This window comes from Acinetobacter sp. CIP 102129 (genome assembly GCF_000368305.1).
GTDB classification, from domain to species: Bacteria; Pseudomonadota; Gammaproteobacteria; order Pseudomonadales; family Moraxellaceae; genus Acinetobacter; species Acinetobacter parvus.
The window spans coordinates 1-42,922 of sequence record NZ_KB849334.1 but is presented as its reverse complement, the minus strand read 5'-3'; the positions used below and the strand labels follow the sequence as shown (position 1 = coordinate 42,922).

The window sequence follows — 42,922 nt, the reverse complement described above, 5'->3', positions numbered from 1 at the left end:
TATAACTCATTGAGATGTGTCATAGTATTCGTCGTTAGAAAACAATTATTATGACATTATTTCAATGAGTTATCTATTTTTGTCGTGTACAGAGATTTAAAAATTAATTTTTTAAATAAAAAGCACTAAATCAAAGAAACTTTCTTTAAAAATACCTATTAATTCATACGATTTACAGAATATATGAAGCATAAATTCTTGTTCCTGCTCTATCACTCACTCCTACTAGACATTAGTACAGACTAAAATTACATAGCTCTTTTTACTGATACTAAACGATTCATGTCCACACTACGTTCTGCGGCTTCGAGGGCTAGTTTTTGTTAAACCACTGAGAACAATGACAATAAACTGACCACTATATTTTTCCGGAGAGTGGTGTAGGAACTTTTTCATTATTGCTAACCATATCAGCGACAACATCAGCAACGAGCTCCTCTATTCCTGAGAATGCTTTAGACTGATCCGCATCAAGCCAAGACAATGATGGAAACTCAGCACACAACCCAACATACTCATTATCTTCTGCTGACCATATAACACGGTAAGTATATTGTTTACTATCCATTTGACACCCCATAATGTTTTAAGTTTATGTATAAAAGTACGATTTTCACTTAGTAGTACTTAAATAATCACCCCACCACTGCATCATTTCAGTCCGTTGAGCTAAATAGTCAGCGTGATTATAGCTGGCACGGGTACGGTTCTTATCAATATGTGAAAGTTGTGCCTCAATCCAATTATCTTGGAACAAACCTGAGTCATTCAAAATGGTACTAAAAGTAGAACGTAATCCATGAGAAGATAATTGATGTTTGCCATACCCCATCTTACGTATGGCCATATTTAGAGTATTAAAATGAATCGGTTGATTGTATTTGCGTGGGCTAGCAAAAAGGTATTTTTCACCGTATGACCACTGCATGACGTCTTTTAAAATCTCTAAAGCCTGATTTGAAAGTGGTACTAAAAAGTCTGGAATCTCATGGCCTAAAATGACTTTACGTCGAAATTGTTTAATATGCAAGGCAGGAATTTTCCATATTTTTGCATTTAAATCAAAATGATGAGGCTCAGCCAATAACAATTCAGCCCCTCGCACTCCAGTATGTAATTTGAACATTAGTGCTTTTTTAATAATGGGATGGGCATCCAATTTTTGTAAGTTATTCTTAAATTCGGATATTTCCTCCGCTTTTAAATACGGATAGTTCTTCTTAATTTTACTGTTGATTACAATTTTATTTAAACCATGAGCGATATTGTATTCACAATAACCCATCGCTACAGCGTAATCATAAATTTGGTTCAAATAGCTACAAGCTTTTTTGACTGGTTCTTTTACTTGGCGCGCCTCTATTTTTTTTATCACTGAAACCAAGTCATAGCGCTTGACGTTTTCAAAAGGTAAATCCTGAAGGTCTGGGTAAATATCATGCTGTAAACATCTTTCTGCTAACTGTAGTACACCGCAGCGGGGTAAATCATTAAATGCATTCTTAAGTTTGAACTGTAGCCATTCCTCCCCTACTTTACGAAAAGTAATTACATTAGAAATAGTATCTTTTTCAAAACTAAAATTATTGTCTTTAAAATCATCTCTGACTTGTCGTGCTTTTTTCAGTGATAATTCAGGATAAAGTCCTAACTGAATGCGGCGACGTTTTTTTGTTTGTGGATCTGTATAGCGATAGCACCAAGATTTTCTTCCACTCGGTTCAATCTTCAGGCTAAGCCCATCTTCATCGGATAAAAAACAGGTTTTTTCCTTGCAATGAGCTTGGCGAACTTTAATTTCAGTAAGACTCATGGAATTTAAATGAAACCTAATAAGGGGTTGATTGGATCAATTATATCAAAATAGAAAGCTTTATATATGATGCGTATGATACGCATCATATAAAATTGTAAAATATTGTTTTATATGCTTATTATTAAAAATCCTATGGTTTTAGTAACCATCTCAAGTACCACCTCAAGTTTAAGTTCCCAACGGCTTTGTTGCACAAAGATTTAAAAGATAACACTCTGCTCATTTGAACAGAATTCAAATGACAACTTGGGTATGAGGACGACCTAATTCTGTAAATTTGTTCAATACGGCTATGCGTGCATGAATCTCATTCACCTGACTAGAAAAACTCCTTGCTGTTAATTTATCACCTAATAGTTTGATGCAATGCATCTTGGTTTCAACTAAACTTCGACGATGATAACCAGACCATTTTTTCCAAAGCGTTCTTCCTAAACGTTTAACTGTTTTCAGTAACTCATTCCGCTCTAAAGATCTCAATTTCTGATCTTTCCATGGTTTTGCATTTTTTCTTGGCGGAATGAGCGCATGTGCATCTCGATCTAGAATGACTTGTCTGCAGTGCTTCGTGTCATAAGCACCATCGGTATAGACCGAATCAATTCGTTCATCTAAGGGAATTTGAGCAAGTAAATCACCGAGTACTTGCGAATCGCTCACATTATTTGTAGTAAGCTGTACTGCACGTATTTGCAAGGTTTCAGCATCGATGCCAATATGAAGCTTACGCCATTGGCGACGATATTCAGGTCCATGTTTCTTACGTTTCCACTCACCTTCACCTAGAAACTTTAAGCCAGTTGAGTCGACGAGTAGATGTAGCCCATCACTACTTTTTTGATAGCTAATCGCAATATCAATATGTTTTTGTCTTCGACAAAGCGTACTGTAATCTGGTGCGGTCCAATTTAATCCACAAAGTTTAATCAGACTTTGAACAAAACCCGTGACCATGCGTAAAGAGAGTCTAAATAAAGATTTGATCATTAAACAGCATTGAATAGCCGTATCGGAGTAAGTTTGATTTCGACCTTGCTTGTTTTGTGGTTGTGCATACCACTGAGTGTTTGGATCAAACCAAATGGAAATGTTGCCCCGATTAATGAGAGCGCGATTATAGGAAGACCAGTTGGTTGTACGATAAGTTTTAGGAGTAGGTTTATTCATTTTGAAATTATAGGACTGAATAAACCTTATAGGCTAGGTTTGTGCAACAAAGCCACTATTGTCTAAAATCCAGTAATCAAACTGTGATGCTAAAGCTTTTAAATTCCCCTTATTATGAATCAAAGTCAGCATGATGATTTTCATAAAGACGGTTTACTTATGAATTGGTGTAACAATAAAGTTAGTAAATAAATTATATAAATCAAATATTTTTTATTAAATACAGAGTTTTTTTTGATTGAATTTTATTCATTTTGGGACTGTGTTATTCTATTGTTTTAACGCTAAAAATAACTTACCTGTGCAGAAAAAATGATGACAACATTACTCATTGATGCATTAACAATATCTGAAGGCCGGTTTAAAAAAAAATGCCCTGTTTTAGTTCTGAAAATGATGTTACTCAATGAGGAAACGAGCAGGTTTTCAGAAGAAAGTAAGCGTCCGCTGAACACACCTTATGAATTCATCCTATAAGCCTTAATTTAGTCCCCACTTAAAAACAAGTGGGAACTTAAATTTATGACTACGAATCACCAGACATCCATCGCATCTCTTGCGAAAAAACGAAGAACATACAGTGCTGAATTTAAACAGCAGATCGTTCAGGCTTGTAAAGCACCGGACGTTTCAATTGCTTCGGTCGCTTTGCAACATGGATTGAATACAAATCTTGTATCCAAATGGATTCGCTTAATTGATGGTAAGCCAAGGAATGATCGCTCACCACTACCGAATAAACCTGCATTTATTGCCTTATCTTGCTCTGCACCATTAGATCCTACTCCTACTGACATGTTAACGGTTCAAATTACTTTACCCCACTCAAAAGCAGAAATTGGCTTGAAATGGCAAGTATCAGAAATATCTGCTTTAGCAGAATTACTCAAGGCACTTACAACATGATCCGTATCGATGAAATCTGGTTGTCTACCCAGCCCATGGACATGCGTGCAGGTATGGATACGGCCATGGCTCAGGTGGTGAGAGCCTTTGGCTACATTAAACCGCATTGTGCTTACCTGTTCTGTAATAAACGTGGCCATCGCATGAATGAACCGTACCGGGTTTGTCGGAGACTCAATATTCTGAGAGACTATTCCGATGAAAAAACCAAACTATACCCCCGAAATTAGAGAAAGAGCGGTTCAATTACTAATTGAATCTGAAAAAGATTATCCTTCTACTTGGGCTGCAATCACAGCAATTGCGCCTAAGATTGGTTGTACTCCTGAAACACTTCGTGCCTGGCATCAAAAGCATTTAGATCAGCAAAATCCTATTAAAGTACAACAGATATCTGATCAAGAAAAAATGAAGCAAATGGAACGTGAAATTAAAGAATTAAAGCGTGCCAATGAAATTCTACGTAAAGCAGCCGCTTTTTTCGCCCAGGCAGAGCTCGACCGCCCACACAAATAATGGTGGATTTCATCCATAACAATAAAGACTTATATGGTGTTGATGCGATTTGTAGGATTTTACCGATCGCAGCTTCAACCTATTACCGAACTTTAGATCTCGCTGACAATCCAGAACATCGAGCGAAACGAGATCTACATGATGAGTATCATGCTGAACAAATTAAACGAATTTGGAAAGAAAGTTCAGGTCGATATGGTGTGCGTAAGGTCTGGCAACAATTGAAACGTGAAGGTTATGTTATCGCACGTTGTACAGTTGCTCGATTGATGCAGAAGCTAGATATACAAGGTGTTTGGCGTGGTAAGAACAAACAAACTACCCGCAACCGAGATGATCAAAAACGAGCAGATGATTTAGTGAAACGTAATTTTAGTGCTGATCGACCTGACCCTTGCGAAGCAGTGCTTCTCAGGTCAGTGACTTTACGTATATTCAAACTCATTCAGGCTGGGTCTATACCGCCTTTATTATTGATGTGTTCTCACGAGCAATTGTTGGATGGAAAGTATCTACACGGATGAATACAGATATGGTGCTCGATGCACTTGAGCAAGCATTGCACGATCGAGGCATGCCAAAGAATGTGATTCATCATTCCGACAGGGGTGTGCAATATCTTTCGATTCGCTATACCAATCGTTTAGAAGCAGCAAATTTACGAGCATCAGTCTGTACAACTGGTGATTCATACGATAATGCTCTGGCTGAAACGGTGAATGGCTTATACAAAACAGAGGTGATTGAATATTTAAAAGCAGATTGGCAAGGTTTAGCAGATGTACAACTTGCGACACTAAACTGGGTAGATTGGTTCAATAAAAAGCGTGTACACAGTGCACTGGGTTATGTGTCGCCTTTTGAGTTTGAAGCAATGTACTATGATAAGATTAACCCGTTAGGTCAGGTGGCTTAACTTAAATAAAAAAGTCTCCGACAAACCCGGTACGGTTCACTTATCCGACTTTTTCCATCACTCGCTCAAGAAATTTGCAGATGATGATAGGAGGAAGCAAGAAAGCCAGTCTTTCGGCGTAATATCCTGTATTTTGAACTTCTGCTTCGACTGAATAAATTTATAGCTATATTCATGTTTAGCCGATTCTAGTAGCTGAATGACAGACTTATTGGTGGCTAGAGCGGATTTGAGATGAATAATTGCATCTTCAAACTTGGTTCCAATCATTGAAATCTTGTTAGGACTAATTGCAGCCGTATGAGCATCATAAGCTAAACTGAAGATATCCCCATAAGAAACCAGTGTTTTCAATAAGTAACAACGAACAATGTCCTCTGTAAGAAATTTAGATTCTTCTTCATTGTACAGGAACAGGTTAAAACTCATATAAGGGATTGCAACTTGTTGCTGCCTTCTTGTCAGATATTCAACCATCGGTCGCTGACTTAAAATATTCATGCAGCATTGCAACATCATGCTATCAAATGGCAAGAAATTCTCACGACCATTGAGGTTGCTGACACTGATTTGATGATAAATTTCAGAAGCAAAAGCACTCCCACGCAGTACCAGTTGTTTCAGATCAAGTACGCAATCTTCAAGACTTTTAGTGTTGGCAAGGATTTTACGATTATTCTCAATGAAGGTTTGATTTGAAGCCATTGCCTTAGCCTTGTTTTGTAAATCTAGTTGTGCGGGTTTTGAATCCGTGGAGTTGTTCTTCACAGCCTGGGTAATATCAGAGAAAACATTTGAATGAGCAACAATCAAGCTATGTAGGTATTGAGCATATATATTGATATTTAGGCATTCTACATGGTTTTGTTCTCCCATTGCTTCATACAGCACTTTTTCGATATAGATTAGGTAGATTGTATAAATTATCCCCATTGGTGAATCAAAACTAGGGGAATACTCATTCATGGCTTCGAGGAATGCGTGTGGGGTAATAGGATTACACAACACGTTTGTTCGGGTGCTTAAAGTTCTGGTTGCCAAAGCTGTTCTGATCAAACTATAGATTAAACGGTTCGGTCGTGTAATCAGGTCTGACAATTTAACCATTGAAGCTGCATTGGCATCCATAGAGTACCGATCAGACCAGAACTTGAAAATTTGCTCAGTAGTTTCACGATATATATGACGGTCAAATGCCTTCTCAAGATCAAGCATCAGCTTGGAAAGATGGAACAAGTATTGGATAAAGTTGACACCTACACCAACAAGTTGAATTGAAGGGAGTTGCCCTTTATCAAGAATTGACTGAACGTGAGCTTCAAACTCTTCAAAAAGCAAGAACATCCGGTCAATATAATGAATGATACGGATAGCGTTTTTAGGGTTTTGACAATCTTCCGTAGAATAATCTTGTGTGAAGCGGAACCAATTATCTGTCATAAGATAATATGGCGCATTTTTTGGATTAGTTAGTGTTTCTAATGACGCACACACAGGAGCAAGCATTTCATAGAAAACATCATCTTTAGCTTTGGAGTTAAGGCTTAATGTGGCATAAGAACTACCCAACTCACCACAGAGCGTTAGAAATGCACATTCAGCACTTATGTCTTTGTGCGTTAGCATCCTGTTTTTTAAGAATGGGAAAATATTGCAGATAAAGTCACGCCAAGCATCTAAGGTTTCAGGCGATAGCTCTGGATTATCAAAGTTGATCGCCCTGTTTTTCGCTTGAGCAGCTTGTTTAAATTCTTCTATGACATGAACTGTAAACTCTGGAAAGCCAAGATCACCAGAGACAACCTTTTCTCTAATGTAGTCACGGACTAATCCACTGTGATCACCGGCATTATTTTGGTTTTCAACAAACAAGCCAATAAAATCATAAGTGATACCAATCGAGCCTAAGGAGTTTTTATTTCTGATGCCTTCCAAATCCCAATCCATAGCTGTTTGCAAGTTTTGTGCCGTGTCCTTTTTGGTGTGGGAAAAAGCACGTTTTAACTGTAGTCGAGCTGAAATGGACCCTGCCTTTGCAGCAGTTTGAAAAGCTTTACGAGCATCCAGGTCATCATAAATTTTAGGCTGAGAACCCCAATAGACCATTTCCGAATTACCTACTGGCGTTGATGGTTGTGAGATTGCCTGATGTAATTTTCTGATCGCGAACACCACATGAACCATGTGGTTTTCAGGTCCATAAAGCTGTTCAACCAGATTCTCAAAGAATGGCAGCAATTCAAAGACAACGTATTCGACTGAATGGAATGATGATGGTCGTCTGGTGATTGTCTGCAAAATGTCTTTATAAATTAGATAACAGGATTGCACTAACGTCTTTCTTAAAGCATCAATCTGGGGTTCGCTGCAATACTGATCTAAATAGTGTTCAATAAATTGATAGTCTTTGCACAGCATAGCCATGAACGTAGAACCACAATTATGAAGGTAAGGCGGTATCATGCCTATTGCTGACAGACTAATTACAGGCAGCATATTGGTCAGGCGTGAGAGGGTCTTATCGAACTCTTCCGCTACATTGAAGTCAGGATATTTTTCATGGATTTGTTGTAGAGTGTCAGTGTTCGTAAAAAAGCGTGGATTGAACTGAACGTATTCCGTCCAGTGCAGAATTTCTCTCACCGTGAAGTGCTGCTGAATAATCATACGCATCTGGTTATAGACCAAATCGTTTTTTCCCAAACCAAATAGGGAAACATCGGTTCTCAGAATATTGCCAAACTCACTGAGATCACCATAGCTAAACAATCCCAGACTTGATATTGCTTTACGCGCTAAAACTTGTTGGTCATTGATAAGAACACTAAAAATCACTCGATCTTTGTATTCAGTTTCAGTTTTGATCTGGGTGCTAGAGTATTCAGGGATTTGTCCGTTAAAAAGAGGTAGTGTTGCCCCCTGCCTATAGAAGGCACTCAGGTAAAGGTAATCGTAAGATTCGTGAAATGCACCTTCAAATGCACCCATTAACCACATTGCAACGCATTGGTTGATACCGTTTTCAGGGTCAGATGGTTTTTTAATTTCAGATTCAAGCAAGGCTCTGATCTCAATCAGTCGGCTAGGCTCAAAATGAAAACTTTGGGTAACTTCAAGAAAAAGGTCTTTTAGTTGTGGTGACAAACGTGCATCAGCGAACTCTATCAACTCGTGAACATCACCAAATCCGAACTTTTCACATGCTGCATTAACAAGAGGTTGGGTGTCTGATCTATCTATCTCAATGTCAGTCCAGATGCTATTAAGGAAATCTTTGAAAGTTTCTGGCTTGGACTTGATGACAATTTCACAAAATGGAGAACTTCTAAAGCTCGATAGAGGTAATGCAGACATTTTATCTCTATTTTTAATATAAAAAAATTTAAACACTTTTTTAACACAAAACAGCTTTGTTGCACAAACCTACCGGTAAGGATTTATTCAGCAATATAATTCTCAAATGAATAAGCCTACACCTAAAATTTATTTTACTTTCAACTGGAAAGTGCATAATCAAGCTTTAATGAATAGATGAAATTTCTCAAATCTAGTTTGATATCAATACAAAAAAAACGGTCACTAGGACCGTTTTTTGATGCTTTGGCTTAGGTGATGAACTTGACCTTTAGAGAGGTAGTCTGATCTTCCGAGACCAAAGAGCTGCCTTTAATCGAAACAGAAATTTCCCGCTCAACCTCAATTTCTCTCTGTTTAACCTCAGGGAAAACCATGCCTACATCCGTCATATAAATATCGGATAACGACCCGATGCTAAACTGTTTGGAAAGAGCGTTGTACTCTTCATAGTTTGGCAATAGCTCATATTTAACATAGCGTCCACTAAGGTCTATTTTATCAAACATTAGCTCACGGTCATTAAGGCGTTTATCAACAACACTCACCTCTAAGGTTTTCGGCTTACTGTTGGTACGCGTCGGTTTCTTTGAAGGAACCTTGTCTTGCTTGAGCAAGCCCTGCGTTGGTAAAGCCATAATCGGTTTTTTCAACTTTTTCGGCTGCACCGGTTTTACAGGAGGCTTCGCCTGATTAAACACAGGTGGGTTATCTAGCTTCTGCTCCCGAACCTCAGGTTCAGGCTCCGACAACAACTCAATTTCCGGTTCCGACAACAAATCTAGTTGCTGTTCAGGTTTAGCCTCTACAGGTTTATCTTGATTAAGTTTTACTTCAATCTTGATGGTTTTTGATTCTTCAACCTGTTTTGTTTCCTCAGGCTGAACTTCCATTTCCGTAAAGGTTTCTTCATCTTCGCCATCAAAGTTATCGTACAGATCAGCAACATCAACTTTAACTTCACCTAAACCATCATCACTCACCTTATCAATCATTAATTCAATAAGACGGAAAATGTCATGTTGAATCGTTGAATCCAGTTTGTGAGCCTTCGCCACATCAATTGATGCAGTCATAATTGCCGGTGTCACAGGATGCTTGCCGTAAATCGAATATTCCCGATGGTGGAAATGACGAGTTACATCAGCTTCATCAGGGTTCACGATCATTAAGCCGATAGAACGGTTTTGACCAGTCTCCCCGACATGAATACCGTGCAGATACTTCATCACACATTCAGGCATTGCCTCATGGAACGCCTTCGTTGAGACCATGTATTTCGCATCCATGATCAGCATTGATTCGTCTTTCGCACCCATCAAGCGCAAGACTACGTCTGGTGCACGACGGATACGGTATTGTTTTTGAGTGTACTGACCATCAAGACGCACACGGAATCCTTCGCCAGAAGTTTCGTTGTAGTGGGCGTGTTCGCCTTTCCATGTACGAGAATCTGAACCAGGTTTCCAAGCTTCTGTATTGCAGTAGTCAGGCAACAAGGCATCATCTTCGTTCATGCTGTTGAAGATGTTTGGCTCATACAGTAACTCTGCCATGATATCTTCATTGAACTTGAACACAAAACGACTGTCATCTGAACCATCAATCGGGGATGCAATCAATCCACCGTTAAACTGTCTTGCATAATTTAATACGTGTTCTTTTGTCAAACAGAACAAATAGAACTCAAACAGCTTGGTAAGGTTCTGAATCGAGTTAAGTTCGTTTTGTAAACTCCAATCTGGGCTACCAAAGCGAGACCATTCAATCATCATCAAGAATATTGTCTGATAGGTCTTATTCTGCTTCGCCTTATGGGTGAAGTGAGGTGTCGCTGTAACCTTTTTCTTGACCTTTAAACGATCTTCAAGAATACGCTTAACTCGTTTTAAGCGATTTTGAAAGTCATAGCAGCGATCGATACAAGGCTTGTTCAATTTGGTGTTAAACAGATGAAGCTTGTTAAACAGGGATTCATAACCATGAATCGTCTGTGTGTTCGGTTTTACCTTGACCTCAAACAATCGACCCAAGATGCCGTCAATTGAATTAAGTAAAACTTCAATAAAGCCGTGAACAACTTGGTTCTCGTAAAGATCAGTTTCCTCTACGATTTCGGTTTCAAGAATCTTATCAACACCGTAGAAATCACCGTTAAATTCAAATAAAGCATCTTCAACATCTGAAACCGTATAAAGGTCGTCAGGATTGCTGATCAAATGGTTAATCGAATCTTCGGTAATGTTTGAATGATTCGTGTAAGCTTTGATGGTGTTGCGAGAAACCATTTTAACAATCGGATTTCTCACAATAGACGGCAACACTTCATCAATAAAATTGACGTATTTCTCAATTCTATCGAGGGTAAACGCTATCGTTTTGTCACCTTCCTTAAAGCCCGAATACTTACGTGTGATTCGAGCCAGAGCAGCTAGGTCCCGACCATCATTACGAGCCAAAAATTCAAGCATGCCATTGATACGATCAGCATTAAGCTTACGCGCCAACACTTCAATCGGTTGGAGCTGTCTTAATACTTCTACTTCGTATGTTTCAAAGGCTACTTCTATACGATTGACCACCAGTAGTTCAGCTAAACCACAGAAATTATGGAAAAATGCTTCCTGACGAAAATCGCCAGGTCGAATAGACTTAGGTTTCCAGACATATTCGTAATACGGCTTATTATCAGTCGGCGGTATCACATCATTAGTCGGCTCAAAAAACAGCTCATGTAACGCCAAATGAATATCTGGACGTTCAACCCCTGTCTGAACTCGAAACTCTAATACATCATCTTCACATAAAACGTAGTGAGCCTCACCATTAGGCGGTTCGGTAAGGTCATAGACCTTACCTTTGTTCCTTCCGCTTAATACGCTGACAACTACTTTCATAAAGTTACCTTTCATTCATGCCTAAGGCATGTCTGATCTGAGTGTTTAGTGAGCTATTACAGTAATGAGTAAGTGTCTGCGTACTCTGAGCCGTTATCTAAAATATATTTTAGAAGGCGTTTAGAGTGTTGTAGACGAGCTTCACTTAACACTTTGTCAACTTCATTCAAGCGTTCTTTGAACCCTGCACCATGACCCTTGATCTTAGGAATAATGTGTTGAGCAACTGCGAAGTCGATTGGGTCTACTTGTTGGTAGCTCAATTCGTTGGCAACAGCACAGTAAGACATGATTGCATGTTCTTTACGTTTAGAAATACGAATTGAAGATGTACGAGGCATTGGAGCTTCAAGCTTCGCCATGATTTCACAAAGAATGTGTTCTTCTGAGCTTAATTTTCCATTTTCGATCATTAATTCACGATCAGAGGGTTCGATCATAAATGCTTCCGCAAGTTCAACGTATGGTACTGAGCCGTTAAACAATTCAGCTTCGATTATGCCAGACGCATCCTGATTTGGAAGATCGTTATCTAGTGTGATCACTGTCGCACGGTCAATCAGACGGTCAGATAGTGGCTCCACAGTCGCATCGGAGTTGATGGTTGCAATAAAACGTAAGCTAGGCGGTAAAACGAGTTGGTAAGCAGAATCATTGCCACCAAGATTCATCGTGCGACCTTCTTTGAAGCCGTCACAGATGGATAGGAAGTCTGACCAGTAATGTTCCATTGGAGAAAGGTTAGCTTCATCCAATAGGATAATGCTCAACATTTCATGGTTGACTAAACCTTCGCCCGGATTATTGGCACTTCGTTCAAGGGCTTTAAGCATATTGTAGATGCCAGTACGTCCCTCTTCATAACGAGAGCGAATAGCGTTTTTGTTGCCCAGTAGGTCTTTACTAGAAGTCCAACCACGAGCAACAGCAACATTGAGGAAGTTCGCTTTATTCGAGTTGCTACCCACAATACCCAAAGCTTTTGCAAAGTTGGTAACTGTAGAAGTTTTACCTACACCTGGTAAGCCGTTGAATACAGTCATATAGTTCTGCATCACAGAAACTACAAGGTTCGCAGTCTCATTGTATGAGATCGGACGTTCACGATTTTCATTGATTTTTTGCTGTAAGTAGCTCAAATATGAAATACGTGTTTCACCAGTAACATTGATCGCTGCCTTAGCAAGTGGCTCCAACTCGAATGTCGGTTCTGGGCGATTAATAAGACCACCATTGGAGAAGAAGCGTAGAGTTTCCTGAGTAGCGTATGATTCCATAAGCTGACCTGGATTCTTCAACAAGTTGGTTTGAACATCAATCATCTTCATCACGTTTTCGAGCTGCGTGTGTTTTTCACGCACATCTTCGTCAAGGCTTTCTCGACGACCACGTAATCGTTGAATCTCATTGTTGGTTTCTTTAATACTTTCCAAAAGATTGAGTTCTTTCTTCAACTCGTTAATTTGGTCTTGAAGATCGGTTACATCCTTTTTAAAGTTCTCAGTGTTCATTTCACTGATTTTTTTCTGCTGCTCTTCCTGAGCCTTCGCATATTCTTCATTGAGCTTGCCGATCTTCGCATCAACTTTAGCTTTTTCAGATGCAAAACGACTGTTCAATTGCTTGATTTGCTCTTCATGGTTACGAGTAGCATCTTCAAGTTCTTTGTTGTTTTTCTCACGAATCTTGGTCAAGTGCTCACGTAAGATAGATTCTTCGTGTTTACTTAAAAACTCTGACAGGAAGCGTTCACCATCTTTGGTAGAAAGATAGCGTTTAACGAGTTCAAAGTTTTGTGAATCGTTTTCGATAAATTTATCGAGAATATTGAACAGACGCTCTACACGCTCGTTGTTTTTAGCAATTTGTCCTTTACGAACATAGTTTTCAATCGCTGTACGCAACGCAGAAGCACTACTCTTCGACAGTGGACTGTCCTTGAAATAGTCATTACGTGTGAAATAGTTGATCAGAGCTGAATCTGGAATGTAATCAATTGTCTCATACTTAATTGAGTTTTTAATTGCATGCAGATTGGTGATATACGTTGCGACCGTATTTGCTGTAGAAACACGTAGCAAGATTTCCAGACCTTCAACTTCTTTGGTGCTGATCTTGGCAATGTAGTTGTTTTGAAGAGATAGTGGCGTAATACGGTTCACTGTTTCAAAGATAATTTCATCCGAGTTATTCGCTGTGCCATCACGACGAATCTGGAATGGACCATACAAGTAGGCTCCCACGGAAACCATAAATGGTATGCCCACCGCAGGGAATTTCGGCATCAAGTGTGATGTGTAGCGGCCAGTAGACATATCTGGAAGATTTGGCAGATCAATCACAGGCATGTAACTACTGTCAATGCGTGATGCACTGCTACCACGAGCATAATATCGGCATGTATTTGGGTTGATCGCTAGTTGTTCTTTTTCATTAGCTACTCGTAACCGTTCATCTTCTGAATTATCTCGTTGCTCCCAACTATCACGGTATGAGTTAAGGTAGAAAATTTCATCTGCTAGGAATTGGTTTTCGATTAATTCATATTCACTGCTAATCCAAATTCGCTGATTATTTGGGAATGCGTCTGGTTGTATGAGTGTAATAGTTAAATCATCATTCTCGTATGCAATAGGAATGACGTAGCCTTTCGTATTACCTGTATTAAATGAGTTTCGTCTTACAACAATTAGGCGCATGTTAGTCTCTTTATAAAAATTAGACAGGGATAGTTATTTAAAGTTTTAATCAGAAAGGATTTAATATGCCTTTAATTAACTGCATCGTATTGGTTAATTTCAACACGGCAAATATTCTATCATTCACCTAATTTTTTACCTACTTGTTTGCTGCGCTGGTAATCCCCCTAAAAATAATATGATCTAAAAGTAAAGTTTTCTCTTAAAATATAGGCAGGAGATTCTGCATAAAACTAACTATCTAGCTAGCAAGAATCTTATATGTGATCCTAGACAGTATTTGGATTCATGACTGTAATGACTATTTATTATGCTTAAGTGACTTATAAATAGTAAAAATGAACCCATTTAACATAATGGCGGTTATACGAAACAGTATATTTTAAATATATAAAAATCATACACTTGTGTTATAGTGGTGATGCTCGACGATGTCGAAAAGCTGACTTGGAAACAAGTCGGCTTTTTTATGAGCGGTTTTGATAGTTCTTGCCAATAAATTTGTTTAAAAAGTAATCAATTTTGCGGTTTTTCTAATATTCTCAACGTCCCAGGATCTAAAATTATCCCCATTTCCTGCGGATAAACCTGGGACAGTTTTTAGCCTATCTTGTACGCATATACTCACAACAATTCCGGCCCTTTGCGTCTATACGCAATAATAGAATTTTCATATGATTAAGTGGTCAGGAACAGGAAGTTCCATATAATTAAAAATAAGCACCAGGATGGCGCTATATAAGACACGCAAGAGCACAGAGACCTAATGTTCCAATAAAAAACCCTGGCAGGATGCCGGGGTTTTTTATTATTTATAAATCAGAATTTTGCTATTAAGTTTTTTAAAAAGAAATTTAAAGCAGTGTAGTAATCTTTGTGCTCTTTTAAAGTAGCATCATCTAGACAATTAAGACTATTTTCTAAATTAGAAACTTCATCTTGAAATTTTTTTTCAGTTTCATTTGCAGCACTTTCGAAAGCCTTAGAGGTATCATTCCAATACACACTTATACCTTTTATTAATTTATTTTCAAAATCCTCTTTTTCAAATAAATCAACAAGCTTTTTAGCAATTTTTTTCTGCCAACTAGAACCTGTTAACCATGCGAAGATTCCCCCTATTACTACAGCGATTCCAATACCAATTGTAATTGGACCACCTAAAACTGCAACGATACTAGCAGCTGCAGCAGTTCCGCCTACACTAACACCTATACTAGATAAAAAGCTTACTACTGTTGGAACAAGCAAATAGGCTCCTAAGTTACTGCCAGCAGCAACAATACTAGCCCATGTGGCTAATGCTCCAAACGTTGTTAAGCTTGCTACAGCTCCCATAAAAATAGTTTTAGAGTCAAAATCCAATTTTAAATCCTTACTAAATCCTTGTTTTTTGTCATATTCGTTTAATAAGTCATCAATTTGCTTTGATAATTCTACAGATTTCTCTTTAACTTTTTTATTAATAGAAAATTGTATTAAGTCTGATAAATAGCTTGCAGCTAATTGCTGAGCATCTTTTTTGTCCTCATATCTGGATTTAATCATGCTTTCAATATAATCAATAGTTAAATACTTTTTTGTGACAACTTTGACCTCTGAAATACATTCGTTTTTGTATATTTCGATATCTTTTAATATCTTCTCTTTGTGTTTTTTCCTATTTATTGAATCAACTTTTTCATCTTCTTTCATGGACTCCAATTGAATTTTCATCTGCTCATGTTGATTAAGAATATTATCCAGATTTTCAGTTAAATTTTTATATTTATGAGAAAGGGCTTCAAGACTTTCTTGAAAGGAAGTATTAAATTTTTCTGAGACTAAAGAAGGTAAGCGATCTTGTAATAAATTGACTAAATTCTTTTCAAATTCTGCACGTAAGTACTTCTTATCGGCTGAAAAAGTAAAGAAACGACTGCGGAGATACTCCTCTGTAACTTCTTCTTCAGCCCCTCTGTCTTCAAATTTATACTCAAGATGTTTAAATGCTCTTTTAGCAGCTCTATTTAATATATTAAAAATATCATTTTGATTTTCAATAATATCTGATCGTGTCGCTATAATAAATAAGTTATCTAAAGATCTAATTTTTTCACTTTCATAGGACGGCAGTACATTTATTAAGCTACCAATATAATCTAAGTCATTTTTACCTAGAAAGCATTGAGCTGTAGAAAGGTACAAAACAATATCTACAAAAGTTGTTGCCAATTCGGTTCTTTTAGAATCATTTTCATCATTTTCATAACCTGGCATATCCACTAAATCACATGCTAGGAGAATTGGAGCATCGATATAAAGCACTGCATAATGGCTATCTAAGTCTTCATCATCTTGGTGTGTAACATAGCTCTCTAATGAAGCTAAGTTTCCTGCTTTAACACGATGTCTTTTACAATGTTCTTCATCGTTAATCTTATGAATATTAAAATCTTTATCCATCATCCATACATCTTCTATTTGCCAAGATGGTTTATCCGATATATGACGTAAGATACATGCCACACTAGTAGTGGGTTGATATCTTGTTGGTAAACAACTATCTCCTAGTAAAACATTACATAATCTAGATTTTCCCATATCAAAGTGGCCAAAAACACCTAAACGAGGTTTTCTAGAAATTTGATCAAGATTAGAAATAAGATTATCAACATTCAGCGTCTCAATAACTCCAGAACTAGATTCTGTAATTACTGGGGCATAGTTTAATTGCTCATATATAATCTTTTTTTTATTTTGGATATCTAAATAAGGATGTCCAACTGTAATTGGTTCTAATTTACCTTCTAAAAATCCACATATTTCAGCCCACTTTTTTAAAATTTTCATTGGAACATCTTCAGGATCTTCTTCATATCTTGAAATTTGACTTTGTGAAACATCTAAAGCTTTAGCCATTTCAGCTTGTGAAATTTCAGCCAAAGTTCTCATTTCTTTTAAATTTACTAAATTATCAATATTCATAATTCAAGTCTTATTTATTAAAAAATAAGAATACCCAAAAAAAATACAACATTCAATATTTTAGGGTAAAAATTATTTATTATGCATGTATTGCATATTTTTTTTAATTTACTTATTCTGGCTCTAGATAAAAACGAGGGTTAACTATGAAATATACATATCATTCAATTAATCGCATGAATACTCGTGGAATTTCAAAAGAAATGATCGAATTCACTTTGAATTATGGAAGTATAGATGGCGATGCTTATGTCACTAATAGAAAACTTTTAAACAAAGTAATTCAGCATCTAACTAGACAGCTAGCCTTAGCTAAAAAGTTAATCGATAAGGGTGGGGTAGTTGTGGTGACAGATAATAGCTCTGTAATCACAACTTATGACTATGAAAGCTATAAAGCTTATTAAGAACGAGGAAATTACATGGCTTATAGAACTGATTTCGATCTTGAATTTTTAGGGCATCTTAAATCAACTGATTTAGATGATCTAGTATATTGTCTAACCCATGATAAAGATGGAGAAACTAGACTTACTGAAGAACTAACCTATTCAGATCCGTATAAGTTACATTTTCCGAATCATAGTAAATACTGGGAATTAATAGCCGCAGAACTTCAATGTTTTGGCGCAAATAGTTTCGCAACAATGTTTCGGGGAGGAAAAGGTGTTTTCTATCGTGAAGTGTTAATGGATGTCTGTGATAAACTAAAGGTAAATTACAACAAAGATGCAAAAACAGAATTTATCGAAAACAATTTATTATTAAAAATTCTCCATGATGCTCTAGAAAAAATGTCACAAGAGGACTTAAAAGAACTAGCAAAAGAGCTTGATATTAATGATCTAAATTACTCTGCTGAAGCATTACTGGGAGTTTTTCAAGCTATTTTTCGTGCAGGAGGGTTCAAATCCTATCAATTAACATTAATCATTGCTAATGCTATCAGTCGAGCATTATTTGGTAAGGGATTAACTTTGGCTGCGAATGCTACCTTAGCCAGAACTATGTCACTCTTAACAGGTCCGGTAGGTTGGGTTATTACTGGAGCTTGGACTTTAATTGATATAGCTGGACCTGCTTTTCGAGTAACTCTACCTGCTGTAATACAAATAGCAGTATTACGAAAAAAACATTCACAAGACAATTCTATTTAATTTTTAAGATTGAAATATACGTTACGAGAGGCCTTACTAATGGGCCTTTTGATCACTTACTTAACATAAAATCTCTTATGCGAAATTCATCATCATCATCTGTAAGCCCAAAATAGAAATGTCCGGTTTACCGAATGCTCGACCTAAGATCTCAGAACATAAGAATTTGATGATCACCCTGGTTCTCAAAACTCGATACTTTATTGAAAAGTTCTATCGAGGCTTATAAGTCCCTGAAACAAAAAAAATGCCTGAAGTTCAGGCATTTTTTACATCATCAATATCTACTAAAAAGCTTACAACAATCAAAAAACGAGAGTTTTATTCTTGTGAATACGACTTAACTTTTTCAAAAATTGGATAGAAATCTAATCCCTCATCTTTCATCGTAGAAATCAACGCAACGATTACAGCAATATGTGTAGGAACCACACCTTGTTTACTGTAATTCGTAATCGAATTAGGTTTCATATCCAATAAGGCAGCAAATTCCTTAATTGAAAGCCCTGCTTTACCGACAAGACGTTGAAATTCAGTATATGGCATTTAATTAAATTTATAGAAATGGTGTTTTGAGATTATAGCATAGGGTTATACTTACATAAAAACACATAAAATTATGTGGTAAACACATATTTTTATGTGTTATAAATAGCTTATCAACTAACCTATTTATCCTTACTATCGGAGAAATATAATATGTACTCATACCCGGATTCAAACACTGAAAAGAAAATTGCTCTCATGATCATCAATGACTTTTTCATTCAAAAAGCCCATGAACTGTGGATTTTTTTACAACTCGATCAGTGCTTTAATGATTATGAAGCCACACTGATTTGGACTCGACGTTATTTAGAGAAGCATCCTGAGTGTGAGTACAGCGATATTCAAAAAGCCTTTGTTTCTTGTTTCCCAGAACACTTCTTCAGCTTTGACTGTTAATTTATGAGAGGCACGGTAAAAAATCGAAATGAACCGTACCGGGTTTGTCGGAGACTTTTTTATTTAAGTTAGGCCACCTGACCTAACGGGTTAATCTTATCATAGTACATTGCTTCTTTGGTGGAAGCCAAAATGCATTGCATCAAATTATTGGGGGATAAACTGAGTGCAAGGAACTTTCAAAGCCAGGTCAATGAGATTCATGCCCGTGTAGCAGTATTAAATAAATTTATGGAATTAGGCCAACCTCATACCCAAGTTATCACTTAAATTTGAAGTGATATGGGGAACCTTAATTTTTAAATCTTTGTGTAACAAGGCCTATTGAATCCGAAAAAGATAATAACTAGGCTTATAGATAATTTGATTTTTTAAATTTCCACAGTGGAAATTTAAAAATATTTTTTTTATTTTTTTATTATGCTAATATAAATTTAATTTTTATATATATTACCCATGACAATATACGTAATCGCAAATCAAAAAGGTGGTGTTGGAAAGACAACGCTATCAACCAACTTAGCTGTTGCTCTGAGTAAAAAAGGCAAGACGACTCTTGTAGATGGAGATGATCAACAATCCTCTATAAAATGGAGTAAACGTAGACTACAAGATTCTATTACAACCATTGCTCTTAAAGATAATTTAAAAGAAGAATTACAACAATTAAAACAAAATAATAAATATATTGTATTGGATGTTGCAGGGCGTGATTCAGCTGAATTTCGTTCAGCATTATTAACAGCAGATGTTCTTATTATTCCAACACAACCTAGTCAAACAGATATTGAAGTACTACCTTTTGTTCTAAGATTAGTAAATACAGCAAAACAAGTGAATAAAAATTTAAAAACATTTGTGGTGTTAAATAAAGCCCCAACTAATAATAAATCTACAGAAATTGATGCTGCTTTAGAGCTATTACAGCAAGTCAAGTCTGTTAAAACACTAAATACAATTTTGCGTGATCGCAAACAATTTCGCGATGCGATGATCGAAGGAAAATCAGTATTAGAAATGGGTAGCAGCAAAGCAAAAGATGAATTAAATGAATTTTTGGTGGAGATCCTGTAATGGCAAAAAAACCATTAATTGTCGATTTTAATGATTCTCTTGAAATGGAGCAGGCATTTATTAATGCAGCAGGAACAGGAAAAGTATCGTTAATATCATCAATTGAAAATAATATTGTTGATGTACCTATAGAACTTATTGACTTCTCAGAGCATCAACCTCGTATTATTACAGATAAAGTTTTACAGGAAGTTGAAATTCTTGCCACGAGTATTGCAACGAATGGACAAATTTACCCTATTGTTGTTATAAAAAAAGAGGAAAGATATGAGCTCGTCGGTGGAGAAAAAAGGTTTAGAGCTGTTCGAGATATATTAAAGCATAAGACGATTCGTGCAATTATTCGAGATGATAAATCCAAGGAAAAAACAGCTTTAATTTCATTGATTGATAACTTACATCGATCGAATCTTAGTGATTTTGAATTAGTCAACGCCATACAAAAACATTGTAATGAGTTTGGATACTCTATACAAAATGTAGAATTTATCACTCAAAAATATCAACTAGATCAATCTAAATACTTTAGATTAATGAGCTTTTATAAACTTCCAGATTATATAAAAGAAGATCTAAAAATAAATCCAAAAGCTATTTCAGGTGCAACTGCACAACAATTGTTAACCGAATTAAATAAACTCGTTTTAAAATTTAATCATCAATTGGTTGAATCTGCCACATTTAATATATGGAAAAAATATCTAAATGAATTTACAGAAACTAATCGTCCATCAAAAAAATTCATTTACGAAATAGAAAAAGCATTAACTGTACAAGAGATAGCTAAAAAGCAAGAACAAAATATCACAAATACGTCTAAAATTAATAAAATGGTACTAAAAGATAAAAATGGTCTTAAATTTGGCTCAATTAAGATTGAAAAAAATCTCAATGGGAAGACAGTCGTAAATATTCGTACTAGTTTAAATGCTGAATTTAATCAAGAAAAAATTGAAAAACTAGAAGCTTTTCTTGCTGATTTAGACGATAAGGTATAAAAAATTATAAATTTCCACAGTGGAAATTTATAATTGAGTATCCAATATGTTATAGATTGATATTGGATACTACCATTTACCATATATATAAGATTAAAAAATGATACATAAGAAAGGTTATCATCAGAAAGGTAGTTGATCTTCTGCAGGATCTAAAATTTCATCCATATCAGAATCTGCAATATTTTTATCTTCATGCTCTGCCATATTATCTTCAGACGCATCTTTTTTAAAGATATTCATATTGCGTTTTGCTTGTATCCAAAAATAGTAATCCAGATCAATAAGTTTATGATCATTCAATATATCTAACTTATTTGTTAATAAGCTACGCATCGTTTTTTTAGCTGTAATCGTATCCAAATCACCTAAAAAATAACCATAATCGTTTAAGAAAACATCACAATTCACTAAAACTGTGATTTGCTTAGAGCTCAACTTAGTGACTGGTTTAATATATTTAACGCGTTCTTTATCTTTAAAGTGTGATCCATCATCACTATATGGAATTGCATTTTTAAGATGTTTTTCTTTTAATCGATCAATAATACGTTGAAAAATTAGATTTCTATGCTCTTCCTTCATTTTGTAAGTAAAACGTATACCTACAACAAATTTTCCATTTTTAATCGTTTCATAATCAATTTCAAGATTACTTAACTTATTAATTTGTGTTTTAGCAACATTCAAAACACGGCTTTTTAAGTTATCGATTAGTTTATATTTATCTTCAATATCTAAAGCAAAACGCAATCTTTCCAAACTTATATCATGAATTTGCTGAATACCTAATGACTCAGCTTTCCATAATTCAGAATTGAGAATCCTATAAATCCGCATGGCATAATTAGAACGCATCCGCATAACATAGCGAATTTGGTGTGTACTAAATGAATGCGTCATACCTGTCGGATTAATTAAGTTGTAGAAGTAATTATAAAATTCTCTAGCAAAACGAATCTGCATGCATTTAGTTTCTTTACTATAATGACAATAAATAATCATTGGTACCTTAATTGGTGTAGGATCATCTTTTTTCTTGATCAACATTACCTTAGGCTTATAACTATCATAAACACGCTGCAAGGCCTTTTCACCATACCGATGAATTTCATATAGCTCACTTGCTGTGACAACATCTTTATCTAAATCTTTTTCTGAAATCAATTCACCAAAATTAGCTGCACTAATCGTAATTAACTCATCTGGATCAAAGCGCATATTTTTATTTAGTTCATTTTTGCGCACAGCAACCATAGCACAGTACACTAGCTTTTCTTCATTAGCTTCATAACTGTAATTTGCAGTGGTCATATCATTACGTGTAGCCACTAAATCAGTGTATTGAACACGACGAGAAGAAGGCTTTATTAATTCTGTACTTTTCAAACCAAACTCCGTGGTTACAATTTTATAACCATACATTAATAACATTTTGTATTGAAATCAACAATGAAAGCAAACAGATCAATAAAAATATATCTTTTAGCTTACGGACAAAACGTATGGTTATTCACAGATATTTAATAAAATTATCAACAACGGACAAAACGTATGGTCATTTCATATAATCTAATAAATAATGAGAACAGGACAAAACGTATGGTTATATCAAAAATAAAATTCAAATAAGCTCAAAGCATTGCTATTAAATGCTTTTAATGTCATTACAATAAAAAAAATAAGTAAAATAATCCAATATATCAATAGAAAGAAAAACCAATCTTCAATAAAAAAGCATGTACATCGGACAAAACGTATTGATAGTGCTTAAAACATCATCATTTATTTGGAATAGAAAAAATTCATGGTTATAGTTTTTATTGTGCTAACTGCAATGAATATTTGTATATTCACTTTAAGAGAATTTTTACTATTGATAATTTTGTGGATAAATTGAGACAAAACGTATGGTTATCGGACAAAACGTATGGTTGAACGGACAAAACGTATGGTTGAACGGACAAAACGTATGGTTGAACGGACAAAACGTATGGTTGAACGGACAAAACGTATGGTTATTAATGAATAACCAATTGAATTTAAATATAAAAATATCCTTATAAACCTTATTAAATATATATAAACATATATAAATACTTATAAACCTTTAATTTAATTTTTTAATAAAATTTTAAATAAGACGAATTGAAGCAACAAGTGCAACACTATAAAAACCAGCGATCACTTCACTGAGTGTATACCAACATAGTATCTTTCTAGGACGATTATTTAGACCAAACTCTATCTATTCTATTCGCTCTTTTGATACATCATCAAACGATAAGGATTTTGGCAAATATTCATTCGTATTTTCATTTTTAGCGCGTTGATTAGACTTTTATGGATCCACAAAGTAAGTGTCTATGCATGCATCTGTTATCCTACTATGCTCTGAAAACTCCTTACCATTATCAAAAGTCACACTATAAGCATGACTGCTACGCAAACATTCTAAAGGACACGAGATCGTTTTAGTTGAGGTTCTCATTTGCCACAAATGAACGATATGTACATATAGACTCTTACGTTTCACATTCGAGTAGTTCTAAATTATTTTGGCTGTGATTCATGCAGGAATAATGAAGAGCATTCGACAGCCGTGGGAATTGATCGGCATAGCGTTGGTAAATACTGATTTCGTGATTGAGTTGAACAATACTGTTTTCTACACGTTCCAGTTCGATTTGCAGCTGGTCTTTCGTTTCACAAGATTCTTGCTGTGTTGGAAGATGGATGGTGCTGGACTGTGTGATTGGCTGATAGTTTTAGATGTGACCATCTCTGATTTTTTAAAAACAGCTTAGTATCTACATAGACGTAATATTCTATATCGTGTTTGAAAAAAATATTCCAGTGAAAATCTATTGTCTATAGCACCTCAGAGGTGGATCAGGAAATTTGAACAACAGCTATAAGTGATATTTTGCTCCTCAAATGATGTTATAAACATCAATATATGGAGTATTTTATGGCACGTAGACCAAGAAGAAATCATTCAAATGATTTTAAAGCTAAGGTAGCACTTGCTGCGATTAAAGCAGAAAAAACACTTGCTGAATTGAGTGCTGAATTGAGTGCTGAATTTGATGTTCATCAAAACCAAATTATTGACTGGAAAAATCAATTGATCTCAGCTTCCTCGCAAGCTTTCGATCAATCAAAAGCTCCATCAGAACCCCCCATTGATCTTAAAAAGTTACATGCAAAAATCGGTGAGCAGGCATTAGAAATTGATTTTTTAGAAGGTGTGTTGAAGAAACTGGGCCGCTTCAACCACAAAAGTTAATCGACGACTCACTTCAGATTTCAGTATCTAAGCAAGCTAAGCTGCTGAAAGTCTCCCGTGGTTGTTATTATTATCGCCCAAAACCTGTTAGCTCATCAGATCTGAAACTGATGCGATGTATTGATGAATTACATATGCAATATCCTTTTGCAGGCAGTCGTATGATGCGTGATTTGTTGAATCGTCAAGGGCATCATATAGGACGACGTCATACACGTACTTTAATGAATTGATATAAAAATAAAGTTAGTAAATAAATTATATAAATCAAATATTTTCTTATTAAATCTTAAATTTGTTTGATTTAATTTTATTTATTTTGGGACTATGTTAGTCTATTATTTCAACGCTAAAAATAACTTAACTTGCAGAAAAAATGATGACACCATTGCTCATTGATGCATTAACAATATCTGAAGGCAGGTTTAAAAAACCATGCCCTGTTTTAGTTTTGAAAATGATGTTACTTAATGGGGAAAAGAGCAGGTTTTCAGAAGAAATTAAGAATCAAGCATTACTACTGCTCGCGATATATCGTAAGTTGCTGCTTGCTGTCGATCGGGATTTATTTAATGTAAAAACTCTAAAGAACAGTGTGAAAAGAAGGCACTGGGCTAAAGTGGATAAAGCACAGAATAAGATGGTGGTTGCAAAAGAACTTCGACTAAAGCATTTAGATCTAGAAGAAATGCCTTTATTTTTTCATACACAGCATTTTTTAAAAAAACTACCGATTTCCTTTGTTCAAAAATTGGTAGATTGGGCACCACCGGTGGTGAGTGGTACTTTTTTAATCGAAAATATTTTAGCAGGTTATATCGCCCAGAAGCTTTTGCCATTAGAAAAAATTAAAGTAAAAGAGCTTGGCAAGTCTGTGCAACCCTATTTTCACATAGCTGACTTTTTTGTATTTTTACCTCGACTGGAGGAACTTTATCAAAAACATCAGCAGCAAATTGTTTGTGTGGCACCAACCGCAGAAATTGCTTTAGCTTTAACAGACTTTAAGAAAGCATGGATCTATCGTCTTAGGAGCAGTTTATGAATATTTATTTTAAGCAGCTCATAGAATGGATGAAGCAGCATGAAAATATAGAAGAACAAGAACTTATCCAAGCATTATTTTTGTTGCGTGCACATTATAGCTTAGCTGGTATTGTTGTCATTTGTCAGCGAATTTTCACATTGATTGGTGATCATGAATTACCAATATTTCGTAATGAGCTTAATACTTTAAAGATAATTAGTACATTACAGAATTCTGATCAACATTCACATTTTTTCTCAGAAACAACAGATAGAAACAAACATAAACTCACGCCATTACGTCCATACACTGGAGACAGTGGAATTTGTGATTTGCTATTGATTCAAGCAGGACTAAGTCGAAATAATGAGCGTTTTGATACTGTAATTATTTGGTTTTTAGAGCAAATATTTCACTTTCAAAAAAATGTACATACTCTAAAGCTTTATAGTCATTATTTAAAGGGTGATGGAAGCATAAAGCTGAAAGATCAAAAAGGATCTCGTGTGTATAACGCCTTTTTAGCGATCAGGCTATTGGGTGATCCAAGTAATGAGGATATTTTAGAACAAGTCGAAAAATTACTGACTAAAAACGGACCGAAACAACTGATTCATTTGATGTCCGCTGGTTCTGAAGACAAACGATTAAATGAAGTTTTTTATGCATTAAAGCTCTTTTTATCACAAATTTGGCAAAAGAATCGACTAAAAAATAAGAAAAAACGTCGAGAGTTTTTACACCGTATAGGGTTAAAGCATCAAAAACTGATCTTGCAACGATACGGCTCATTAAGTATTGCTATCCAACCTTTAGAGGATGTAGATGAAATTCATCGTGGTCTAGTCTCTGAAGTATTTGAGGATGATGAGATTGAAGAAGATGAAACACCATTGGAGCCATTGTTTACATTTTTTTTGGCCGAACAATCCGATTTAATTCGAGGGCTTTATGCATCTAAGTCTATTTTTCAGCATGTTGAAGCTACAAATGCTGGTTTAGTTTGGACCAAATGGCGATTGTCATTAAATTCGATTCAAGATGTGTTTAGGCTCTGTCAACCATCTAAGGCTGATACCAGCTTAATTTTACGCGCAAAATTAGCTTTGATATTGAGTTTACTCACTGGACGTTCGGTTACTGAATTAACAGCGCCGTGTTTTAGTCAAAATACTGATCAGAATAATATTGCTATTCAATATGATCATACTTTATCTGCATACGTATTGAGCGTTTTAGCAGGCACACCGACACTCAAAACAAAGCCAGAAGAGTCTAAATTTCATTTGCCATGGACCAAGAAATTACAATTGGTTTTACCAAGTGAGCTCAATGATTTGGTGAATCAAGTCAAAAATCTTGCGATTAAAACCCGTCAACCGGCAGTTGAACGCGAAGTTAGAAGACTTATTAACAGTGTGCCGAAAGAGTTAGAAATCAGCCTCAAAAGCATTAAAGATCTTCTTCCACGGTTGTTATATGAGCATAGCCAAGGTGACTTAGCTGTCGTTAAAGCAGTGACTAATGCATCCGGTCGGAATTATGATAACTTAATTCATTATGCATCTTTTGAACAGAGGAAACTTGAGCAGTTATGGGCTGATTGTTTAACAACGATAAAAATTGATATTCCTGAATATATGCACTCTTCTAGTGAACGCGTGGGTAGCCCGACTGGGATAAAGATTGTTGAAATACAAAATGAAATTACAAGAATAAAGAAGAGAATAAATCAGGCTGCCGAACAGAAAGATTGGCAGACGCTCTTTGATAACTTAACGTTGTATACAGAATTATGGATGAATCTTGCAACTGCAGGACGGGGGATTAAGCAACCCTTTCCAAAGTGGATAAGTCAGCAAGGCTGGGCATTGATTCAAGATAAACATCATCAAGATGAATCAACCGATCGTTATGTGCCATTGACGGCAGCATTTATCAAACAGATTCAAGTTTTACGTGGTTTGATGAGAATGCTGGGGGATCAAGTTGAACCACGTGTTGATTTATCATCTTATGCGTTGCAACTTTGTGATCCTCATCAGATTGAAGGTTTAGGTAGAAATTGGGCACGGAAGCTGGTTCGCTCTGATCATAATCAGTTACCTGGACGGTTCAAGGATGCTGGACTTGGGCACTGGGTACGCGGTCGTTATCCATGGGATATGTTATCAGTATTTCCTGTATCAACATTTAAACAACAGTGGCTTGATGTACAAGAAAACCTGCAAAAACAGTTAGGTTTCGAATGTCTTGATTTTTTTAAAAACCTGAATATTCCAACATTTGTTGTAACCAAAGAGATTAAAACAGTTCAAGCAGAGACGAAGCCGAGAATACAATATTCAGAAAATGATGTAAAAGAATGGCTGGAAAACTCAGAGTATGAGTCCTATTGTCAGTTGATTTTTGAGGAAAATCCTGAGCCAAACGTATCTTTCGAGCTTGGACATGTATTAGCTTCCCATTTAGCTAAAAATACAAACATTGATTTGCCACAAGCGATCAAAGCATATTGTGCTTATATTCGCGATAAAACGAAAATTCCTTTATTCGTTCAACTTCCTCAAAAGGCTCATCGTACATGGCTGACATCTGAAAATAGTTTTAGTACATGGTGTTATATTGAACAAAACTTACTTGATCTTATTCAGAAGGATTTAGAACATTTACCTGAACATCAAAATTGTGATATTGAAATAGGACGTTTGCTGGTTGTACTCTCCATGTATGCACAACTGTGCAGAGTGAGCCATTTACAAGCGATGTTGGAGTTTATTGCTTCTGATCAACATATAGTCGCTATGGGGAATAGTCGGCTCGTTGAGCTGACAGTGAATAATGATAGATCTGTGACGAAGATACGCCGTACAGTACTGTTAAGTCCTTATGTCTCGACTTTAATTTTAGTAGACCGACAGTATCTACAGCCCCGATTAAAAGAGATTTTAGCACAGTCAAGAAATCAACAAAGAACGACTTGGCAAAAGTGTTTTAATACATATTTAAAACAAATAGGGCTTAAGTCAACTCTATCGTTGGCTCAATGGTTGAAAGCTTTACAGCAAAATGTGATGTTAAATAGCACTCCGTTAATTGCAGGTTATATAGCAGGCCAAGTCCTGACTGAAGATCTTTCAATAAATGAATTATTACGCTTATCCGAATATGAAAAATTAACCACAGGTTTAGATAGTACTGAGCCAGAAAATGAAATAGAAATAGGCGATGAGCAACTAAATTTGTCTGATATTTTAGCGATGATTCAGCAACTAAAAGGTGAGTCTAGATCAAGCATTTGGCTTAAACAGCTTGCCAATAATAAAACGAATCACTACTCAGTCAATTTATTAACGTGCTTTGTGCAATGGTTGATTTTACGCTGTGATGCAGAAGAGTTAAGTCGACAGAATCGAAATATAATTCATCTACATTTGGCCATAGTCAGTGCAGGTATATTGGGGTTTTCAGAAGACTTAACAAAAGATAGCCAGATTGATGAAGATGTATTTCAAAAATGGATGGAGTTGACGCAAGAGCATTTTCCACACCGCAAGCATCTCGCTGCGTGGAATCGCTTTAGAGATTTTTTAATTCAGTTAAATGATGATCGTATAAAGTTACACAATCGTACAGCGCATCAAGCAAGTGCTAAAGTTTTTGCAAAAAATGAAGTGCAGCAGATCGTTCAAATATTACAATCTGTAGAATCTGGGGTGAGTGATGCTGCTTTACGTCTAGAGATTCAGCGTCATTTTCGTTTATCTGCAGCGATGGGTGTACGCCGTTCAGAGACACTTCATTTACGGCCCTTAGATATTGATGAGGATATGCTCCGAATTCGTCCTTATGGTGAGCATCAGTTAAAAACACTTGGATCAGAACGTGTTGTTCCGATGAATTTATTAAGTCAGACGATTCAAAAGGGATTAGATGATATTTATAAGAATAAAAAATATTCGATATTAATGTCTGATGAGGACAGTGAGCATAGGCCTTTTTTCAATCAAATATCTCAAATATTAAAGAAAGTCACTGGAGATGTTGATCTCAGCTTACATCATTTAAGACATACGTTTGCAAGTGCATATACTTTAAAGTGTTTGCAAACAGTGGTGGATTTTAAAGCGCTGACAATAGAACTGCCATGGCTACAAACTTGGATGCCATCGAATGAGCAATTTAATACGCTAGTAGGCAATGAAGGACAGGTTGGGCAAGGGATTAAGGCGATTAGTCGAGTGCTTGGACATTTACATGAATCGACAACATTAAAGCATTATGTTCATATCTTATTTCTGGCTACTTATGCCTATAGCATGCAACAACAGCAACCCAATTTACATACTGCATTTTTTAAGCGAGTCATGAGTCGGAGTAATTTATTCAGGCATTTCCAAGCGATTCATCAACAGAATGGTAATCTAAAATATGAGTTGAGAGATACCATCGAAAAATATGTACTCAAAAAAAGACAAAGGTGGGTAATCTATGCTCAAAAAAGAGGGAATTCTACTGAAAAAGTAATTAAACACGATTTATTTCAACAATTTGAAGATATTGAGCGGTATCTTATTTCAGGGCAGGGGCAGCCACGATTAGATATTGAGTCCTGGAAGAGAGCTTTAATTACGATGGCAAACATTCCGTCAGGTAAACGTGGTTCAAATATAGGAAGACATCCATTATCGACACAAGGAAAGTTAGCACGTTTGCCTGAATTACTAAGTGCTGTAGATTTTAATTCTGCACAAGAGATTTTAGAGCGATTTGATTATTTAGAACAGAACCAATCAGAAACTTATAATTGGTTAATAAAAAAATGGTTGTATGAAAGTAATGTAACCAAAGTATTGATGCACTTTAAGGCAGAGGATGAATCTATGCTTTCAATCCTTACAGAACATCAGTTTTTTCCGATGGTGATGAAACATAATAAATATGATTATTTTAGAATTATGTCTCAACAAGCCTCATTAAGCGCCGTGCGATGGGCACTTACGTGGTTGAGTGCACGATATTTGGTGATTAGAGATCATATCAGAATCTAAGTAAATATGACTTACGCACGCTTTGTTACACAAAGGTTTGAAAGACAGCGCTACCCTAATTGAGCTAAATTCAAGTGACAACTTGGGTATAAGTGCAGCCAAATTCTGTGAATTTGTTCAAGACAGCTACGTGTGCATGAATATTATTTACCTGACTAGGAAAACTTTTTGCCGCTCATTTATTGCTTAATGCCTTGTATTTGATCCGCTACTAGAAGCCGTACAGTATCCTTCTTTATATGAATAGCCTAAGCATATATCGTTCAACCTAAGGGGCCCAGGCCTTTGCTTTGTCAAAATCTGATTTGCCAAGCAAAGGCCTGGGAATCCGCGAATTCTCTTTTTATTTCTAGAAGGTTTTGTTGTATAAAACATTATGTAACATGCTGATTTATAAAATAAAACTAGTGATAAAATTAAAATGTCAGTAATATCAGCAATATCAGTAATAATTGCTTGTTTAGAAGACCCTACGTTTGACGTACGGATTAACGAGGGCTTTATAGAGTATGATTCGGAACGATATGAGTTCTCTTTAAATAGACCAATCGGTGACAATTGGTGCTTGTATATTCAGTACATACCACAGCCATTACCAGTTTTGGTACGGATTGAAAAGCGTATTATATTTATTCTCTTTGCTGCCTTGAATGATGCGATCGCCCTTGAAAAATGGCTTAAAGATGCGATACAGCTAAATTCTAAAGTAATAAGCACATAAAAATACCTGTAAAATCCACTATTCAAGATTTTTAAGTGTGGTAGTAAATTAAGAATTCAGCTATACCACGTTTGATATTTTGATAGTTGAGAATTTTCACTTTACTAAAAAATTATAAATAACATAAGCTTAAAAATGAGTTGGATTCCTAACGACATGAATTTTTGGCTTATTCTTTTGATAAATTTGATAAGCACATAACCATCTAAGTACTCAAAATAAAACTACGAAAATTTAGTGCTTTTATTTTTTTTTGATTTCACAACAAAGATAAAAAATAAATCAGAGATCCTAAAATATCACTGCCCCAACAATAAAACAAACCACCCCAAAAGCGATCCAAAGCCAGAGCTTTGATTTTGATTGCGCCGTCTGAGTGGGTGCGAAGATGGGTTGTTGCTGAGTTGACGATTGTTGGGTATTCGCTTTCTTCGTGTAAGGTCGATGCTTGGAGTAAGACAGCCCAGTTCCTGGAATACCGACACTGGTTCGGGTGCCTTTTTTACCAATATTGACTGATGCACCCGGTTTGCCAATCGAGGCACTACTGATGCCTTTATGGGTTAGATTAATCTTAAAACCTGGGAATAATTTAATACTTTTACGAAATCTAAAACCCATCATTTTTCCTTTTTATCAGACCGATTGTTGCGTCGTTGAGTGCCTGGATATTCATTTTTAAAAATTTGAGAGCATTGATCTGACGCCGTTGTGCGGAGTCCATCCAAACATTGGGAGATTTTGATCAGATATGTTTAATCTGCCCTCACAATACCGTAAAAATAATTTACTGTATATTCATTGTAGGGTAGTCTTGATCACATTGTTTATTGACCGATTGTTCTATGACAGCAGACAAGCATGAAGTCCTTCTCAGAATGAGAGCCATTGAACTCCTTGCATACTGGGAAGGTCGTTTGGTTACCAATCGTTTGATGAGTTGGTTTGGACTGAGTCGACAGCAGGCTTCTGCGGATATCAAGCGTTACAATACGCTGTATAACCCAGATGCCTTGGTCCATGATCCCTCCGTAAAAGGCTATGTGCCTAAAGCCACGTTTCAACCGGTGCTGACTACCGTACATATCAATGAATATCTCAATATGCTGTCAGGTTTGGTTAGTGAATCGCATACCCTGATTGCGACACCGGAACCGAATCTCTCAGCGGTACAGTTACCCGATCGCAGTGTGCGTCCTGAAGTCATCAGGGAAGTGTTGCGTGCCTGTCGAACACAAAGCTGTCTCAAAATTATTTATGCCTCCATGCAGAATCCGCAGTGGCATGAGCGCATGATTTCCCCACACACCCTGGTGTATACCGGTTTTCGCTGGCATGTCCGTGCCTATTGCCATCAGAGCAAGCAGTTTAAGGACTTTTTACTCTCCAGGATTGATCGCACACCTGTTGTGGTGGCGATTGATACAGTAGACCCTGTTCAGGATCAACACTGGCATGAAGAAATTCTACTGACGCTGATCCCTAATCCAAAATTGAATGAAGCTCAAAAAGCGCTGGTCGAAAAAGACTTCGGCATGCCTGATGGCAGATTACAGATTCCGGTGAAAAAAGCCCTGGCTCACTATACCTTGCAGCGATATCAGGCCGCGATCACGCTGGCTGAGGCGGAAGATGCCTTGAAATATCCCTTGGTACTACAACGCTCAGATATCGAAAAGCTGTCGTCTTACCTGTTTGATCAGGCCTCATAGGAGATTGGCCATGTTAGAACAATTTCATTATGACAGTGACCTGATTGGTGGCTCCCTGATGGTGCGTGAAAGCCGGCTGATCGCGGATCTGTTATTACGAGAAGCGACTCCAGAACAATGGCATCAGGCCATTCAGATTGACAATATTCTGCAAAAAAGAACGCCTGCTTCAGCTCAACGCAATGCCACCGCTATTCGTAAGCGTCTTGAGCGCTTAGAGCCTGATTTCTGGAAAGCTTTGCGTGATGGGGATGATGAGCTGGCGACCCAGGTGGCTTTTTGTGGGGCACTGGAACGCAACCTGTTGCTGCTTGAGTTTATGGAAACGGTGATGAGGGATGCCTATATCTCCCAGGCGCAATACTTGGACAGTTATATCTGGTCAGACTTTCTGGATGAGCGCTCACAACGCGATCCGGATATCTGCGAATGGAAAGAGTCCAGCAAGAAAAAAATGGGGCAGGTGGTGTTTCGCATGCTGGCAGAAGCCGGTTACTTAAAAAGTACCCGTAAGCTGGAGTTACAGCGCGTGATCGTCAGAGCAGAGCTGCGTAGCCTGTTGGAAGAACATTATAAACAACGCATTAAAAGATCTATGGAAGTGTCGCTATGGACGCGGTAGTTGTAGAGGGGCAGCAATGAGTCAAACAATACATGAGCGTCTGAACCAGATTCCAGAGCGAATTCTTTCCACCGAGTTTCTCACCGGGCAAGGACTGGGCAATGAAATTGGCTTCTGGATTTTTGATTATGCACCTGAAGATGAGCTGAAAGTCCGCGAATATCTTCATTTTCTGGAAGGGATGCTGGAGAAAAAACACAGTCAGCTGAAGGTGGTGAATATTAATCTGCTACAAGCAGTGGTGGATTACCTGGCTGAGCGCAATTTCATTGATAAAGCGATCCAAATGCAAAAAGCCAAAGGCGATGAGGCACTGCTCAAGGCTCTGAAAGGTCCACTGCATATGGATAAGTTTGCGCCGTATCTGGTGAGCAAATATGCCACCAATGAGCAAGATATAGTGTTGATGACCGGGGTGGGGTCGGTTTGGCCACTATTACGTGCACATCATTTGTTAAACAGTTTGCATTCCTTGCTGGGGCATAAACCAGTCGTATTGTTTTATCCGGGGTATTACGACGGTCAGGCCATGAGTTTATTTGGAAAAATTCCAAGCAATAATTACTACAGAGCCTTCAGATTAGTGCCATAAGCACGACAAATAGCCATAAAAATTCGGGGAAATGGATTGAGATGAATATTAAAGAACTTTTTTACAAGCCATTAGATCGTGCGATAAACGGGGTGGTCAAGGCAGACCAGAATGACAATACCACGGTATATCAGGAACTTGATGAGTATGTGGTCACCAATGAGCTGGAAAAGCATTTTCGGGACTTTTTCCAGTCTTATGGCACAGATCTAAGCGATCCTTCGATTGCGAACCGAGTCGGTGTGTGGATTTCAGGCTTCTTTGGTTCAGGTAAATCACATTTCCTGAAAACCTTGTCGTATATTCTGGCCAATAAAGTGGCACGTGACGCGGAAGGTAACGAACGCAGTGCTGCCGAATTCTTTGATGAAAGCAAAATCCGTGATGCGTTTATCCGTGCAGATATTGGCAAGGCCGTCAGCCATCATGCTGATGTCATCCTGTTTAACATCGACAGTAAAGCCAGCTCCAATGATGACGGTAATCCGATTCTGAATGTGTTTTTACGCGTGTTTAACGAATATCAGGGTTTTAGTGCTGACCATCCACATATTGCCCATATGGAACGTCACCTGAGCCAGAAAGGGGTGTATGAGCGCTTTAAACAGGCTTTTGAAGAATCTAGCGGCATGTCTTGGCTAGAAGAACGTGATGGCTATCAGTTCTATCAGGATGATGTCGAAACCGCGATTTCCCAAGCCCTCAACTTATCAGCAGAAGCTGCGCATAAATGGTTTGAGGATTCTGAGCAGACCTTTAGTGTTTCGGTTGAAAATTTCTGTCAGTGGGTGAAAGAATACCTGGACAGCAAAGGACCCCAGCAACGCATGTTGTTCTTGGTCGATGAAGTGGGGCAGTTTATTGGCAGCGATACCCGCTTGATGCTGACATTGCAAACCATTACTGAAAACCTGGGTACGATCTGTAAAGGCCGCGCTTGGATTATCGTCACCTCACAGGCAGACATCGATGCTGTTTTAGGTGAGATGTCTTCTTCCAAAGCCAATGACTTCTCCAAGATTGCTGGACGTTTTAAAACCCGTTTATCACTGTCCAGTTCCAATACCGATGAAGTCATCCAGAAACGTTTATTACGTAAAACCCCAGAAGCAGAAGCATTGCTCAGATCGGTGTTTGAGCAAAAGGGCGATATCTTAAAAAATCAGATTACCTTTGACCGTTCAGGCCCAACCCTCAAGAACTATGAGGGGCCAGACAGCTTTATTCATAACTATCCTTTTGCGCCGTACCATTTCCAGCTGGTGCAAAAAGTATTTGAAGAAATCCGTAAAGTCGGTGCGACCGGTGCACACTTGGCCTATGGTGAACGGTCCATGTTGGATGCGTTCCAGATGGCCGCGAATGCGATTGCCACAGATGAAGTCGGGGCACTGGTTCCTTTCCACCACTTCTATACTTCAGTCGAAGGCTTCCTAGATACAGCGGTTAAACGTACCATCGACCAGGCAGGGCAGAATAAGACCCTGGATGGTTTTGATGTGCAGATGCTGCGTACCCTGTTCATGATCCGCTATGTCGATATCATCAAAGGTACGCTAGATAACCTGGTGACTTTGTCGATTGAGAAAATTGATGAAGATAAGCTGGCATTGCGTAAGCGGATTGAAGAGAGCCTGCAGCGTCTGGAAAAAGAGAGCCTGATTACGAGGAATGGTGATGAGTTCCTGTTCCTGACCAATGAAGAAAGGGATATTACTAAAAAAATTAAGGATATTAATTTAGCTAGCTCGGAAGAAAACAAAGAATTAGCCAATCTGATCTTTAAAGATTTACTGCGCGATCAGAACAAATACCGCCATCAAGCCAACAAGATGGACTATCAGATTGGTCGTTTCCTAGATAGCCATAGCCTGGATGGGAAGTATGAGAGCGATTTGAAAGTTGAAATCATTTCTCCACTAGATACGGAATATAACCTCTACACTGAAGCTTACTGTATTGGTAAAAGTACTCAGGCCGAAGGACAAGTGCTGTTTAAACTGGCAGATGATAAACAGTTCTTTAATGAACTGCGCACCTGGCTGAAAACCAATAAATTTATCCGTTTAAATGATGATGGCACTCAGTCCGATATCACCCGTATTCTGGCAGACCGTGGCCGTGAGAATCAGGAGCGTAAAAAACGCCTGCGTGCCCGGGTCGAAGAAATGTTGCTGGACGCGGAAAGTTATGCCTTGGGTCAACGTCTACAACTTTCATCTTCAAGTCCAACCACCAAGCTGGATGAGGCTTGTCGTTATTTGCTGGAAAACACGTATACCAAACTGAGCTATCTGCAGGTCTATCAGCAGGATGCTTGGCGTGAATTGAACGCCGTCTTGACTGTGGATGATATGGCGCAGCTCGGATTGTCTCTGGATGGCGGTCAGAGCAATCCCAAAGCCCTACAGGAAGTGGAGCAGTACATTGCACTACGGGCCACCGGTACAGAGCGTATTCTAGTCTCAGATGTGATAGATCGTTTTGTCAAACGTCCTTATGGCTGGCCGGATGCCGAGATTTTACTATTGGTGGGTCAGCTGGCTGCGATGGGGCGGATTTCTCTGCAGTTAAATGGCGGCAGCTTACAGTTAAAAGATGCCTTTGAGCCTTTACAAAACAGCCGCCGTCGCCGTGATGTGTCGATCATTAAAAAACGCCAGACTGATGATCAGGTGTTGAAACAGGCACGCCAACTCACCCAAGACCTATTCTCGGCTATGGGACCAGCGACAGAGAAAGAGCTATTTGAATTCTATACCCAACATTTTAAAAACTGGTTAGCCAACTTTAAGTCTTATAAGAGTAAAACTGATGTCGGGCAGTTCCCAGGCAAGAAAGTGATTGAAAAGTCGATTCTGACTTTGGAACGTCTGCTGGCCAATAGCGACAGCTTCGATTTCTTTAAGGCCGTGGTTGAGAACAAGGACGACTATCTGGATCTGGAAGAAGACTACCGTGATATTCATGAATTCTTCAGTAACCAGATGCCAAGCTGGCAGCAACTGCAACAGGCCTTACGTCATTTTGAGAAGAACAAACAGGCACTGGGCAGTGATGAGGTGGCTAAAAAAGCCCTCTCCGAATTACACCGTATTTCGACCCTTGAATCGCCCTATGGCCTGTTAAATAAAGTGGCTGATTTGGTTCGCACAGTGGAAAGCGTCAATGAGCAATTGCTGACTGAGAAGCGCAATCAGGCAATAGAACACATTGATGACAAGATCAAGCAGTTAGAAGCTGAGATCAAAAACAGTGGCATCGCTAGCGCTGAGCTGAGTAACAAGCTATTACGCCCACTACAACTGCTGAAAACGGATATTGAAGTGGAAACTAGCCTGTCCACCATCTATATGCTGCAAACCCAAACCAGCGTCGAGCGTTTTGATGAAGCCTTGTATGAGTTGGAAAGCGAAGTTGAGGCGGAAATCCAGCGTCAGGCCAAAGCGGCACAATTGGCTCAGAGCAAAGCCGAGAGTATAACCAACACTGCAACCACCTCCAGCCCAGCTACATCAACACCTGCTGTGAGTCCGGTACAGCCTGCGACAGCCGTAGTGCCACCGAAACCTGTTGTCGAAGTTGATGTCGCCAGCATTTACAGCAAAAGTTCAAGTAGTGTCTACCTGGAAACAGAAGAATCAGTGGATCAGTTTGTAGACGCACTCAAAGCTGAATTGAAAAAAATTGTGAGTGATAAAAAGCGTGTGCGTATCCGCTAACAGGGCTTAGGGATATCGGCATCAGTCATTAATTAAAGGTTTAAAGATGAATACCAGTAATATTAAAAAATACGCACCGCAAGCACGTAATGATTTTATCGCAGCGATGCGCAAGCAGGCGGCCAAATATGGCATCACCGCAGACAGTATTTTACCGGCTGAACAGAAAGGCGACTTGCTGCTGATTGGCGATCAGGTTTTTCCGCTATCCGTCATGAAACCACGTGACAAGCTGATCAAACGCATTCAAACCAGCAGTTTTGAGCAGACGATTGATTATATCGCTTACAGCTGGTTTAACCGTCTCTGTGCGATTCGCTACATGGAATGCAAAGGCTTACTGGATCATGGCCGTCGTGTACTCAGTAGTGCCGATGGTAGTGCAGGCTTGCCACAGATTTTGGAAGAATGTCTGGATATTGACCTACCAGGTTTAGATGCCAGCCGTGTGGCTGAACTCAAACTGGATGGCAATAAAGACGAAGAACTGTATCGTGAGCTATTACTGGCCCAATGCCATGCATTGAATCAGGTCATGCCACTCTTGTTTGAACAGGTTTCTGATGAGTCTGAACTACTGTTACCGGATAACCTGACCAAAACCGACTCTTTGATCCGTGATTTAGTGACCAGTATTCCGGAAGAAGATTGGTCGGATGTACAGATTATTGGCTGGCTGTATCAGTTCTATATTTCTGAAAAGAAAGATCAAGTGATTGGTAAAGTCGTCAAAAGTGAAGACATTCCTGCTGCGACGCAATTGTTCACGCCAAATTGGATTGTGAAGTATCTGGTACAGAACAGTGTCGGTCGTTTATGGATGATGGCACAGCCTGATAGTACGCTGGCCAGTGAATGGGAATACTATATTCAGCCAGCGGAACAGACCGATGAAGTCAATGCCCAGTTAAAACAGCTGATTGATGTGAGGATCAGTGAAGATGGCGATACTTTAAACCCTGAAAGCATTACGGTACTCGATCCGGCCTGTGGTTCGGGGCATATTCTGGTGGAAGCCTATGACTGCTTAAAAGCGATTTACTTAGAACGTGGTTACCGTAGCCGTGATATTCCACGTTTGATTCTGGAAAACAACCTGTACGGCATTGATATTGATACCCGTGCAGCACAGTTGGCGAGTTTTGCGTTATTGATGAAAGCACGTGAGGATGACCGCCGTTTATTTAGCAATCCACCGAAGCTGAATATTATTGCGTTACAAGATAGTCAGCCAGAACGTTTGGATGCATTCAGTCAGGATTTGGCAAGTACTGGTATTGCTCAGACCGATTTAAAAGAACTGCTAGATTTATTTGAATATGCTTCGACTTTTGGTTCTTTGATTCAAATTCCTCAAGCATTCGCTAAGAAACTACCTGATTTAGAAAGCAAGCTGAATACAGCATTAGAATCAGGTGATATTTTTGCACAGCAGTCAGCACAAGAGTTATTGCCTTTACTACAACAAGCTAAATTACTGGCTAAACAATATGATGCCGTGATTGCGAATCCGCCGTATATGGGCAACAAGTACTTAAATCCAAATCTTAAAAACTATTTAAAAAAGAACTATCAGGGTTATGAAAAAGATCTTTTTTCAGCATTTATGATCCGAGATTTGCAGCTAACTAAAGAAAGTGGACAGCTTGGCTTTATGTCACCTTTTGTTTGGATGTTTATTTCATCGTATGAAAATTTGCGTACGCATTTTATTGATCATGCAACAATCACAAGTTTGATTCAGCTTGAATATTCTGGTTTTGATGGAGCAACGGTTCCAATTTGTACATTTACATTAGCAAAAGCACATATTGTAGAATTTACTGGTTCATATATTCGTTTATCTGATTTTAAAGGTTCTGAAAATCAGGCACCTAAAACATTAGAAGCGATTAAAAATCCCAAGTGTGGATGGTTTTATAATACGAAGCCAGATGACTTTAATAAAATACCTGGAAGTCCTGTGGCTTATTGGTTAAGCAAAAAGATTTTATCTGGTTTTGAAAAAAATAAAGTTAATTCTGTAGGTACAACTAGGGTTGGTTGCCAAACTAGTGATAATAATAGATTCCTAAGAGTTTGGTTTGAAGTATCGAAAGAAAAATCTTATTGGAATGCAGAAGATAAAAAAATAGCAGAAGCCTCAACAGCCAAATGGTTTCCTTATAATAAAGGAGGAAATTTTAGAAAATGGTATGGGAATATTGAATACGTAGTAAACTGGGAAAATGCGGGTGATGAGATTTTTTCTTATGCTAAAGATCTCTATGGTTCACCAACAAGAACTGTAAAAAATGCAGCATATTATTTTAAATCCTCTGTTACATGGTCAAAAATTTCTAGTGGTATTCCTTCGTTTAGATGGCAACCTGTTGGATCAATTTTTGATGTAGCTGGTGCATCTGTATTCTTGGAAAATCTGGATCAAGAGTTTAAATTGCTAGCACAGTTAAATTCAAAAGTAACCGTAAAGCAATTGGAGGTATTATCTCCAACCCTAAATTTCGAGACTTCACATATTGCTGCATTGCCTGAAGTTATCAGTGTTGTAGATAAAAAAGTAATAGAAGTGTCTAGTAACGCGATTAACTTGGCAAAAAAAGATTGGGACTCTTATGAAACCTCATGGGACTTTTCCCAAAACCCAATTATTAGTAATCAGCAGCCAAATTTAGAACAAGCCTTTAATACATGGCAACAGCAAAATGCGAACGCCGTCGCTGAAATGAAACATCTGGAAGAAGAAAACAATAAACTGTTTATAGAAGCTTATGGTTTACAGGACGAACTCACACCAGATGTACCGGATGAACAAATCACCCTAACCCGTGCCAACCGTGAAAAAGACAGCCAGCGGTTAGTCTCCTATGCACTTGGCTGCATGATGGGACGTTATAGCCTGGATGAACCAGGTCTGATCTATGCCCATGCAGGTAATCAAGACTTCGATGCCAGCCGTTACCAAACATTCCCAGCCGATGCGGATGGCATTATTCCACTGACCGAAATGCATTGGTTTGAAGATGATGCAACACATCGTATCCAAGAGTTTTTAACTGCGGTTTGGGGTAAAGACACACTAGACGCTAATATGCTGTGGCTGGCAGAAAGCTTGGATAAAAAAGCCAGTGAAACCGCTGAAGACACCATTCGCCGTTACCTAGCCAGCAAGTTCTATAAAGACCATATGCAGACCTATAAAAAGCGCCCGATCTACTGGTTATTCAGCAGTGGTAAACAAGGTGCTTTCCAGGCGTTAGTGTACTTGCACCGCTATAACGAAAGCACTTTGGCACGTATGCGTACTGAATATGTCATGCCACTGATTTCAAAAATGGCAGCGATGGTTAATTCTTTGCAAAGTGAAATCGAAAACAGTGATTCCGCTGCTGAAATTAAACGTAAAGAGAAAGAACTACAAAATCTGCATAAGCAACAGGCTGAACTGAGTAGCTTTGAAGAAAAACTGCGCCATTATGCCGATCAGCGTATTAGCTTAGATCTGGATGATGGAGTGAAAGTAAACTACGGCAAGTTTGGGGACTTGTTGGCTGAAGTGAAAGCAGTGACGGGGGAAAAGTGATGAATAGCTTTTCTTCCACACTAGATCATGCAGAGGTGGTTGCATGAACTTAAGTCAACTACAGCAAGGCCTGGAACAAGCCTTTTATACTGAACAGCACCGAATTGTCTTTTGGTACGATGCAGAGCATTCATTTACTGAAGAAATCAAAGCCCTAAAGCTAAATGATGTCCAGATTTTGAATATGGCAGAAGAGTCGAGTTTGGCGATCAAGCTTAAACTGGAACTTGAGGATCAGCAGGGTAAATACTTGCTGTATTTCCCCAGTGCTGAGCCTGAAACCGAAAAAGACTGGTTACTGGACATCAAGCTGTATTCACGCAGCTTCTATGCCGATCGTTTCTCGATTATTTTTAATGAGCTGGGTTTACAGCAGCAGAGTCTAAGAGAACATCTGGCCAAACGTGAAGAATTCCTTAAAGCCAAAGCCCGTCTGAGTACATTGAAACGCTATATCCAGCCTGATGCAGATGCACAGGATCTGGATATGGCCATGATTGCAGCTGTGGTCAAGGCTGACAGTGCCGAACTTATGCATATTGTCCTGGCGTTGGCAGATGAAATGGTACAGCAGAACCTGGCTCTGGAAGTCAATCCAGAATCCTTTGCTGAACTGGAAAAATTCCAACTGGTGCCAGCTTTAGTCACAGCATTACAGGCGGAAATTGGTTATCCAGCATCGGTTGAAGAGTTGAATGGGGAAGCACCATTCAAGCTCGGTACGTTCTTTATCCGTTTGATGAGCACAGGTTTCTGTGAAAGCCTGGGCGATATACCGCTATGGGCTCAGGAACTGGTGATGTCATCCGTCAGCTCCCGTGCAACAGCTAGAGCCTTTTTGTCGCGCTGGAGAGACAGTTCCAAATACTACCCAACCTTCGATACACTCTCCCAGACCGTGGCGAATGCACTGCGGATCCAAGAAAAGGTCGGGGCTTTTGATCTGGAGCAGCTGCTCGATGTCATGACCTTTGAAGTGATTGAACAAAAGATCATTGTTGATTTGGCCAGCCAGATCCCTGCAGCAACCAAAGCTGAACTGGAACATTTCAGAACGGTTATTTCTACCCGTCTGGATGGCTATTGGGCGTCCAAACATAAGGACGATGCAACCCGCCGTAAATACCGTACCGTCTATACAGCGTTGCAGGCAGCGATTGAGCTGTTCAGCCTGCGACAGCAGTTTGATTC

The 42,922-nt window shown here is 38.0% G+C and carries 27 protein-coding genes, 5 pseudogenes and 1 other annotated feature; of the genes and pseudogenes, 20 read left to right on the top strand and 12 right to left on the bottom strand.

Going from position 1 to position 42,922, the window contains the following annotated elements:
* Nucleotides 1–358 precede the first annotated feature (358 nt).
* The 3 genes from F973_RS01005 to F973_RS00995 form a co-directional block, all read right to left on the bottom strand.
* The gene (locus F973_RS01005) at nucleotides 359–580 is read right to left on the bottom strand and encodes a hypothetical protein (RefSeq protein WP_004758958.1); all 222 of its coding nucleotides are present in this window, start codon (nucleotides 578–580) and stop codon (nucleotides 359–361) included.
* Nucleotides 581–613: 33 nt separating this feature from the next.
* On the bottom strand, nucleotides 614–1,813 hold the full coding sequence (locus F973_RS01000) for a tyrosine-type recombinase/integrase (protein WP_004758957.1): 1,200 nt from the start codon (nucleotides 1,811–1,813) through the stop codon (nucleotides 614–616).
* A gap of 237 nt (nucleotides 1,814–2,050) precedes the next feature.
* On the bottom strand, nucleotides 2,051–2,983 hold the full coding sequence (locus tag F973_RS00995) for an IS5-like element ISAha2 family transposase (RefSeq protein ID WP_004758956.1): 933 nt from the start codon (nucleotides 2,981–2,983) through the stop codon (nucleotides 2,051–2,053).
* Between the two features lie 522 nt (nucleotides 2,984–3,505).
* On the opposite strand from F973_RS00995, the gene tnpA reads away from it, so the two are divergent.
* The 3 genes and pseudogenes from tnpA (at nucleotide 3,506) to F973_RS14255 (ending at nucleotide 5,321) form a co-directional block, all read left to right on the top strand.
* On the top strand, nucleotides 3,506–3,889 hold the full coding sequence (tnpA, locus tag F973_RS00990; RefSeq protein WP_004758955.1) for an IS66-like element accessory protein TnpA: 384 nt from the start codon (nucleotides 3,506–3,508) through the stop codon (nucleotides 3,887–3,889).
* Entirely contained in the window at nucleotides 3,832–4,119 is a 288-nt protein-coding gene (tnpB, locus tag F973_RS15635; protein WP_416201889.1) for an IS66 family insertion sequence element accessory protein TnpB, read from the top strand. The genes tnpA and tnpB overlap by 58 nt, the downstream gene beginning before the upstream one ends.
* Nucleotides 4,088–5,321: pseudogene (locus F973_RS14255) on the top strand (IS3 family transposase). Before tnpB ends, F973_RS14255 begins: the two are co-directional and overlap by 32 nt.
* Nucleotides 4,363–4,479, top strand: a sequence feature (AL1L pseudoknot). It overlaps the preceding pseudogene by 117 nt.
* A 57-nt stretch (nucleotides 5,322–5,378) precedes the next feature.
* Here F973_RS14255 and F973_RS00970 read toward each other — a convergent pair.
* The 4 genes from F973_RS00970 to F973_RS00955 form a co-directional block, all read right to left on the bottom strand.
* Entirely contained in the window at nucleotides 5,379–8,675 is a 3,297-nt protein-coding gene (locus tag F973_RS00970) for a hypothetical protein (RefSeq protein WP_004758950.1), read from the bottom strand.
* A 251-nt stretch (nucleotides 8,676–8,926) separates the two neighbouring features.
* Nucleotides 8,927–11,572 carry a hypothetical protein gene (locus tag F973_RS00965; RefSeq protein WP_034432064.1) on the bottom strand — a complete coding sequence of 882 codons (2,646 nt, stop codon included), beginning with the start codon at nucleotides 11,570–11,572 and terminating at the stop codon, nucleotides 8,927–8,929.
* A gap of 56 nt (nucleotides 11,573–11,628) precedes the next feature.
* Entirely contained in the window at nucleotides 11,629–14,271 is a 2,643-nt protein-coding gene (locus F973_RS00960; RefSeq protein ID WP_004758948.1) for a hypothetical protein, read from the bottom strand.
* Nucleotides 14,272–15,090: 819 nt separating this feature from the next.
* Nucleotides 15,091–17,238 carry a dynamin family protein gene (locus F973_RS00955; protein ID WP_004758947.1) on the bottom strand — a complete coding sequence of 716 codons (2,148 nt, stop codon included), beginning with the start codon at nucleotides 17,236–17,238 and terminating at the stop codon, nucleotides 15,091–15,093.
* Between the two features lie 146 nt (nucleotides 17,239–17,384).
* Between F973_RS00955 and F973_RS00950 the strand changes: the two genes are divergently transcribed.
* Nucleotides 17,385–17,645: a DUF4258 domain-containing protein gene (locus F973_RS00950; RefSeq protein WP_004758946.1), complete on the top strand. Its 261-nt coding sequence runs from the start codon at nucleotides 17,385–17,387 to the stop codon at nucleotides 17,643–17,645.
* A 15-nt stretch (nucleotides 17,646–17,660) separates the two neighbouring features.
* Nucleotides 17,661–18,395, top strand: a complete 735-nt coding sequence (locus F973_RS00945) for a YaaW family protein (RefSeq protein ID WP_004758945.1) — start codon at nucleotides 17,661–17,663, stop codon at nucleotides 18,393–18,395.
* A gap of 321 nt (nucleotides 18,396–18,716) precedes the next feature.
* Here the strand turns inward: F973_RS00945 and F973_RS00940 are convergent, their stop codons facing one another.
* Complete coding sequence (locus tag F973_RS00940) at nucleotides 18,717–18,941, bottom strand: hypothetical protein (protein WP_004758944.1); 225 nt, start codon at nucleotides 18,939–18,941, stop codon at nucleotides 18,717–18,719.
* Nucleotides 18,942–19,094: 153 nt separating this feature from the next.
* On the opposite strand from F973_RS00940, the gene F973_RS00935 reads away from it, so the two are divergent.
* The 4 genes and pseudogenes from F973_RS00935 to F973_RS00925 all read left to right on the top strand — a co-directional run bounded on the left by F973_RS00935 (nucleotide 19,095) and on the right by F973_RS00925 (nucleotide 21,412).
* Nucleotides 19,095–19,340: a hypothetical protein gene (locus F973_RS00935; RefSeq protein ID WP_004282220.1), complete on the top strand. Its 246-nt coding sequence runs from the start codon at nucleotides 19,095–19,097 to the stop codon at nucleotides 19,338–19,340.
* A gap of 114 nt (nucleotides 19,341–19,454) precedes the next feature.
* Nucleotides 19,455–19,610, top strand: a pseudogene (locus tag F973_RS14910) (IS5/IS1182 family transposase); the annotation flags it as partial.
* Nucleotides 19,611–19,796: 186 nt separating this feature from the next.
* On the top strand, nucleotides 19,797–20,414 hold the full coding sequence (locus tag F973_RS00930) for an AAA family ATPase (RefSeq protein ID WP_004758942.1): 618 nt from the start codon (nucleotides 19,797–19,799) through the stop codon (nucleotides 20,412–20,414).
* On the top strand, nucleotides 20,414–21,412 hold the full coding sequence (locus tag F973_RS00925) for a ParB/RepB/Spo0J family partition protein (protein ID WP_004758941.1): 999 nt from the start codon (nucleotides 20,414–20,416) through the stop codon (nucleotides 21,410–21,412). Before F973_RS00930 ends, F973_RS00925 begins: the two co-directional genes overlap by 1 nt.
* Before the next feature lie 123 nt (nucleotides 21,413–21,535).
* On the opposite strand, the gene F973_RS00920 is transcribed toward F973_RS00925, so the two are convergent.
* Both F973_RS00920 and F973_RS14250 read right to left on the bottom strand, forming a co-directional pair.
* Nucleotides 21,536–22,846: a replication initiation protein gene (locus F973_RS00920; RefSeq protein WP_004758940.1), complete on the bottom strand. Its 1,311-nt coding sequence runs from the start codon at nucleotides 22,844–22,846 to the stop codon at nucleotides 21,536–21,538.
* A gap of 700 nt (nucleotides 22,847–23,546) precedes the next feature.
* Nucleotides 23,547–23,948: pseudogene (locus F973_RS14250) on the bottom strand (IS30 family transposase); the annotation flags it as partial.
* Between the two features lie 46 nt (nucleotides 23,949–23,994).
* On the opposite strand from F973_RS14250, the gene F973_RS00915 reads away from it, so the two are divergent.
* The 4 genes and pseudogenes from F973_RS00915 (at nucleotide 23,995) to F973_RS00895 (ending at nucleotide 30,779) form a co-directional block, all read left to right on the top strand.
* Nucleotides 23,995–24,219: a hypothetical protein gene (locus F973_RS00915; protein WP_010589019.1), complete on the top strand. Its 225-nt coding sequence runs from the start codon at nucleotides 23,995–23,997 to the stop codon at nucleotides 24,217–24,219.
* 152 nt (nucleotides 24,220–24,371) lie between these two features.
* Nucleotides 24,372–24,928, top strand: a pseudogene (locus tag F973_RS14245) (IS3 family transposase); the annotation flags it as partial.
* A gap of 149 nt (nucleotides 24,929–25,077) precedes the next feature.
* Entirely contained in the window at nucleotides 25,078–25,746 is a 669-nt protein-coding gene (locus F973_RS00900) for a hypothetical protein (protein ID WP_004758937.1), read from the top strand.
* On the top strand, nucleotides 25,743–30,779 hold the full coding sequence (locus tag F973_RS00895; protein WP_004758935.1) for a tyrosine-type recombinase/integrase: 5,037 nt from the start codon (nucleotides 25,743–25,745) through the stop codon (nucleotides 30,777–30,779). Before F973_RS00900 ends, F973_RS00895 begins: the two co-directional genes overlap by 4 nt.
* A 70-nt stretch (nucleotides 30,780–30,849) precedes the next feature.
* Here the strand turns inward: F973_RS00895 and F973_RS15380 are convergent.
* Nucleotides 30,850–30,951, bottom strand: a pseudogene (locus tag F973_RS15380) (IS5/IS1182 family transposase); the annotation flags it as partial.
* 249 nt (nucleotides 30,952–31,200) lie between these two features.
* Here F973_RS15380 and F973_RS00890 point away from each other — a divergent pair.
* Nucleotides 31,201–31,500 carry a hypothetical protein gene (locus tag F973_RS00890; RefSeq protein ID WP_034427719.1) on the top strand — a complete coding sequence of 100 codons (300 nt, stop codon included), beginning with the start codon at nucleotides 31,201–31,203 and terminating at the stop codon, nucleotides 31,498–31,500.
* Nucleotides 31,501–31,791: 291 nt separating this feature from the next.
* Here F973_RS00890 and F973_RS00885 read toward each other — a convergent pair whose 3' ends face one another.
* The gene (locus F973_RS00885) at nucleotides 31,792–32,121 is read right to left on the bottom strand and encodes a DUF4236 domain-containing protein (protein ID WP_004758934.1); all 330 of its coding nucleotides are present in this window, start codon (nucleotides 32,119–32,121) and stop codon (nucleotides 31,792–31,794) included.
* A 224-nt stretch (nucleotides 32,122–32,345) separates the two neighbouring features.
* Between F973_RS00885 and F973_RS00880 the strand changes: the two genes are divergently transcribed.
* The 6 genes from F973_RS00880 to pglZ all read left to right on the top strand — a co-directional run.
* Nucleotides 32,346–33,212: a BrxR family helix-turn-helix transcriptional regulator gene (locus F973_RS00880; protein WP_004758932.1), complete on the top strand. Its 867-nt coding sequence runs from the start codon at nucleotides 32,346–32,348 to the stop codon at nucleotides 33,210–33,212.
* Between the two features lie 10 nt (nucleotides 33,213–33,222).
* Nucleotides 33,223–33,834, top strand: coding sequence for a DUF1819 family protein (locus F973_RS00875; RefSeq protein WP_004758931.1), 612 nt, complete (start codon nucleotides 33,223–33,225; stop codon nucleotides 33,832–33,834).
* A gap of 16 nt (nucleotides 33,835–33,850) precedes the next feature.
* Nucleotides 33,851–34,426 carry a DUF1788 domain-containing protein gene (locus F973_RS00870; protein WP_004758930.1) on the top strand — a complete coding sequence of 192 codons (576 nt, stop codon included), beginning with the start codon at nucleotides 33,851–33,853 and terminating at the stop codon, nucleotides 34,424–34,426.
* A 41-nt stretch (nucleotides 34,427–34,467) separates the two neighbouring features.
* Nucleotides 34,468–38,148, top strand: a complete 3,681-nt coding sequence (gene brxC / locus F973_RS00865; protein WP_004758928.1) for a BREX system P-loop protein BrxC — start codon at nucleotides 34,468–34,470, stop codon at nucleotides 38,146–38,148.
* Nucleotides 38,149–38,194: 46 nt separating this feature from the next.
* Nucleotides 38,195–41,731: a BREX-1 system adenine-specific DNA-methyltransferase PglX gene (pglX, locus tag F973_RS00860; RefSeq protein ID WP_004758927.1), complete on the top strand. Its 3,537-nt coding sequence runs from the start codon at nucleotides 38,195–38,197 to the stop codon at nucleotides 41,729–41,731.
* Between the two features lie 43 nt (nucleotides 41,732–41,774).
* Nucleotides 41,775–42,922: BREX-1 system phosphatase PglZ type A (gene pglZ / locus F973_RS00855; RefSeq protein WP_004758925.1), on the top strand; the 1,148-nt coding region annotated here is incomplete at its 3' end.

Bases quoted from the DNA above. Each gene is read 5' to 3' on its own strand.
- F973_RS01005 (WP_004758958.1), bottom strand. From the start codon at position 580: ATGGGGTGTCAAATGGATAGTAAACAATATACTTACCGTGTTATATGG.
- F973_RS01000 (WP_004758957.1), bottom strand. From the start codon at position 1,813: ATGAGTCTTACTGAAATTAAAGTTCGCCAAGCTCATTGCAAGGAAAAA.
- F973_RS00995 (WP_004758956.1), bottom strand. From the start codon at position 2,983: ATGAATAAACCTACTCCTAAAACTTATCGTACAACCAACTGGTCTTCC.
- tnpA (WP_004758955.1), top strand. From the start codon at position 3,506: ATGACTACGAATCACCAGACATCCATCGCATCTCTTGCGAAAAAACGA.
- tnpB (WP_416201889.1), top strand. From the start codon at position 3,832: ATGGCAAGTATCAGAAATATCTGCTTTAGCAGAATTACTCAAGGCACT.
- F973_RS00970 (WP_004758950.1), bottom strand. From the start codon at position 8,675: ATGTCTGCATTACCTCTATCGAGCTTTAGAAGTTCTCCATTTTGTGAA.
- F973_RS00965 (WP_034432064.1), bottom strand. From the start codon at position 11,572: ATGAAAGTAGTTGTCAGCGTATTAAGCGGAAGGAACAAAGGTAAGGTC.
- F973_RS00960 (WP_004758948.1), bottom strand. From the start codon at position 14,271: ATGCGCCTAATTGTTGTAAGACGAAACTCATTTAATACAGGTAATACG.
- F973_RS00955 (WP_004758947.1), bottom strand. From the start codon at position 17,238: ATGAATATTGATAATTTAGTAAATTTAAAAGAAATGAGAACTTTGGCT.
- F973_RS00950 (WP_004758946.1), top strand. From the start codon at position 17,385: ATGAAATATACATATCATTCAATTAATCGCATGAATACTCGTGGAATT.
- F973_RS00945 (WP_004758945.1), top strand. From the start codon at position 17,661: ATGGCTTATAGAACTGATTTCGATCTTGAATTTTTAGGGCATCTTAAA.
- F973_RS00940 (WP_004758944.1), bottom strand. From the start codon at position 18,941: ATGCCATATACTGAATTTCAACGTCTTGTCGGTAAAGCAGGGCTTTCA.
- F973_RS00935 (WP_004282220.1), top strand. From the start codon at position 19,095: ATGTACTCATACCCGGATTCAAACACTGAAAAGAAAATTGCTCTCATG.
- F973_RS00930 (WP_004758942.1), top strand. From the start codon at position 19,797: ATGACAATATACGTAATCGCAAATCAAAAAGGTGGTGTTGGAAAGACA.
- F973_RS00925 (WP_004758941.1), top strand. From the start codon at position 20,414: ATGGCAAAAAAACCATTAATTGTCGATTTTAATGATTCTCTTGAAATG.
- F973_RS00920 (WP_004758940.1), bottom strand. From the start codon at position 22,846: ATGTTATTAATGTATGGTTATAAAATTGTAACCACGGAGTTTGGTTTG.
- F973_RS00915 (WP_010589019.1), top strand. From the start codon at position 23,995: ATGAAGAGCATTCGACAGCCGTGGGAATTGATCGGCATAGCGTTGGTA.
- F973_RS00900 (WP_004758937.1), top strand. From the start codon at position 25,078: ATGATGACACCATTGCTCATTGATGCATTAACAATATCTGAAGGCAGG.
- F973_RS00895 (WP_004758935.1), top strand. From the start codon at position 25,743: ATGAATATTTATTTTAAGCAGCTCATAGAATGGATGAAGCAGCATGAA.
- F973_RS00890 (WP_034427719.1), top strand. From the start codon at position 31,201: ATGTCAGTAATATCAGCAATATCAGTAATAATTGCTTGTTTAGAAGAC.
- F973_RS00885 (WP_004758934.1), bottom strand. From the start codon at position 32,121: ATGGGTTTTAGATTTCGTAAAAGTATTAAATTATTCCCAGGTTTTAAG.
- F973_RS00880 (WP_004758932.1), top strand. From the start codon at position 32,346: ATGACAGCAGACAAGCATGAAGTCCTTCTCAGAATGAGAGCCATTGAA.
- F973_RS00875 (WP_004758931.1), top strand. From the start codon at position 33,223: ATGTTAGAACAATTTCATTATGACAGTGACCTGATTGGTGGCTCCCTG.
- F973_RS00870 (WP_004758930.1), top strand. From the start codon at position 33,851: ATGAGTCAAACAATACATGAGCGTCTGAACCAGATTCCAGAGCGAATT.
- brxC (WP_004758928.1), top strand. From the start codon at position 34,468: ATGAATATTAAAGAACTTTTTTACAAGCCATTAGATCGTGCGATAAAC.
- pglX (WP_004758927.1), top strand. From the start codon at position 38,195: ATGAATACCAGTAATATTAAAAAATACGCACCGCAAGCACGTAATGAT.